Annotated in this window: 51 protein-coding genes and 5 tRNA genes (2 of these 56 running past the window's edge); 36 read left to right on the top strand and 20 right to left on the bottom strand. The window is 42.9% G+C overall.

Annotation, left to right across the window (positions count from 1 at the left end; translation table 11 throughout):
- The 4 genes from folC to purF all read left to right on the top strand — a co-directional run.
- On the top strand, positions 1-521 hold the final stretch of the coding sequence (gene folC, locus QNM18_RS06745) for a bifunctional tetrahydrofolate synthase/dihydrofolate synthase (protein WP_284136717.1). 748 nt of this gene lie to the left of the window's left edge; only the last 521 of its 1,269 coding nucleotides appear in the window; its start codon lies off the left edge, out of view; its stop codon occupies positions 519-521.
- Positions 522-524: 3 nt separating this feature from the next.
- A complete protein-coding gene (locus tag QNM18_RS06740; protein WP_284136716.1) occupies positions 525-1,259 on the top strand; it encodes an SPOR domain-containing protein in 735 nt (244 codons plus the stop codon).
- 61 nt (positions 1,260-1,320) lie between these two features.
- On the top strand, positions 1,321-1,815 hold the full coding sequence (locus QNM18_RS06735; RefSeq protein ID WP_023397189.1) for a CvpA family protein: 495 nt from the start codon (positions 1,321-1,323) through the stop codon (positions 1,813-1,815).
- 18 nt (positions 1,816-1,833) lie between these two features.
- Positions 1,834-3,360 carry an amidophosphoribosyltransferase gene (gene purF, locus QNM18_RS06730; RefSeq protein ID WP_023397188.1) on the top strand — a complete coding sequence of 509 codons (1,527 nt, stop codon included), beginning with the start codon at positions 1,834-1,836 and terminating at the stop codon, positions 3,358-3,360.
- Between the two features lie 112 nt (positions 3,361-3,472).
- Here purF and QNM18_RS06725 read toward each other — a convergent pair whose 3' ends face one another.
- The gene (locus tag QNM18_RS06725; RefSeq protein ID WP_211009849.1) at positions 3,473-4,072 is read right to left on the bottom strand and encodes a Yip1 family protein; all 600 of its coding nucleotides are present in this window, start codon (positions 4,070-4,072) and stop codon (positions 3,473-3,475) included.
- A 209-nt stretch (positions 4,073-4,281) separates the two neighbouring features.
- Here QNM18_RS06725 and miaE point away from each other — a divergent pair, with 209 nt between their 5' ends.
- A complete protein-coding gene (gene miaE / locus QNM18_RS06720; protein ID WP_284136828.1) occupies positions 4,282-5,082 on the top strand; it encodes a tRNA isopentenyl-2-thiomethyl-A-37 hydroxylase MiaE in 801 nt (266 codons plus the stop codon).
- A gap of 6 nt (positions 5,083-5,088) precedes the next feature.
- On the opposite strand, the gene QNM18_RS06715 is transcribed toward miaE, so the two are convergent.
- The 8 genes from QNM18_RS06715 to QNM18_RS06680 all read right to left on the bottom strand — a co-directional run bounded on the left by QNM18_RS06715 (position 5,089) and on the right by QNM18_RS06680 (position 15,734).
- Positions 5,089-6,426 carry an O-antigen ligase family protein gene (locus tag QNM18_RS06715; protein WP_284136715.1) on the bottom strand — a complete coding sequence of 446 codons (1,338 nt, stop codon included), beginning with the start codon at positions 6,424-6,426 and terminating at the stop codon, positions 5,089-5,091.
- Between the two features lie 3 nt (positions 6,427-6,429).
- Positions 6,430-7,830 (bottom strand): GumC family protein, encoded by a 1,401-nt coding sequence (locus QNM18_RS06710; protein WP_284136714.1) that lies wholly within the window; start codon positions 7,828-7,830, stop codon positions 6,430-6,432.
- 10 nt (positions 7,831-7,840) lie between these two features.
- The gene (locus QNM18_RS06705; RefSeq protein ID WP_211009846.1) at positions 7,841-9,112 is read right to left on the bottom strand and encodes a polysaccharide biosynthesis/export family protein; all 1,272 of its coding nucleotides are present in this window, start codon (positions 9,110-9,112) and stop codon (positions 7,841-7,843) included.
- A 208-nt stretch (positions 9,113-9,320) separates the two neighbouring features.
- Positions 9,321-10,328: a glycosyltransferase family 2 protein gene (locus tag QNM18_RS06700; RefSeq protein WP_211009845.1), complete on the bottom strand. Its 1,008-nt coding sequence runs from the start codon at positions 10,326-10,328 to the stop codon at positions 9,321-9,323.
- A 10-nt stretch (positions 10,329-10,338) separates the two neighbouring features.
- On the bottom strand, positions 10,339-11,580 hold the full coding sequence (locus tag QNM18_RS06695; protein WP_211009844.1) for an oligosaccharide flippase family protein: 1,242 nt from the start codon (positions 11,578-11,580) through the stop codon (positions 10,339-10,341).
- 168 nt (positions 11,581-11,748) lie between these two features.
- Positions 11,749-13,209, bottom strand: coding sequence for a sigma-54-dependent transcriptional regulator (locus QNM18_RS06690; protein WP_211009843.1), 1,461 nt, complete (start codon positions 13,207-13,209; stop codon positions 11,749-11,751).
- Positions 13,210-13,477: 268 nt separating this feature from the next.
- Complete coding sequence (locus QNM18_RS06685) at positions 13,478-14,092, bottom strand: hypothetical protein (protein WP_284136713.1); 615 nt, start codon at positions 14,090-14,092, stop codon at positions 13,478-13,480.
- Positions 14,093-14,105: 13 nt separating this feature from the next.
- A complete protein-coding gene (locus tag QNM18_RS06680) occupies positions 14,106-15,734 on the bottom strand; it encodes an LruC domain-containing protein (protein WP_211009841.1) in 1,629 nt (542 codons plus the stop codon).
- 238 nt (positions 15,735-15,972) lie between these two features.
- Here QNM18_RS06680 and QNM18_RS06675 point away from each other — a divergent pair, with 238 nt between their 5' ends.
- From QNM18_RS06675 to QNM18_RS06655, 5 genes are all read left to right on the top strand, one after another.
- A complete protein-coding gene (locus QNM18_RS06675) occupies positions 15,973-16,716 on the top strand; it encodes a putative nucleotide-diphospho-sugar transferase (protein WP_284136712.1) in 744 nt (247 codons plus the stop codon).
- A gap of 201 nt (positions 16,717-16,917) precedes the next feature.
- Positions 16,918-18,174, top strand: a complete 1,257-nt coding sequence (locus QNM18_RS06670; RefSeq protein WP_284136711.1) for a WecB/TagA/CpsF family glycosyltransferase — start codon at positions 16,918-16,920, stop codon at positions 18,172-18,174.
- Positions 18,175-18,176: 2 nt separating this feature from the next.
- On the top strand, positions 18,177-18,866 hold the full coding sequence (locus tag QNM18_RS06665; RefSeq protein ID WP_211009838.1) for a sugar transferase: 690 nt from the start codon (positions 18,177-18,179) through the stop codon (positions 18,864-18,866).
- A 225-nt stretch (positions 18,867-19,091) separates the two neighbouring features.
- Complete coding sequence (locus QNM18_RS06660) at positions 19,092-20,231, top strand: polysaccharide pyruvyl transferase family protein (RefSeq protein WP_211009837.1); 1,140 nt, start codon at positions 19,092-19,094, stop codon at positions 20,229-20,231.
- Complete coding sequence (locus QNM18_RS06655) at positions 20,188-21,111, top strand: glycosyltransferase family 2 protein (RefSeq protein WP_211009836.1); 924 nt, start codon at positions 20,188-20,190, stop codon at positions 21,109-21,111. The genes QNM18_RS06660 and QNM18_RS06655 overlap by 44 nt, the downstream gene beginning before the upstream one ends.
- 35 nt (positions 21,112-21,146) lie before the next feature.
- Here QNM18_RS06655 and QNM18_RS06650 read toward each other — a convergent pair whose 3' ends face one another.
- Both QNM18_RS06650 and QNM18_RS06645 read right to left on the bottom strand, forming a co-directional pair.
- Positions 21,147-21,869, bottom strand: coding sequence for a UDP-2,3-diacylglucosamine diphosphatase (locus QNM18_RS06650; RefSeq protein ID WP_211009835.1), 723 nt, complete (start codon positions 21,867-21,869; stop codon positions 21,147-21,149).
- Positions 21,870-21,922: 53 nt separating this feature from the next.
- Complete coding sequence (locus QNM18_RS06645) at positions 21,923-22,417, bottom strand: peptidylprolyl isomerase (protein WP_284136710.1); 495 nt, start codon at positions 22,415-22,417, stop codon at positions 21,923-21,925.
- 207 nt (positions 22,418-22,624) lie between these two features.
- On the opposite strand from QNM18_RS06645, the gene cysS reads away from it, so the two are divergent.
- A complete protein-coding gene (gene cysS / locus QNM18_RS06640; RefSeq protein WP_284136709.1) occupies positions 22,625-24,004 on the top strand; it encodes a cysteine--tRNA ligase in 1,380 nt (459 codons plus the stop codon).
- 48 nt (positions 24,005-24,052) lie between these two features.
- On the opposite strand, the gene QNM18_RS06635 is transcribed toward cysS, so the two are convergent.
- Positions 24,053-24,223 (bottom strand): hypothetical protein, encoded by a 171-nt coding sequence (locus QNM18_RS06635; RefSeq protein ID WP_211009832.1) that lies wholly within the window; start codon positions 24,221-24,223, stop codon positions 24,053-24,055.
- 231 nt (positions 24,224-24,454) lie between these two features.
- Between QNM18_RS06635 and QNM18_RS06630 the strand changes: the two genes are divergently transcribed.
- Entirely contained in the window at positions 24,455-24,919 is a 465-nt protein-coding gene (locus QNM18_RS06630) for a RidA family protein (protein WP_284136708.1), read from the top strand.
- Between the two features lie 268 nt (positions 24,920-25,187).
- Positions 25,188-25,613, top strand: coding sequence for a hypothetical protein (locus QNM18_RS06625; protein ID WP_211009830.1), 426 nt, complete (start codon positions 25,188-25,190; stop codon positions 25,611-25,613).
- A 24-nt stretch (positions 25,614-25,637) separates the two neighbouring features.
- Here the strand turns inward: QNM18_RS06625 and folD are convergent, their stop codons facing one another.
- Entirely contained in the window at positions 25,638-26,492 is an 855-nt protein-coding gene (gene folD / locus QNM18_RS06620) for a bifunctional methylenetetrahydrofolate dehydrogenase/methenyltetrahydrofolate cyclohydrolase FolD (RefSeq protein ID WP_211009829.1), read from the bottom strand.
- A 390-nt stretch (positions 26,493-26,882) separates the two neighbouring features.
- On the opposite strand from folD, the gene QNM18_RS06615 reads away from it, so the two are divergent.
- The 11 genes from QNM18_RS06615 to ppiD all read left to right on the top strand — a co-directional run bounded on the left by QNM18_RS06615 (position 26,883) and on the right by ppiD (position 36,333).
- Positions 26,883-26,959: transfer RNA gene (locus QNM18_RS06615), tRNA-Pro, on the top strand.
- Between the two features lie 49 nt (positions 26,960-27,008).
- A tRNA-Arg gene (locus QNM18_RS06610) sits at positions 27,009-27,085 on the top strand.
- A 28-nt stretch (positions 27,086-27,113) separates the two neighbouring features.
- Positions 27,114-27,189, top strand: a tRNA-His gene (locus tag QNM18_RS06605).
- 21 nt (positions 27,190-27,210) lie between these two features.
- Positions 27,211-27,287: transfer RNA gene (locus QNM18_RS06600), tRNA-Pro, on the top strand.
- 23 nt (positions 27,288-27,310) lie between these two features.
- A tRNA-Pro gene (locus QNM18_RS06595) sits at positions 27,311-27,387 on the top strand.
- Between the two features lie 276 nt (positions 27,388-27,663).
- Positions 27,664-28,971, top strand: coding sequence for a trigger factor (tig, locus tag QNM18_RS06590; protein WP_284136707.1), 1,308 nt, complete (start codon positions 27,664-27,666; stop codon positions 28,969-28,971).
- 188 nt (positions 28,972-29,159) lie between these two features.
- On the top strand, positions 29,160-29,768 hold the full coding sequence (gene clpP / locus QNM18_RS06585; RefSeq protein ID WP_023397164.1) for an ATP-dependent Clp endopeptidase proteolytic subunit ClpP: 609 nt from the start codon (positions 29,160-29,162) through the stop codon (positions 29,766-29,768).
- 233 nt (positions 29,769-30,001) lie between these two features.
- Positions 30,002-31,285 carry an ATP-dependent protease ATP-binding subunit ClpX gene (clpX, locus tag QNM18_RS06580; RefSeq protein WP_023397163.1) on the top strand — a complete coding sequence of 428 codons (1,284 nt, stop codon included), beginning with the start codon at positions 30,002-30,004 and terminating at the stop codon, positions 31,283-31,285.
- A gap of 123 nt (positions 31,286-31,408) precedes the next feature.
- Positions 31,409-33,778: an endopeptidase La gene (gene lon, locus QNM18_RS06575; RefSeq protein ID WP_211009827.1), complete on the top strand. Its 2,370-nt coding sequence runs from the start codon at positions 31,409-31,411 to the stop codon at positions 33,776-33,778.
- 209 nt (positions 33,779-33,987) lie between these two features.
- Entirely contained in the window at positions 33,988-34,260 is a 273-nt protein-coding gene (hupB, locus tag QNM18_RS06570; RefSeq protein WP_023397161.1) for a nucleoid-associated protein HU-beta, read from the top strand.
- 159 nt (positions 34,261-34,419) lie between these two features.
- Complete coding sequence (gene ppiD, locus QNM18_RS06565; protein ID WP_211009826.1) at positions 34,420-36,333, top strand: peptidylprolyl isomerase; 1,914 nt, start codon at positions 34,420-34,422, stop codon at positions 36,331-36,333.
- 76 nt (positions 36,334-36,409) lie between these two features.
- Here the strand turns inward: ppiD and QNM18_RS06560 are convergent, their stop codons facing one another.
- From QNM18_RS06560 to pspF, 6 genes are read right to left on the bottom strand one after another with little or no spacing between them, the layout of a single operon-like run.
- Complete coding sequence (locus QNM18_RS06560) at positions 36,410-37,171, bottom strand: ATP-binding cassette domain-containing protein (protein ID WP_284136706.1); 762 nt, start codon at positions 37,169-37,171, stop codon at positions 36,410-36,412.
- Entirely contained in the window at positions 37,156-38,163 is a 1,008-nt protein-coding gene (locus tag QNM18_RS06555; RefSeq protein ID WP_211009824.1) for a peptide ABC transporter ATP-binding protein, read from the bottom strand. Before QNM18_RS06555 ends, QNM18_RS06560 begins: the two co-directional genes overlap by 16 nt.
- Positions 38,163-39,056 carry an ABC transporter permease subunit gene (locus QNM18_RS06550; RefSeq protein WP_211009823.1) on the bottom strand — a complete coding sequence of 298 codons (894 nt, stop codon included), beginning with the start codon at positions 39,054-39,056 and terminating at the stop codon, positions 38,163-38,165. Before QNM18_RS06550 ends, QNM18_RS06555 begins: the two co-directional genes overlap by 1 nt.
- Complete coding sequence (locus tag QNM18_RS06545; RefSeq protein ID WP_211009931.1) at positions 39,043-40,077, bottom strand: ABC transporter permease; 1,035 nt, start codon at positions 40,075-40,077, stop codon at positions 39,043-39,045. Before QNM18_RS06545 ends, QNM18_RS06550 begins: the two co-directional genes overlap by 14 nt.
- Positions 40,074-41,717, bottom strand: coding sequence for an ABC transporter substrate-binding protein (locus tag QNM18_RS06540; protein ID WP_284136705.1), 1,644 nt, complete (start codon positions 41,715-41,717; stop codon positions 40,074-40,076). Before QNM18_RS06540 ends, QNM18_RS06545 begins: the two co-directional genes overlap by 4 nt.
- A 14-nt stretch (positions 41,718-41,731) precedes the next feature.
- A complete protein-coding gene (gene pspF / locus QNM18_RS06535; protein WP_211009821.1) occupies positions 41,732-42,817 on the bottom strand; it encodes a phage shock protein operon transcriptional activator in 1,086 nt (361 codons plus the stop codon).
- Positions 42,818-43,000: 183 nt separating this feature from the next.
- On the opposite strand from pspF, the gene pspA reads away from it, so the two are divergent.
- From pspA to QNM18_RS06495, 8 genes are all read left to right on the top strand, one after another.
- Positions 43,001-43,660 carry a phage shock protein PspA gene (gene pspA, locus QNM18_RS06530; RefSeq protein ID WP_023397153.1) on the top strand — a complete coding sequence of 220 codons (660 nt, stop codon included), beginning with the start codon at positions 43,001-43,003 and terminating at the stop codon, positions 43,658-43,660.
- Positions 43,661-43,738: 78 nt separating this feature from the next.
- Positions 43,739-43,972: an envelope stress response membrane protein PspB gene (gene pspB / locus QNM18_RS06525; protein ID WP_211009820.1), complete on the top strand. Its 234-nt coding sequence runs from the start codon at positions 43,739-43,741 to the stop codon at positions 43,970-43,972.
- Positions 43,969-44,370 (top strand): envelope stress response membrane protein PspC, encoded by a 402-nt coding sequence (pspC, locus tag QNM18_RS06520; protein ID WP_211009819.1) that lies wholly within the window; start codon positions 43,969-43,971, stop codon positions 44,368-44,370. Before pspB ends, pspC begins: the two co-directional genes overlap by 4 nt.
- A 55-nt stretch (positions 44,371-44,425) precedes the next feature.
- Positions 44,426-45,832: a YcjX family GTP-binding protein gene (locus QNM18_RS06515; protein ID WP_284136704.1), complete on the top strand. Its 1,407-nt coding sequence runs from the start codon at positions 44,426-44,428 to the stop codon at positions 45,830-45,832.
- On the top strand, positions 45,829-46,854 hold the full coding sequence (locus QNM18_RS06510; RefSeq protein WP_284136703.1) for a TIGR01620 family protein: 1,026 nt from the start codon (positions 45,829-45,831) through the stop codon (positions 46,852-46,854). The genes QNM18_RS06515 and QNM18_RS06510 overlap by 4 nt, the downstream gene beginning before the upstream one ends.
- Positions 46,855-47,030: 176 nt before the next feature.
- Positions 47,031-48,209: a trans-sulfuration enzyme family protein gene (locus tag QNM18_RS06505; RefSeq protein WP_211009817.1), complete on the top strand. Its 1,179-nt coding sequence runs from the start codon at positions 47,031-47,033 to the stop codon at positions 48,207-48,209.
- Between the two features lie 212 nt (positions 48,210-48,421).
- Positions 48,422-49,219, top strand: a complete 798-nt coding sequence (gene phhA / locus QNM18_RS06500; protein ID WP_211009816.1) for a phenylalanine 4-monooxygenase — start codon at positions 48,422-48,424, stop codon at positions 49,217-49,219.
- A 10-nt stretch (positions 49,220-49,229) separates the two neighbouring features.
- Positions 49,230-49,574 carry a 4a-hydroxytetrahydrobiopterin dehydratase gene (locus QNM18_RS06495; protein WP_211009815.1) on the top strand — a complete coding sequence of 115 codons (345 nt, stop codon included), beginning with the start codon at positions 49,230-49,232 and terminating at the stop codon, positions 49,572-49,574.
- Positions 49,575-49,671: 97 nt separating this feature from the next.
- Here QNM18_RS06495 and barA read toward each other — a convergent pair whose 3' ends face one another.
- A complete protein-coding gene (gene barA, locus QNM18_RS06490; RefSeq protein ID WP_211009814.1) occupies positions 49,672-52,440 on the bottom strand; it encodes a two-component sensor histidine kinase BarA in 2,769 nt (922 codons plus the stop codon).
- 82 nt (positions 52,441-52,522) lie between these two features.
- Here barA and rlmD point away from each other — a divergent pair, with 82 nt between their 5' ends.
- The 4 genes from rlmD to QNM18_RS06470 form a co-directional block, all read left to right on the top strand.
- On the top strand, positions 52,523-53,836 hold the full coding sequence (rlmD, locus tag QNM18_RS06485; RefSeq protein WP_284136702.1) for a 23S rRNA (uracil(1939)-C(5))-methyltransferase RlmD: 1,314 nt from the start codon (positions 52,523-52,525) through the stop codon (positions 53,834-53,836).
- 6 nt (positions 53,837-53,842) lie between these two features.
- Positions 53,843-55,999: a GTP diphosphokinase gene (relA, locus tag QNM18_RS06480; RefSeq protein ID WP_284136701.1), complete on the top strand. Its 2,157-nt coding sequence runs from the start codon at positions 53,843-53,845 to the stop codon at positions 55,997-55,999.
- A gap of 9 nt (positions 56,000-56,008) precedes the next feature.
- On the top strand, positions 56,009-56,788 hold the full coding sequence (gene mazG / locus QNM18_RS06475; RefSeq protein WP_284136700.1) for a nucleoside triphosphate pyrophosphohydrolase: 780 nt from the start codon (positions 56,009-56,011) through the stop codon (positions 56,786-56,788).
- Positions 56,789-56,902: 114 nt separating this feature from the next.
- Positions 56,903-57,671, top strand: partial view of a CTP synthase gene (locus QNM18_RS06470; protein ID WP_211009810.1) — the beginning only. 866 nt of this gene lie beyond the right edge of the window; the window shows 769 of its 1,635 coding nt (coding positions 1-769); its start codon is at positions 56,903-56,905; its stop codon lies beyond the right edge, outside the window.

Here is a 57,671-nt window from a genome sequence, read left to right as displayed (position 1 = left end):
CAATCCCTGCACAAAATGTTGCCACTGCCCTGACTGCCTTAGCACACTTGAATTTATTACCTGCTGAGCAAAAGGTACGTGAGGTGCTGGATAGCTTGCAAGTGGAAGGTCGCTTTCAGAAATTAAGTACCAAACCTTTGGTGTACACTGATGTAGCGCACAACCCTGAATCTGCACGCTATTTACGTACAAAGTTGCTTAACCTAAAAAATCAGGGCTTTAAAATTAACGCCTTAGTCGCTATGCTTGCTGATAAAGATAAAGCTGCGGTGATCGATGAGCTAGGTGATGCAGTCGATAGTTGGACATGTGCAGCCCTCAATGGACCACGCGCTGAAAGCGCAGAAAATATGCGCCAAGCATTGAGTAATACGCAACAAGAAGAGATCCTAGCGTTTCAAAGTGTTTTTGCGGCACTAGATGCAATGCTTCCAGAGCAAGATGACAACTCAGCGCTGATTATTTTTGGTTCGTTCTTTACCGTTGCAGACGCGATACAGTATTGGAAAAATAGAGAGTAAAACGTGAACTCAGGATTTGTAAACCGCCTTGTAGGCACCAGCATCATAGTAATTGCTGCGATCGTTTTTATTCCAAATATTTTGGACGGCGAAAAAGTGCACTATAAAGAAGGGTTTCAACAAATTCCTGAGCGCCCAGAATTCAAATCTATTGACCTGCAAAAGCCCATTGATGCACGAGCTCAGCTCGCTCCTGAGCCAAAAACAGAGGTTGTTGAAGAGGTTATCGCAGATGATATAGATACTCAGATACCTGTCGATAGCACTGCGGATTCAGCATCAGTAGATAGCGCATTGGAAAGTCAGACTATTGCGAAATCTAAAGATACCGATACAAATGCAGTTACTAAACCGAGTGACAATCGTAGCGAGCAATCACCTGCACCAAAAGCTGAGCAGCCAATGACAGAGCAGGTTAATAAGCCAAAGCAAGCAGTCACGGTGGAAACAAAAGAGCCAAAATTGGCACGGTCGGAAGATTCTAACTTTTCAAAAATGGCCTATGTGATTCAATTAGGTAGTTTTTCACATAAAGCCAATGTGGACGCACTGATCGCTAAGCTGAAACTAAATGGCTTTAAAACTTTTACGCGTCCCGTCAAAACGCCGAATGGTACCCTGACCAAGGTGTTTGTCGGACCAGATTTAAATAAGCAAAAACTTGAAGCTAAGTTACCAGAACTAAAGAAGTTAACCAAGCTTAATGGTAGGCTTACCCAGTTCAAGGTTGCAAATTGATCTGGCAATTCTAGGGCGTGTCTTATAAAATGCGCCCAAAATTAACGACTTGTTGGTTATTATGATTTGGGTTGATTACGCCATATTTACAGTTGTCGGTATTTCTACCTTTTTTGGCCTGATACGCGGCTTTGTAAAAGAAGCTATGTCCCTTGTAGTTTGGGTTGGCGCATTCTTTATATCCAGTCTATTTTATCAATATCTATCCACTTTCCTTACCTTTGTTTCAGAACCCCTTTTGAGAAACGCAGCAGCAATAGCCATACTATTTGTCGCAACGCTGGTATTAGGTGGATTGGTTAATTTTATATTGGGCGAGCTGGTACAGCGTACCGGATTGTCTGGCACAGATCGTATTGTTGGCATCTTATTTGGTGCGATGCGTGGCGTGCTAGTAGTCAGCGCCCTGTTGTTTTTTCTCGATGCTTTCACTAAAGCCCCAGATACAGATTGGTGGAAGTCATCGGTAGTAATCCCTGAATTTGGATTTGTTATTGAATGGTTTTTTTCATATTTGGAAAATAATTCGAGCTTTTTAAATTCAGCAAACCGTTAATCGGCGAGGAATTTTTTAATGTGTGGTATCGTTGGGATAGTCGGAACATCACCTGTTAATCAGGCATTGTATGACGGCTTAACTGTTTTGCAACACCGCGGTCAAGATGCAGCAGGCATCATTACCATTGACAACAATACGTTTAGCCTTCGCAAAGCGAACGGCTTGGTTAAGGACGTGTTCCATACGCGTCACATGAAACGACTACAGGGCAATATTGGCATTGGTCATGTGCGCTATCCAACGGCTGGTTCTTCTAGCTCAGCAGAAGCGCAGCCTTTCTACGTAAACTCTCCTTTTGGTATTTCTTTAGCACACAATGGTAACCTAACCAATGCTGCCGAGTTGAAAGAGCGTTTATTTACCAAGGCTAGACGACATGTAAATACGACATCGGATTCAGAGATCCTGTTAAATATCCTTGCCTATGAGCTGGGTCGCAGCGATAAAATGAAGCTTGATGCAGACGATATGTTCACCGCTATTGCAGCTGTAAACGAGCAGAGCTCAGGTGGTTATGCAAGCATCGCGATGATCATTGGCCATGGAATGTTGGCATTTCGTGACCCGCACGGTATACGTCCGTTGGTATTTGGCAAACGTGATACTGATAATGGCACAGAGTACATGTTCGCCTCAGAAAGTGTTGCACTCGCGATAGATGGTTTCGACTTTGTACGTGATGTGGCGCCAGGCGAAGCAATTTACGTGACAGAAGATGGACAGTTCTTCTCAAAAATGTGCGCTGATAAAACAATGTTGGCACCATGTATATTTGAGTTTGTATATTTTGCACGTCCTGATTCTACCATCGATAATATGTCGGTATACGCGTCACGTGTAAACATGGGTACTAAGCTGGGTGAAAAGATCCAGCGTGAGTGGGCGGATAAAGACATCGATGTAGTTATCCCAATTCCTGAAACGTCATGTGATATTGCGCTGGAAATTGCATCCGTGTTAGAGCTGCCATATCGCCAAGGTTTCGTGAAAAACCGCTATATCGGCCGTACCTTCATCATGCCAGGGCAAGAGCAGCGTAAAAAGTCTGTACGTCGAAAGCTAAATGCAATCGATCGAGAGTTTGTTGGCAAGAATGTACTGCTTGTTGATGATTCGATTGTACGCGGTACAACTTCTGCGCAAATCGTAGAAATGGCTAGAGAAGCAGGAGCAAAGAATGTGTACTTTGCATCTGCGGCGCCGGAAGTGCGTTTCCCGAATGTATATGGCATCGATATGCCATCGGCATCTGAGCTAATTGCTCATGGTCGAGAGTTAGAAGACATCAATGCGAGCATTGGTTCTGACGGCTTAATTTATCAATCAATCGAAGATTTGATCGCTGCGGTTCGCATTGAAAACCCAGAGATCAGTCAATTCGAGACATCAGTTTTTGATGGCCAATATATTACTGGTGACGTGGACCAAGAATACTTAAATCGTGTTGATGCGTTGAGAAATGACTCAGCCAAGTCGACGCGAGAAAAGGCAATGTCTGCAAGTCTTGAATTACATAATCAAGAGACAGGTGAAGGCGAGTAACCTTTGCTTCACATTGAGTATGTAAAAAAGGGCGATGGTTGATACCATCGCCCTTTTAGTTTGATTTCGTTTTTAGGATAAAAGCAAAGGAAGCGTCAATCACAACGCTCCCTTAAGTAAATGTAGGGCTAATTATGCCATTCGTCCATAAAATCGCTGTGGCAGCCAAAATGATAACTAATAAAATAAGCCCACACGTCACCATCGAGCTTGCATAGATAAAACCGCGTTCCTCAGGTATATGCATTAGAATAGGCACGCCTGTATAAAGCAAGTAGACAGAATAAGCGACAGAGGCTATGCCAACACTGACTACAAACCACAGTTCGGGATAAAAGGCTGCAATTGCAGACATAAAGAGTGGTGTTGAAGTATATGCTGCTAATTCTAATGTTTGTGTAAAGGTTGGCGCAGCACCAAAAGTCACCGCCATCCAGTGAGCTAAGTAAGCAAGTGCAAATACGCCAATGATCAGGGCAAAATACATGGCTATGGCAATCAACAAGGCACTGTCGTGTGTGAGATAAACTGCGTCACCCGTGCCTATTTTCCAGCCTAAATGAACCGAAGAAATATACCCCATGATACTTGGAATAAGCGCTATCAATACCATATGGGATAGACTAAACGTGGCATTTTCATGATGATTGTCAATCGTTTGCCATTCCTCGATTGGGTGCGCATAGAGCCCCCACAAATGGTTTAAAATCATACAAAGCCTCTCTTTAATTTTTGGGTGTTTTTTACACTACTTCAATTAACATATGAAATATTGGTTAAATTTTGTCAAGAAACTCGAGTTAAATGACGTGTTTGTTTGATCCCAATTAATCAAGATTGAACAATTGCAGAGCGTCAAGATAGAGCGCTATGCGGGGTGTGTGGTAGAATAGGGCATTAGTTCGATAAACTTTGATGATGATGTTAGACAAATACGCTGAGCTGCTTGCTCCTATATACGATTTTTTGGGCACCTGTACGCCGGATAGCTGGATAGACGAGGCTAAAAAACCAGAAAACTTGCAGCGATTACTTGTTGATCATATGCATTGCGAATTAAAAGCAGCACAAAGTGCAGCTTTTTTGATCCGAAAATATGCGGTTGATAATGAATCGGCAAAAACCTTGCTTGGTTGGGTGAAGCCCTACGAGGATTTTGTATATCGTAAGGTGGGGGATGGTAAATTTTCAGCCAGTAAAAACGAGTTAATTGGCAGCCTGACAGCAAAACCTGAATTTGCCTATAACCAAGATATCCTTGAAAAAATGGTGCGTTTAATCAAAGAAGAGCTTCATCACTTTGAGCAAGTTCTAGAAATTATTCAGCAAAGGGGTCTGCGTGTACAAAGTTTAAACGCATCTCGATATGCAGCGGGCATGATAAAACATGTGCGCACATTTGAGCCAGCTGCTTTAATCGACAAACTGATCATAGGTGCTTTTATTGAAGCGCGTTCTTGCGAACGGTTTGCTAAATTAGCACCATTTTTAGACGATGAATTGGCGCGCTTTTATGTCTCATTGTTGCGTTCTGAAGCACGCCATTACCAAGATTATATTGAATTGGCTGAGCAAGTTGCACAGGCAACTGATCCTAAGCGTTTCGATGTTGCTGCACGCATCGCTGAATTAAAAATCATTGAAAATGCATTGATAGACTCACCGGATGAAGACTTTAAGTTTCACAGTGGCACACCGGTTAATGGTTCAGTAGCCACATAAATTAGGTTATTTGCGGCCTGCGCGTCTATTTGGAAAATACTCTATCTGCCTTTTTTTACGCCTAGATGCGCGATACGCTTTTTCTCCTTTAAAAACTAGGCCAAACCATAGTAGGGCTGGCCAGTATAAAAAAGATAGGATCTCTAGATTCTCAAAAAAACTGTAGCAGATAAATACGGTCATTAAACACAATGCAGTTTGTGCGGTTTTAGAGTCTTGTGACTTCCATAAAAAATATACAAAGGTAATGGCCATAGGGACTGCAAGTGCTATCGCGCCTACGATCCCTTTAACAAATAATAGGCCATACCAGCTGTGATGGGAACCAATGGGCATTCTCTCAACCAGTTTAGGCCCGCGTTCAACAATGCCATGCCCCCAAATTGGTGCTTCAGCTTCCCAGCGCTGAATAGCAATATTAGCTAATGCTTGGCGAACCCGCGTTGAGCCCGGTCGCTGCTGTTTTACCGCTTCATAGGAATCCATGATCCATTGATAAACCGGTTCTCCGAGTAACAAAATAGCGGGGATAAAAAAACCAAGTAAAAATAAAAACCAAGGCTCTTTAAATTTGTCGCTAAACATTACCATGGGAAAAAGCATGATAAATATTGCGATACCAGCACGAGATTGAGAGAGAAGCAGCATGGCCCAGCAGCCTGCGATTGCCCAGCGGCGAATGCGCGCATTTTGCTCTTGAAGGCAGAACACCAGATAGATACAAGCCATAAACCCAGCAGCGGGTGCCCAAGGCGTGAAGAAGCGCCATCTACCAGCTCCGGTTTCTGGGTTTATCCCGTAAAAGCTGACCATAAAAAAGCTTTCCCCAGGACCCCCAATGACTTTTAATGGCGAGAGAAAAATATCGCCAGGAAGTCGGCCTAAATAAAAAATGAAAGAGACGACAGCGAAGATGAAGGTTTGTATTCCAATAATGCATACGGCGCGAACAATCACTTCTTTTCGAATTTGAATAAGGTTGCCAATCAATGGAAAGAGCGCAAGCAGAGCCCAACCTTTCATCCACCCAATGGAGGACTTGATGGTTTTTCCGATGCCTAAAGACCAGTTGAAGTGGGCGATAATGAGTGCCACCAGCATCACCAGCATAGCGGCTATCCAAAGCCATACCATCGGGTTAATTGTGGCGTGCTTTTTATCAACTTCTACATAGAGGCGGGTGATCACCATAGCGAATAACAGCCAACCGATCACGGAACCAAGCACATACAAAGTGCCAGTTAAAAAAGAAGGGTAGGTCAGTACAAGGCCAGCCCAGACGACAAATTCCTCTGAGCTGACAAACTCTTTTTTTTCACCGGGCAATGCCGATAGTAGCAGCATGCATTATCCTTCTGCCTTTGGTTTATCAACGACCAGCGCCACGATCTCTCTGCGCTTGTTGACCATAAATATAGCAAGAGATGTGAAAATCATTGCAAAAAGGGCTGCTGCAACAGCAAGGCCTTTTTTCGGGCTGACAGCTTTAAATGCCAGCGAAGGCGGTGTCATTAGCTGAACAATCGGGTAGGAAGCGAATACGTCGGCTTTGCTTGCTTCTAGGCGCGCGGCTGCAGAAGTAAATACCGCTTCGGCCAAATCAAATTCACGCTGTAGGCGTTCAAGCTCAGCTGCTTCTCGCGCATAAATCTTAATTTTCTCGTTCAACAGTGTTTGCGCTTGGTCTAGTTCAACAAATTTTGCTTCTTTGCCTTTTTTGACCGCATATGCATTGATTAAATCTGCAAAAAGTTGCGCGCGTTTTGGATTGTTTTTTAAATCCAGCGTGGTAAAAATGTGCGCAGCATTTGGGCCGACCAAGCCTTGCGAACGATTTCTAAGTGACTGTTTTGAATGCTCAAAACGTGCAAATTCAGCTTTCACTTTAGGATGTCCATCGCCCCAACGTGAGCGGTATTCGCTTAATTGAGAGGCACTGGAGGTTAGCTCAGACAGATAGCCGCGAAACTCACTATCTGACTGTAATACAAATGCTTGACCTGCCATTGCCGGTGATACACCTAAATCAACACTCAATTGACTCACGTAGTCTTCACCTTGGCCGATTTCAGCTTGGATCATCACCATCTTCTCTTTGATTGAAGACAGGGTTGCAGTCTCTCTTTGCAATTGCTCAGCAGATACAATTAATGAGCGCTGTTGAAAGTCAATGATGTTATTACGGGTGGCATTGAGTCTTTCACGATACTGATCGAGTACTGCTTTGATACTCTCGTCGCGACGTTTTACTTCATCGGCACGAAGGTGGTCTAGTTGTGCTTGCAGTGCATCATAAATTGCCCATGCTTTGTTTTGGGCAAGCATCGCGGACTTACCTGTTGTTTCAATATTCAGGATAGATGTTTGCTCTGTTAAACGTACTTTTGGGCTGCCAAATTCGTGTGCTGTCAAGTTAAGCGTCTTTGCTGCATTGTCTAGCAGATTACGGCTTTTGATCATTTCTTTATAATTGACACGCGGATTGTAGCCTTTGCCAAACGGTGCACTGGTTGACGATACAACCTGACCAACTTCGTCAATGTTTACTTGGCTGTTGGCTCCGGTGCCAGGCAAAACAATATCAAAATCGCTTTTATAGGTCGGTGCTTTTTGCAAATAGGCAATTACCAACAGTGTGATAACAACATAGCTAATCGCACATGCAGCTAGATATGGTCTGTGCAGCCAACGATAAATGGTTGCTCTAAAGCGACTGTATGGCGTTGTGACTTGAAGTGCTGTACCCATGATACACCTCCTAAAACACCTTGAATGGTGCGACTAAATCTAAAACTGTTTGTGCTACATCTCTAAGATTTGTAATGTCAGAGTCGTAACACGCAATAGCGTCGTTTGGCATTACGTATGGATTTATTCTATCTCTGTAAGGCATACGCATTAATTGCTCAATTGAACGCTCGATAACCTGTGTTTGCTTGGTAATGGGGTGGGTGCTTACTAACACTACCCGGCGCGGTGCATTTGTATATGATTTACCACCCACACAGTTTGCAGACACTGCCGCTTGTAACAATCTTGTGCCGTATGGCAAGCTACTTGAAAAGCGCCCGATGGCTGCGTTTGAATTGCTTTCTGCTGAATCGATCAAATTAGACATAAAGACACGGAAACCTTTAGGTGTTATTTGCGACGGTCGAACTAAGTGAGGTTGAAAGCAACCAGTACTAGGCACAATCACTTGATCACCAGCAATCAATGCATAATCGGTAACTGGTTCGCCTGTCAGAATACCGGTGAGGTCTACTTCAACTTGCCAACCAGAACGAATTAAAATGACTTGATCCAGTTTTGCGTCAGGACGAATACCTGAAGCTGTTCTGACTGCTTCCGACAACAAACGTTTTTTGCTTTGATCGCCTGATGCTGCGAGACGCTCTTGCTGGACCTGAGAAGGAATAGAGGCATTTATCGTTACACGGCCCGGCTCAAAAACAGCGCCCGACACAGGCACTTCGATAGCAGCTAAATTTAGCACTCTAATATTGACATCTAGGGTATGTGCTTTGAATATGTTTGCTCTAATAAGGGCGAGTTCGATTCGCTCGCTCAGGTGTTTTGTTGTCAAACCAGCAGCGAAAATAGGTTCGATTACAGGCATTTCAAGCAACCCTGATGTATCTAGTATGTAACGACCATTAAACCCTTCACCATATTCCATCGATATTTCGATCAGATCGCCTGGGCTCAACGGCAGAGAACTTGCATCTTTCCCACCTAGTACAGGAACTGGCGCTTGGTTGTTTGGGTGTGTGGTGATGGCTCTGTCTACCCGATACTGTTTTGAAATGGCAAACTCATTGGCACCAGAACAGTCTAATCCAGCTGCAAATACGGTACCTGGTTGTGCTGGGTTAATTACGGTGCCTTGCGCATCAGGGTGGCCATAGAAACGGTTGTCGTTATCTTCTAACTCAGTTGTTCCGTCAATATGTGCACAGCCAGCAATCAGCGCGATATGGCACAAAAGTGCCAATATACTGAGCTTATTTTTGAGGCTGGTGACTGTCATAGTCTATTCCTTAATGAAACGATACTAACTTAAATAAAGCATTAATTAGGCCAGTTGTCTAAATCCTTTTAGATCAGTTGTTTATGGTTTTGTTTTGCATTTAAAAAGAGGTGTTTTGCAATTTGCAGTGTGGGGTGTTTGCAAAATAGAAAAACCAGCGAATGCTGGTTTTTCTATAAGTAGCGGCATCGAAGCCGTTTTACGTCGTTCAGTGTGACTTTTGAATGTAAGAGACTCCACGCATGGCGGTGTTTTCGATGGCGTTATAAATACAGGCTGGTAAAGCACTCAAGTAAGCGCAGGCCCAAGTAACTAAAGTTCGCTTTGGCTCTTCTTTTAGAATACGCCAATTTGTAGTAAGCGCTTGGTGCATAAGTTTTATAGCTTGTGTGCTATTTCTCGATTGAATTGCACGGCGACATAAATAGCGGAGCTGGTATGCTTTAGCTAGTGGTGCATACCTGTTAAAAAACGCTTCATGGCCGATTCTGTTTTGATCGACGGCATATTGCCAGCTGGTAAATTGTTTGTGCAAGTTTGACGACAGGCCTGATGCGTTAACTCGGTAGTAAGTCAGCGGCTGTGAAATACCCTCAAATTCAAAGTCAGTATCAAGTGCCATTCTCAACCACATTTCAATGTCTTCTGACTGACGTAGCTCCTCATCAAAATATTGTGTCCACGCACGCATACCATCTTGAAAGGCGACCGCTTCGAATACCGCTTTTCTGATAACGGGTGCTGAGCCATTGCCAACAGGGTTGCGACAGAAAATCTGCTTGGTAGTGATCTCTTTTAACGCTGGAAATTGGCCAATACCCAATGGCGCACCATCTTCATCGACAAATAAAGATGGACAATAGCTTACACCTACTTTGGGGTTGTTATCTAAGTGCGCAACGTGTAACTCTAATTTTTTTGCAGACCAAAAATCATCGGCGTCCAGCAGTGCGATGTATTCACCTTTTGCAGCGCGGATCCCCGTGTTTCTTGCACCAGATAAGCCGCGATTAAGTTGCTGAATCACTTGGATGCGTGGGTCATTGAATTGTGCAACTTTAGCCAGTGTGTCATCACTACAGCCGTCATCAACACATAGGATTTCAAAGTCTTGATAAGTTTGTTTCAGTACCGAGTTAATGCTTTGCTCTATGTATTTACCAACGTTGTACATTGGAATAACGACGCTAACTGTTGGATTGATTAAAGTATTCATAACAAGCTCCTTAGGCGGCTTTGATGGCGCTGAATTTGACAAGAAGCACGTTGATAGCTGGAAATATAAGCCACAAGGTGCTGCTTAAAAGTAAAACAAGTGCAAATGTGTCTGGCTGCTGGGGGGCTATAGCCAGCACACCGATTAGCGATACAGTCAAGCAAAACGCACATTGCTGCGTTTCTAACTTGAATAAGCCTTTGCTACGCAGCATGGCACTGTAGGTATCTGACCATACAGTGGTGATAGCAATCAGGCACAATAAGCTGGTAGTGGTAAAACTCGCTTGCCACTCAGTTGAGAATAAAAACGGCACATAGACTGGCACTAACACGGATTGGCAAACAAAAATGGCAGATACAGCAGTGGTTACCAACATAACTTTTTGGTTCAACTGATTTGTTTGCGCATTTTTTTGTTGTTGGCATACATAAGGGTATAGTGCCGTGATGTACGCTTGGCTAATGGACATTGCCAATCCAATCCCTGCACTTTTTGCAAAACTATAGAGACCAAATAACTCTGGTGATAGTAATCTTGCACCAATAAAGATGTCCATGTTCATGCGCAGTGAACGCAGGCCTTCAGCAGCAGCGAGCTGTGTTGATGAACCAAGTAAATAAAAGAAGGTATCGCGTTTGAAGCCAATTTTATGTGGCAATGTATCAACCACTGTAAAAGCACACAGCCACAGAATAGCGAAGGCCCATTTTGCATAAACAATCGATAACAAGCCCGCGTCAAAGTACAGAGCGACAGCGATGGTGGCATTTTCTAAGATGATGCAGCAGCTACTTATCATGCTAAACAGCGCCATACGATTATCACGCTGTACTAAGAATGCGCGTGTACTGACGATTGGAAACAATAAATAAGTAAAGGCCATTAGTGCGACTAACGTCGTTATATCATGCTCAGGAAATAGCCACTGCGTTGCGTACGCAACACCCAATTGTACAATGCAAAGCAAGATGCACAGTGCCCACTGGATACATAAGCCATTTGATAAAAAGTCTGATAAATCGCTTTCTTTGGCGCGGATAATCTGAGCGCCAGTGCCCGAGCGTAAAAGCAACCGAATAACTTCGTGAATACTCAGAGCCAGCATTGCAGCGCCATACTCCACAGGGATTAGGAACGCTGCCATCGCCATAATGCTGAGTAAGCGGGTTGCTTTAGCAACGACCTCAGCACCTACCAGCCAAGATGTGTTGCGTAGCAGTTGTGAAAGGGAGTGTTTACTTGATTGCATTGGCGCTTCTCAATAATCGGTCATACCTAAACCAATCAATAATTGCGCCAACTCAAATTTATAATTTAACTCTCTGTTAGATATAGTAATTAAAATTTATCGCCGCAGTTTCTCTAGTGTGTTATTGCAAATTGCGACGCATATATTTTTTAATTTGCAAAGTGGCTTTTAAGGTGATGGCTCCCATTTTTGTATCTTGCGATATAAAGTGGAAGGACTGACTTCGAGTAATCCAGCGGCCTTGACGACGTTGTCTTCACAAACCAGCAGTGCTTGTTCAATGGCAATCCGCTCTACTTCAGAAAGAGGGACTATGCTGTTTATCATAGGTGATGCGTTGCCATTTAAAGTGGTATCGGCTGTCGTAGTAGGCAAGGTGTTTTTTGCAGAAGCGACGTTTTTTGCTCTAAAGAGGTCTTCATTCGGTTTTAAGTGCAATTGCTGCATGAGCGTCTCTTCACTCACCATAGGTCCGTCAGACATTACAACGGCGCTGTGGATCAAGTTCTCAAGCTGCCTGACGTTGCCCGGCCAAGCATAATTCAATATGAGCTGTTCTGCCCGTTTCGAAAAGCCGACAAATAGTTTGTTTTCTATCTCGCTAAATTTGTTGAGATAAAACAGGGCAATTTGCAAAGGATCTTGATCGCGATCGGACAGGGCAGGCATATCTATGGCAATGACATTGAGACGATAAAATAAGTCTTCTCGCAATAGCTGCTGCTCAATGGCTTCGAGAGGATTGCGGTTTGTTGCACAGACAAACCTCACATCAACGGTTTCCACCTTCCCACTGCCCACTCGCTGGAATGTTCCGGTTTGAATAAAGCGTAAAATCTTGGCTTGCAATGCCATGTCCATTTCGCCAATTTCATCTAGAAATAGGGTACCACCATCTGCGAGGGTTGCAGCGCCATCTCGGTTGTTTGTGGCTCCAGAGAACGCGCCTTTAACATGACCAAAAATTTCAGACTCCATTAACTCCGAAGGAATTGCAGCGCAATTGATACAAATAAGGTCTTTGTTATGGCGTGGGCTTAAATTATGAATAGCTTCAGCCGCGAGTTCTTTACCTGTACCACTTGGTCCGGTGATAAACACATTTGCTCGGCTTGGGGCGGCTTTATCAATACATTTATACACGACTTGCATGGCCAAAGAGCTACCTATGAAGCGTTGAAACTGCGATCTATGTTCACGTTTATAGCGTTTTAAGCTCGCGCGTAGCATGTTGCGCTCGGCAATGAGCATTTTGGTTTGTAGCGCTTGTTCTATGGTGATCCTTAAGTTGTCATTGTCCCAAGGCTTTTGCATATAACCCCAAACTTTACCTTGGTTTATGGCGTCAATCAGCGCTGCTTGCTCGGTAAAAGCGGTGAGCATAATGCGAATGGTATCAGGATATTGATCAGCGATAATAGCGAGTAGTTCATTGCCAGTCATCTCGGGCATATTCTTATCTGTGACAACCACATCAATAGATTCGTTCGCTAATATCTCAAGTGCTGCAGGCCCACTTTCTGCGGTATGAATATGATATTGCTCGGAGCGCAGTGCTCGGCTGAGGGAGCGCAAAATGTGCGGCTCATCGTCAACAAGCAAAATATTAAGTCCTGTTATGTTATCCATCTAAGCGCTCCTTTATTAATTTTTATTCTCTATTAAGATATAGCAGTCTAACTCTCAGAGTTCCAAAGACTTTTGGCAGAAAGTACTGAACAATTAATATTTATCACGATGCGACAAACGCGACCGCAACAAGCATAGACAAAGTTCTTGTTTAAGTATAAAGATCCGGCAATTTTTATTGTATAGATAAAGTGTAATGCACGACTAAGATATGAGCAGAGAATAAAGTGCGCCCCACGCTAACAGAGCGCACTTTGGTTTGGAGAGCTTACTTAAATGTATGGACTATGGTTTCGTCTGAATCGAGCAGAAACAGTACTTGGTTTGTCTCTAACATACTATCAACGCGCACTAGCATGGTTTTTGCTGTCTGTGGTAGCGTAAGCGTATGTTGTAGCTGTCCTGAAGGATTAAATCTTAAAGTAGCAACCAACTCTTTATTACCCATCAGTTCGTCTTCCACAGAAGGTACTTCTACATCGAACGAATAAATTTTAATTGTTCTTCCTGCTAGAGATTCACCAAACACATTTTCACCGCTGAACTCCATGGTTACTTCGTCGCTGGTTCTAAATTTAAAATCAGGCATGACGTAAAGATCAGTCGAGTCAGTGGCAGCGGATTCTTTAAGCTCTGCTTGTGGCATAAAATCCTCCATAGAAGCAGCTGTCTCTTGAGCTGGTGTTTGTGTTGGTTCGGTTTGCTGCGGTTCACTGGCCGCTGCATTGGTATTTGTCGATACAGCTGGTTGCGTATTTGTTTGTGTTGCCGCAGGTGCTGGCGAGCTTGATTCTGAGCCGCCACCTCCGCCACCACATCCAGTCATCAGAGTTGCAAGTAGGGTGATACTGAACATCGCAGTTAAATTAGTTAATGTTTTCATGGTACGCTCCTAATTACTCTGATTCTGGCATGTAGTAGTGGGTGTCTCTGTCACTGGTTTTATACCAGTCCTGTGCCTGTGTACCGCTTGACTCAACCCAGGTTTCATAATTAGGGTATGCCCATAGCACATCAATATATTCACGCGGGTAGTTGAATTCTTCACTCACTGTCAACGCCCAAGGCAGGTTATCTGCGGTTCTGAAGTAGCGGTTTAGGCTTGGATCTGATGAGTCATCAACCTTACCAAAGCGGGTCTGGTCAAATAAATCTGTCGGCGGATAATCAGCCATGTGGACTTCGATTGTGCGATCTGCTGTTCTAAAGATAAAGAAATCTAAATCGGCGATACTCAAGCTTGGTTGTGATGCTTCAAAGGTCACATCTAATGTAAACGGTATCGGTTCAAAGTAACTACACTCTTTCACTGTATTGAAATGCGTGCATTTGCCTGACTCACCAGTTTGGGTAAATAATTGTGTATTACTCCAAAGTTGTAAAACAGCATTACTTTGGTACTCTTCTACCGACTTTTCAAAAGCTTGACCATCTATGGTGATGGTTGCACTTTCGATTAAGCTCGGTACTGTGTTCATTAATCTTAGCGCATACCCGTTTTCATATGCTGCGCCGCGTGCCGTTATCCAACCGTGCAAAATAAACCCACTGACTTCGTTGTTAGCATCAAAGGTTGTTTGAATGCGCTGCTTAACAACTAAGTCGTTTAAGTCGTAGTCACCACGCTGTGGCCAATTATCTTCATAAGCAAGTGTTGAGACACCTGTCTGCGAAGGGAAGTATTGGCTGTGTGAACGTCTAAAGTTGTTCGGGAATTCATCTTGGTCGTCTGGAATTCCGTCAGCATCGCTATCATTGGCCTCAGGCATAACAACGAGGTTGCTCGATTGGATAGCAGTGCCTGGACTACTTTGAACACTGAAAACAGCATCGTTAAAGTCGTTATCACCCCAAGTACGTGGTAAGTCCTCGAAACCAATGACCACTTCTTGCTCTTGCTCATCATATAGCAACACGCAGTGCTGTCTTAAATCTTCAGTTGGTTCTGGGTTGAGGGATGAAAGAGAATAATAGTATGGGATCTGCCAAGGTTTTACGCCGGTATAATACCAAAAGCCATTTGCAGCTACAAAAAAGCCAATACTGGTGCCTGCTGGGTGTGTACCAATACTGACTCTGTGACCATTGGTTAAGTGCGGATAACTTAAGTTTGGAAACACAATGGTTTCTTGGATTTGATCCGCGGATGTGGGGGGATTTTCTGGATCAAATGTAAAGTAGCCAAAAGAGTTTTTGTAACCAGCACCTTCGTGAATAAAAGTGATAAATACTTCTGCTTCCTCGGTCAAATGAATTGTAGACCCACTATCACCAGTAATGAACGCTTCGTTTACTTTCGCTTCAGGTAGTGCGTTGCTAATTCTCTGAAAGAAGTCGCTTCCATACTGATCTCGTGCATAGATGAGATCACTGGGTTTACCTGTATTTTGATTATAGCCACCAGGCCACACCTGACCTGACTGAAACTGCCATACGTAGTTGCCATCGACTTGTTGCACAGCGACCGCGTTGGATGCCAAAGTGCACAGTGCAGCAGAAAAGCACATCTTTGTTAAATAGCTCATAACGTGTAGACCTTGTTTTCGAATAAGTTAATTACACGTGAGCAGCAACCATGCCAAAATATTAATTCATTATATTACAATGACATATGGTTTTTAGTGTGCGTTTTAGAGCCTGTTTTTTGCAAATTCATATGCATATTTTTTAGATTTTTTAAAATGAAAAAAATATTTTTTATGCAAACTAAGGCTGAGTTTGCTTTATTTTAAAAAAGCGCGAAATCATATTAAGGAGTAGTAAGTGATAAAGAATAAAAGTGAGACTCTGGTATTTAGCGTTGCATTAAATGGCTACCAATGGCGTTATAGCCACTGTATAAAAAGCCAAAAGCAATACGCAAAAAAAATGGGCTATGACTATGTGGTCATCACTCGCCCACTATTTACCTCGTTAGGGGTAGAGTGCTGCTGGCTTAAGCTTTTACTATTAAAAGCAGCGTTGCAAGCTGGTTATAATAATGTGCTGTTTGTTGATGCTGATGCATTCATACAAGACGATTGCCCACAATTAGGATCGCTTTTCGTGGCAGGTAAGTTCATTTATATGGCTCATGGTTTTAGTGGAGAAATTAATTCCGGTGTGATGTTAGTACGTAATACACCGGCAGCGATAAAATGGTTTGAACAAGTACTTGGTGCGATTGAAACCCCAGTAGCAGAGTCGCAAGGGATTGGCTGGGGAGAAAATGGCCATGTGGCGCACTTTGCGAAAAGCTCCTCTGGGTTTCAGTTGATTTCTGATAAATGGAATAATACGCACTCGAAAGACATGAAGGATTATATCCGTCACTTTAATTATGGCCCTTTGAAAAATAGCTTTTTTGATAAAATGGTCCATAAAATCATTTTTAAAGTGAGTAAGATGCTTCTTAAGTGCGATCTCAATGATACCCTGCAACAAGGCAAAAAACTCTCAGTCGTTAATCGTAAATTGCCGGCGCTATTTAACAGAGTACGTCGTATTTATCCGCAATTTAGTAAGTAACTAAGAAGTGTAGCTGTAAGCCGGTTCGTGTTTTTTATATTAAAAATGACTTCTCGTTGTGCTTTGCAAATTAAAAAACTCTATTCAATAGAAAATTGTAAAATGAGATTAAATTTATTTAATTCAACACTTTAAATTTTTCATTTCATTTGGCACAGTCCTCGCAATTACCTCTACATCAAAGATTATGGAGGTAGTAACATGGCTGCTCAGACCAAAAAATATACAACTGCATCGACAGGCAAAACAAGTGCAACACGTACTGCAATTAGATCTACGTTTGCATTGGTTTTGATGGTCGCTTTATTACCACTGTATTTACTGAACACACTACTTGCAGTGCTTTTTTTTAAAGCACCACTCAAAAGTGAAAACTGGATAGATGTCGGCGGAGATGTAGTAGCGCTTTATCGCTGGCAAGTTGGCCTTTTCAAATCAAGCGCTAATTTAATTAATGTTGCGTTGGGCCAAGTTCATTTTGTGGGCACGCCCATTATTCGCGGCACAACATCAATTCCAAACGTGAAACGGTTTAAATCGCCGTGCGAGAAAGCCGGGTTATATGATTGTTTGCAGCTACATAATGCCACAGGTCTAGTTGTGAGTGATGAGCTAACGCTGCTTGAGGCCCAAACGCAGCAAAATTGTATTCAAGATGCATTGATGGTTATGAAGCTAGTTATGTGCAAAACGCTCTACAAAAAAGGCGGTAGCAAACAGGCGGAAAGCCACATGTTTGGTATACCGTTCGCCAACACCAAGATGCACGATGCAATTGATTGGGTATGTCAAAATGAACAGTCACAGACAAAATGTCGTGTTGGATACTTCCTCAACGTTAACTCAATCAATTTAGCGGCTAACAACATCGAACTACACAGTACACTTTGCGGCAGTGACAAGAACTTCGTAGACGGATCAGGCATGCGGATCGCAGCGCAGCATTCAGGCATCGATTTGGCGGACAACATCAACGGCACAGATATGCTGCCCCTACTATGCGAGCAAGCTGTACAGACAAAACAGTCTTTCTTTTTGCTAGGCGCAAAAGAAGGTGTTGCCCAAAAAGCAGGTGAGTCATTGCAAAAACAATATGTAGGCTTAGACATTCGCGGCGCGCATCACGGGTATTTTAACAGTGATGACGACATTATCGAGCAAATAAATCAAAGCGGAGCGACTATTTTGCTGGTGGCTCTTGGCTCACCTCGCCAGGAGCTATGGCTTGCTAAAAACAAACATCGTTTAAATTGCCAGTGTGCATTGGCAGTAGGTGGCTTATTTGACTTCTTTTCTGGGGCAATACCAAGAGCGCCGCTCTGGATGCGTGAATTGGGCTTAGAGTGGGTTTGGCGCTTAATGCAAGAACCTAAAACCAAGTTCAATCGCTATGTCATTGGCAACCCAGTGTTCTTATTCCGAGTTTTCATTTTAAAACAATCTATCAGAGGGCTTTAATCATGGATATCACAACTAAAATTGCGACAAACGTGACAACTGCATCAGCTCAAGCTGCGAACAAAGTAACTAAGCACCATATTGACGGTGTTCACCATGGCATTCCAGTGTGGTTCCAAAGAACGGTTGCTGCACTCGGTTTATTGGCTATTAGCCCTCTGCTATTGCTACTGATGTTAGCAATCAAACTAGAAAGCAAAGGCCCTGTAGTATTTCGTCAAACTAGAGTGGGTAAATTTGGTCGTCGTTTCACTATGTACAAGTTCCGTTCAATGTATATGCAAGACGACCCGCGTTTCCAAGCGCCTGATCAAAAAGACAGTGCTAGAGAGGGGGTATGTCAAAAGTACATTCATGACCCTCGTATTACTTGCATCGGCCGCTTCATTCGTAAATATTCGATTGATGAGCTACCACAGTTACTGAATGTAGTAAGAGGCGACATGATGTTGATCGGCCCAAGACCTGCTCTAGAAATGGAAGTGGCACAATACAAACCAGCACAACTGTCGCGCTTAAACTCAGAGCAAGGTTTAACAGGTCTTTGGCAAGTAACAGGTCGTGCGGATACGACGTTTGAGCAGCAAGTGCAATTAGACGAACAGTATATTGTTGAACAGAGCATCATGAGCGACGTTAAGATTTTACTAAAAACGGTACCATGCGTAGTAGGTGCAAAAGGTGCATATTAAATTTCAATCCCTTCACTTTACCCAGCCAGTAAGACGTTTACTGGCTTTTTTATTTTAAAAATCCCTGCATATTGCAATTTCGTTCTGCAAATTTTCATATTGAAAACCCCTAAAATTTAATACCTCTTTGTTTTAACTTATTGATTATTAATGTTTATATTTTTTATTTTGTTTTGGCATAGCACCTGCAATATCTAGTTATATACACAGAGTTGGGAGTAACACATGCAGAGCAAACACGACACCTATGTTGTTGGTTACTACGGCATGCGCAACAGCGGAGACGATGCGCTGATGTTAGCAAGCATTGAGGGGGCCAAAAGAGCATTTGGCAGCAGCAATATTGCGGTTAATGCGAGTAATCAATATGGTCTGGTTAGGCAACTTGATGTGCAAGGCCAAGCCCCTATGTTATTTCGAGGTCATCAAAGATTGACCCATTATCAAAGAGCTTATGGCGCGAAGAAAATTGTATTTGGAGGTGGCTCAGTACTGCACTCAAGTCGAGATATCGCACAAAAATGTCATATGATTTCGCTCTGCGGTAAAGAGTCGAGTTATGCCGTGGGCGTTGGGATTGAGGCATTTAAGACGACGGCAGATGAAAAACAGTGCGCGAAGTTTTTAAACAAATGTCATTTTATCGGAGTCCGCGATGCACAAAGCTTAGATATTGCTAAGTCGATTGCACCTACTGCGAATATCGCTCAGACATTTGATTTAGCGCCTTCACTTCTACATTACTTCGGCAATGCGATTCAATCTATCGAGCGTCGGGGAGTTGCTTTTAATTTTTGCCAGCAGGCTATCAATGCATTTGGTGAAGCTGATGTTGTCAGCGAGCGGGCTAGGATACGAAAGGCAGTCAAGTTGGTCACAGCCATATGGGAGATGACACGTGAAGATGTTTACTTGGTCGATTTTAATGACCATGGCACCTTGGGTGATAACAATGTTCACGAACAAATCTTACGCAAGATACCTAGCTATGTGCCGGTAAAACGCATTCGTTACACGGTGAACCCGTTGCGTCTATTGCAAAGTATGGCGATGTTTAAAGCTGTGATAGGAATGAGGTTGCACGCTGCTGTGTATGCTTACATGGTTAATACCCCCTTTATCAGTTTGCAATACCATAGCAAATGTAAGCAGTGGTCGAATCAAATAGGTATGGCAGATTTATATCAATTTGATGCCAACAGCTATGAACCTCTAGACGTTATCAATATCACCAATCAAGTCGTTTCAGGGCAGTGTATTTCACCAACATTACCCGTAGAGCAAGCGGTCGCTTTATCAATGAATAATTGGAGCAATGAATATGAACAGCATCAAATTCTCAGTTGTCATCCCTCTGTACAATAAGCGTGATTGCATAGAGCGCGCAATAAACAGTGTCGTTGCTCAAAGCCATCAAGCTGACGAAATTATCATTATCGATGATGGTTCAACTGATGGTAGCGCGGATATTGTCAATGGCTTAAAAATCGCGAATATCAAATTGGTTACACAAGTTAACCAAGGTGTATCTGAAGCGCGAAATGCCGGTGCCAACCTTGCGAGTAATGAGTTTATTGCATTTTTAGATGCGGATGATACTTGGTCTCCCTTTTTCTTAAGTCGTATTGCTGCACTCATCGAGCAATACCCTGAAATGGGACTATATGCAACGCGCTATCAAAAAGTTTACGGTGATAGTGATTATCAAGATGCGAAAATAGCCTTAACCAAATGGGATGCAAATGGTTACGAAATGGATAATTATTTTGAGGTAGCAGCAAGTGGAGACTTGCCATTTACGATGTCTAGCATCGTCGTAAGGAAATCAACGTTTAGAGATTTAGGTGGATTTCCTCGCGGTGAATGGATGGGTGAGGACCAGAGTTTTTATGTTAATTTTGCGCTATACGCTCGTATTGCATATTCCCCGTTGATAGAGAGCTTTTATTTTCAAGGTACGCAAAACAGTGCATGTGATAAAGCACCGCCAAAAGAGCTGTGCCCATTCGCTGAGCGTTTACTGTGCGATGTGGCTGAAGGGCGGATTACAGCACGGTTAAAACCTATGGTGTTGAAGTATGTTGGTGCGCATATTTGTGATTTGGCTAAACGCCATATCAAACATGGTTCTTACGATTATGCGGCGCAATTACTTTCGCACCCGGTATCACGTACTAAACCAATTCATTGGAGCTTATATAAATTGATTTCAGCGCCAATGGCAATATTCTCAAAAGCGGCATAGGTAACCAAGGTTAGTGAGTAGAGTACTTCAGTACTTTACTTGCTAAATTCATGTTGCTCCAAGGACTGAGACTGTTCAGTCACAAGTAAATACGAGCTTTGGCTATACCAATCTCCCAGAACCGTTCTCGTTTTAGTTTGACTTCTGTGTACTTTCGGTCGATGTGTATGGCCATGGATCATATGTTGAACATGGTACTTCTCGAACATATTGGTGACAGCATCATCGGTTACGTCAAGAATACTTGGAGCTTTACCTTGTTGATTGAGTTTACTTTTAGCTCGGGCATTTTTTGCAACTCTGCGACGATACCAAAGTGGCATAGAAAGCATGAGTCTTGGCCACCACCACCCTCGGCTCTTTTTACGAAACTTTTGGTACTCAGTGTCTTGGGTGCACATTTCGTCACCGTGAAGAATAAGCGTTGGGGTACCATACAAATCAATAACAGCTTGTTCTGGCAGCAACGTCATACCGCATAATTTCGCATAGTGTTCACCAACTAAAAAGTCGCGATTACCGTGGATGAAGTAAATACTTACATTACTATCACTGATTGCCTTGAGCTTTTTAGCAATTGCTAACGCGAGCGGATCGCCTTCATCATCCCCGATCCATACTTCGAAGAAGTCCCCCAAAATATATAAAGCGTCCACATCACTGTCTATGTGAGTATCCAAGAAAGCATAAAAAGCATTGGTGATATCAGGCCGGTGTTCGGTTAGATGGAGATCAGAAATAAAATAGGTCTTGCGCATGGTGTCTCTTGTGTGAATAAGAGCGCCGCAGCGCTCAAATTGCAAAGTCGGGATTATTCAGTGATAGACGCACTTTCGATGATGACATCTTCCAGTGGTACGTCTTGGTGAAAACCCGATGAACCTGTTGCAACACCTTTAATCTTGTTGACAACGTCCATACCTTCAACGACTTCGGCAAAAACGCAATAGCCCCACCCTTGCGATGTCTCGCTAGAGAAGTTTAGGAAGTCATTGTCATTTACGTTAATGAAAAACTGCGCTGTCGCCGAGTGTGGATCTGGCGTACGTGCCATAGCCAGAGTACCAACTTTGTTTGCAAGTCCATTGTTTGCTTCATTTTGAATTGGCGCCTCAACTTCTTTTTGGCTCATGCCAGACTCAAAACCACCACCTTGGATCATGAAACCATCAATTACGCGGTGAAAGATGGTGCCGTTGTAGAAACCACTTTCAACGTATTTTTTGAAGTTTGCAACGGTTGCTGGTGCTTCTTTTTCAAATAGTGCGATTTTGATTTCGCCGAAGTTTGTTTGTAAAACAACCATAATGGGTCCTTGAATTACAATAATTAGATTAAAACGCTATTTTATAGTACATCTGCTGAACTACAAAGTGTTGAAATAACTTTGACAGTTTTACTGTTTAATTTTTGTTACCTAGATAGGGTAAAATTCGCCTTTTTACAGTGGTGGCGAGCTTTTTCAAGTGATATGATGCAAAGGTTTCAAACTCGAATTTAGGAAAATCACTACATGTTGCAGATATACGACACACTGACACGTCAAAAGTCACAATTTAAACCGCTTGTTGAAGGCAAAGTCGGCATGTATGTGTGTGGTATTACAATCTATGATTTCTGTCATGTAGGACATGCACGCACATATGTATCTTTTGATGTTATCAACCGTTATTTTCGCTACCTTGGTTATGATGTTACTTATGTACGTAACATCACAGATGTAGACGATAAAATTATCAAGCGTGCTGCAGAGAATAATGAAGAGATCAACGATTTGACCGTGCGTATGACTAAAGCAATGCACGATGATTTTGAAGCATTAAATATCCTACCTGCTGACATTGAGCCGACAGTAACGGGCCATATGGATGAAATCATTGAAATGATTGAGCGCTTAATTGCTAAAAAGCATGCCTATGTTGGAAAAAGCGGCGATGTGTTATTTGATGTTTCAACGTTTAAAGATTACGGCCAACTATCGCAACAAGACCTAGATATGTTGCAAGCAGGTGCACGTGTTGAAGTTGCTGAAGGCAAAGATGACCCACTTGATTTTGTATTGTGGAAAAAAGCTAAGGCGGGCGAACCATCTTGGACATCACCATGGGGAGAAGGCAGACCTGGTTGGCACATTGAATGTAGTGCCATGAGCTCGAAGCACTTAGGCGATTTATTTGATATTCATGGTGGTGGTTCAGATCTACAGTTCCCGCACCACGAAAATGAAATTGCGCAGTCTTGCTGTGCAAATAATGGCTGCTACGTGAATACATGGATCCACACGGGCATGGTGCAGGTCAACAAAGAAAAAATGTCTAAATCTCTAGGCAATTTCTTTACTGTGCGTGAAGTATTAAAAGCGTATGACCGAGAGACTGTTCGTTATTTCCTTATTAACGGTCACTATCGTAGCCAGTTAAATTATTCACAAGAAAACTTAGACCAAGCACGCTCTTCTTTAGAGCGAATCTACACGGCTCTGCGCGGTGTAGAGTTGGTGGAAGTTGAGCTGACAGGCAACGCATACGCCGAGCGTTTTGAAGCCGCTATGAATGATGACTTTAATACGCCTGAAGCTTTACCTGTCATTTTTGAGCTGGCGAAAGAAGTGAACTTGTTAAAAGATTCAGATGCAAAAGCCGCAGGAGAGCACGCGTATATTTTGGTGAAATTAGCTGAAGTATTAGGTATCGCTCAACAGATGCCGGAGAGTTTCTTACAAGGCGAACAAGACGATGATGAAGTCGCTAAAATTGAAGCTTTGATTGAGCAACGCAAAACGGCACGAGCTAATAAAGATTGGGCTGCTGCTGATGAAGCGAGAGATGCATTAACTGCTCTGGGCGTAGTACTTGAAGACAGTGCAGGTAAAACAACTTGGCGCAAAGCTTAATAGCGCGATAAGCATTTTAAAAAAGGAGCACTAAGTGCTCCTTTTTTATTAGCAAAAATACGTATGGCAGGGGCCATTAGAGTGACATGCGTAAGTGGTGCCATTACAACCCGTTTTAGTGCGATAACCACCTGCAATATTAGGTGTTTGGGCATATGGTAGAGCGCGGCTGTCGTTACTTAGGGTTTTAACTTTCTTTTTATTTAAATTCAGTTTCATAACTAATCCTTTATCAATTTTTATGGCTGTTATCGCCTTTTCATATGCACTCTAGAGTAATTTTTCCAAAAGAGTACTGTAGGTGCATGTTTAGGCTAATATTTGCACGATTTAATTGCCAATGAAAAATTATCAAGTATGGTTATTTGGGGAACGTGACTGACTCAATTTGGTTTTATGATGAACAGTGGTATTTTGGATATATATCACATTAATTTATGGAAAAAGAAGATGAAGGAAAAGATACTTGTTTTAACTTTATTGGCATTGTCGGGGCTGTCGTATGCCAAATCTGGAAAAGGTAGTCAGGTTGAGTTTTTAAACTCCTATGCCGTGCTGCCTGCGGGACACAATTTACCTTTTTCGGAAGCTGTCCGGGTGAATGATATCGTGTACTTATCTGGCCAAATAGGTATTCAACCTGGTACAACTCAGCTGGTGAAAGGCGGTATTCAAGGTGAAAGCAAACAGACTATGGAGAATATCCAAGCAAGCTTAGAAGCACATGGTTTGTCGATGAAAGATATTGTGAAATGCACAATTATGCTTGCGGATATCAAAGAGTGGCCCAAGTTCAATGAGGTATATACGAAGTATTTCTCAAAACCCTATCCAGCTCGCAGTGCTTTCGCTACAAATGGGCTTGCGCTAGGTGCTCGGGTGGAAATTGAATGCATGGCTGTGCAAGCGAAATAAAACGAAAATGTGTCGTGCGGTGTTGCTATTCTATAGCATGACATATTTTGTCTTTGCAGTGACGCCGATTGACTCAGTTAGCCTGCTTATTTTCAGTTGAAGTAGTACACGCTTAGCCAGTATGTACCTGTTGCGTACATGAGTGTTGTCTATGACAAGGAGCAAATATTCAATAAGGGATAAGCGACTATATATTGGCGTGACACTTGCTTTAAACAAGGCGAAAAGGCCGCAGTAGGCAATTGCTGGCCGACGTTTAAAGGAGATAATGATGCTGCTACACAGAACATCCGCAATGAACCACACAGAAAGCCTTTCGGATAAGCCTGCCACCGCAAAAAAGACCCAAGAGCGAGATACTCAGACACATATGTTTGCAAAAGAGATGAGTAGCCAAGTTGTTGAGTCGGAGCTTTCTTTAGCACTGAAGCAAAAAGATCTTTCGACATCGCGATTGAATGACAGCTTTTTAGCTAAGGCACAGCAAACGATGATGTTTAACCGCCTTGGCGTCAATGAAGAAAAAATCAAAGAGATAGAATCCCAAATGAGAGAGCTGGTTGATAGATTAGAATCAGGCGCGATAGAACAAAAGGAATTTGAAAAACAAATGTCCATGTTACAGTCAATGCTTGCTAAAGAGTATAGAGGGGGCAGGGATGGCGAAACTGAGGAACAACTGGAGCACCCATAGCAGGTGAATGCTCCAATTGGTTAACTAGCTGTGATATTTATCGCAAGCTTCTAATGTATTTTCTATAAGGCTAGCGACTGTCATTGGACCGACACCTCCAGGAACAGGAGTGATGAAGCTGGCTTTTTGTTCTGCGATATCATACTGCACATCACCAACGAGTTTACCTGACTCTAAACGGTTAATTCCAACATCAATAACAATCGCACCTTCTTTTACCCACTCGCCCGGAATGAATTCCGGTTTGCCTACTGCAACGACAAGTAAATCGGCACGGCGAACATGCGACTCAAGGTCTTGTGTAAACTTATGGCACACGGTTGTAGTACAGCCTGCGAGCAATAGCTCTAGTGACATAGGTCTACCAACGATATTTGATGCACCAACAACAACGGCATGCATGCCTTTATAACGGACGCCTGTTGACTCTAATAATGTAATAATACCTTTCGGTGTACACGGTCTCAGCGCAGGCATTCTCTGTGCCAACCTTCCAACGTTGTACGGGTGAAACCCATCAACATCTTTATGAGGTTGAATACGTTCAAGAATTTTCTCTGCATCTAGCCCTTCAGGTAAAGGTAGCTGTACTAAGATTCCATCTACTTCTGGATCTGTATTTAGGCTATCAACTAGCTCGAGTAACTGTGCTTCGCTTGTATCGCTTGGTAGGTCGTAGGATTTTGATACAAAGCCAACTTCTTCACATGCTTTACGCTTTGAGCCAACGTATACTTGACTCGCCGGGTCTTGTCCGACAAGTACTACTGCTAATCCTGGAGCTCTAAGCCCTTGAGTTACGCGCTGTTCAACACGAGTTGCGACTGTATTGCGAACCTGTTTCGCAATTGCTTTGCCATCTATGATGTTTGCCGTCATGGGTGACCTTTATATATGGGGGTTAGTTACTTGAACGATTATAGAGTCTATATAGAGGGACTCTAGTAATAATTTTTACTACAGCTGATATATCTAGCAATTACAGAGTTGCATTAATAGATAAACCAACGGTGTTGCCTATATTTTCGCAAACTTAAGCTAATTAGCCAAGTTAGATTCCGAGATTAAGCATGTGTATTAGTATAAGTCACGGCGGAAGTTGGGCGAATTTTGGCTTTTTCAGCTGCTTTTTGACCCTTTTGTGTCAAAAATAGGCAGTTGAACGAATTTATAAAAAAAATGTTTGACCTCAACAACTCAAATCTCTATTATGCACCCCGTTGCCAACGAGGGGTGTTAAACAAAAACATTCTTAGTAAGTAACAAAATCGGCGATTAGCGCAGCTTGGTAGCGCACTTGGTTTGGGTCCAAGGGGTCGCAGGTTCAAATCCTGCATCGCCGACCACTTTCTTCTAAAGTTAGTGGGTGGATAGCACACAAGTGTTGTTTGTGTTGCGCCCGTAGCTCAGCTGGATAGAGCAACGGCCTTCTAAGCCGTGGGTCGAAGGTTCGAATCCTTCCGGGTGCGCCATTTAAACAAAGTCCACAAGTATGTAGTGGCGGCTGTAGCTCAGTTGGTAGAGCCCTGGATTGTGATTCCGGTTGTCGTGGGTTCGAGCCCCATCAGTCGCCCCATCTACACACTCAAAAATATATCGGCGATTAGCGCAGCTTGGTAGCGCACTTGGTTTGGGTCCAAGGGGTCGCAGGTTCAAATCCTGCATCGCCGACCACTTTTCTGAAAAATATATATTATCGGCGATTAGCGCAGCTTGGTAGCGCACTTGGTTTGGGTCCAAGGGGTCGCAGGTTCAAATCCTGCATCGCCGACCACTTCCTCTCATAAATTTCATCATTTTTTTTATCTCTTTAATTTACTCCTATTTTATCTATCAATTATTTGTTCTGATTGCTCGACTCTCCCGTTTTATAGGTTATAATGCCGCGTCTAATGTTTAACATAGTGCCCTGATGGGGCAGGCAGCAAGCCTGACATGTAATTGGTTTTGAATGAATGCGATTAAATGCGTTGTTTCCGATTACACTTTAATGTCGACTTGTTTGTGAAGGAAGGCGCGTTGCCGCCAAAAATGAAAATTGAGGTATATCATGCAAGTTTCTGTTGAGACGACTCAAGGCCTTGAGCGCCGTCTGACTATCACCGTTCCTGCAGAGAACGTTGAGACTGAAGTAAAAAAACGCTTACAACAACTGTCTAAAACACAGCGTATTGACGGTTTCCGTCCTGGTAAAGTACCAGTTTCTGTGATCAACAAGCGCTACGGTGCAGCAGTTCGTCAAGAAGTTGCTGGCGACCTTATGCAGCGTAACTACATCGAAGCAATTGTTTCTGAGAAAATCAACCCTGCGGGTGCTCCAAGCTTCGCGCCAAAAACTTTAGAAGCTGGTAAAGATCTAGAGTTTGAAGCAACTTTTGAAGTTTACCCAGAAGTTGAGCTTAAAGATCTAGATAAAGTAACTGTTGAAAAGCCAGTTGTTACAGTGACTGAAGATGATTTAGCAAACATGCTAGAAACACTTCGTAAGCAACATGCATCTTGGACTGAAGTAGATGCTGCTGCAGGCGAAAGCGACCGTGTAACAGTTGACTTCCTTGGTACAGTTGACGGTGAAGAGTTTGAAGGCGGCAAAGCTGAAGACTTCCCTCTAGAGCTTGGCCAAGGTCGAATGATCCCAGGTTTTGAAGATGGTATCGTTGGTAAAAAAGCAGGCGAAGAAGTTGTTGCAGACGTAACTTTCCCTGAAGAGTACCACGCTGAAAACCTAAAAGGTAAGCCTGCTCAATTCACTATCACAGTGAAAAAAGTAGAAGTTCAAGAACTTCCTGAACTAAGCGATGAGTTCGCAACTAAATTCGGCGTTGCTGAAGGCGGTGTTGATGCGCTTAAAGAAGAAGTTAAGAAAAACATGACGCGTGAACTTGACCAAGCTGTAAAAGCAAAGGTTAAAGAGCAAGCAATCAAAGGTCTACTAGACACAAACGAAGTTGACGTACCTAAAGCGCTTATCGATCAAGAAATCGATGCACTTCGTCAACAGGCTGCACAGCGTTTTGGCGGCGACGCTAAAAACATGCCAGAGCTACCAGCTGAGCTTTTCCATGAGCAAGCTGTAACACGTGTTAAGACTGGCCTTCTTCTTGGTGAAGTGATCAAGGCAAACGACATCAAAGTTGACGATGCTAAAGTTGAGTCACTAATTGAAACTGTTGCTTCTGCATATGAAGATCCTTCAGAAGTAGTTAACTACTACAAAGAAAATGATCAATTAATGCAGCAAATGCGTAATGTTGCAATGGAAGAGCAAGCTGTAGAAGCTGTACTTTCAAGTGCAACGGTAACTGATGTTGAGCAATCTTTCGACGACATCATGAACCCTCAGCAAGCTGCAGAGTAAGTTTCTTACCTCGTCTTAGAGGAAAGCATTGACTTACAGCTAAGCTAACGCTTAAATGGCTCGTAATGCTCTGTTAAATGCAGTGCTGCGAGCCTTTTTCGTTATTAGAGTTAATAATTTAAGGTCTGTTCAAGAGAGAGTCTTGAATGACGCAGCAAACCTGCCTCGCATATAAAGGAACCAATAATATGAATGACGGTATGATAGACCCGCTAAACGCCTTAGTGCCTATGGTTGTTGAACAAACAGCAAAAGGTGAGCGTTCTTACGATATTTACTCGCGCCTTCTAAAAGAAAGAATTATCTTTTTAACAGGCCAAGTTGAAGATCATATGGCCAACTTAATTGTTGCGCAGATGCTGTTTTTAGAGTCAGAAAGCCCTGACAAAGATATTTTCCTGTATATCAACTCCCCAGGTGGTTCTGTAACCGCGGGCATGTCGATCTACGATACCATGAACTTTATCAAGCCAGACGTGAGCACGGTATGCGTAGGGCAAGCTGCGAGCATGGGAGCGTTTTTGTTATCTGGTGGTGCCAAAGGCAAACGTTACTGTCTACCAAACTCTCGTGTTATGATTCATCAACCATTAGGTGGCTTCCAAGGTCAGGCATCTGACTTCGAGATTCATGCCAAAGAAATCTTAACAATCAAAGAAAAATTAAATAGGTTGATGGCTGAGCACACGGGTCAACCGTATGATGTCGTTGCCAATGATACTGACCGTGATAACTTTATGAACGCTCAAGAAGCGGTAGAGTATGGGTTAGTTGACGCGGTACATACAAGCCGCTAAAGATTAAAAACTAAAGAAAGGTGGTACATTACACCTTGAAATAATAAAACTTGGATCTATATCTTAAGGATGTCCAAGTTGACTTACTTTCGGTGTAAAAAAAGCTACTTTTGACCGAGTAGCACCACTTTGCTTTAGCTTAGTTATGCCAACTGAAAGTTTATTTGGTATAGTTAAAGCATGTATTGTGTTATCGAATTAGAGATAACTCACCAAATTTAAGAGGTAGTTGAATGTCAGACACTCCTACAGACGGCGACAAGAATAGCAAGCTCTTGTACTGCTCATTTTGTGGTAAGAGTCAGCACGAAGTACGCAAATTGATTGCTGGTCCATCAGTATATATTTGTGATGAATGCGTCGAACTGTGTAACGACATCATTAGAGAAGAGATCAAGGATATCGCGCCGCAGCATGATGCGTCTGATAAACTTCCGGTGCCTAAAGAGATCCGCAATCACTTAGATGACTATGTTATCGGTCAAGAACATGCCAAGAAAGTGTTGTCAGTAGCGGTTTATAACCATTACAAGCGACTCAAGAATCAGGGTATCAAAACAGACGTAGAACTAGGTAAAAGTAACATTCTGTTAATTGGCCCAACAGGTAGTGGTAAAACATTACTGGCAGAAACTTTGGCAAGATTATTGGACGTGCCATTTACTATGGCTGATGCGACTACCTTGACCGAAGCTGGTTACGTTGGCGAAGACGTTGAAAATATCATTCAAAAGCTTTTACAAAAGTGTGATTATGACGTTGAAAAAGCGCAGCGTGGTATCGTTTATATCGATGAAATTGATAAAATTTCACGTAAGTCTGATAATCCATCAATTACGCGAGATGTATCTGGTGAAGGTGTTCAGCAGGCGTTATTGAAATTGATTGAAGGTACAGTTGCATCTGTTCCTCCGCAAGGTGGACGCAAGCACCCTCAGCAAGAGTTTTTGCAAGTAGATACGTCAAAAATTCTATTCATTTGTGGTGGCGCATTTGCGGGCCTTGATAAGGTTATTGAACAGCGCAGTCATACCAATACCGGTATTGGTTTCGGTGCAGAAGTAAAAGCGTCGGACAGTGAACGTTCATTAAGCGAAACATTTAAAGACGTTGAGCCAGAAGATTTAGTTAAATATGGCTTAATTCCTGAGTTTATTGGTCGTCTACCTGTTGTTGCTACGCTAACTGAGCTAGATGAAGACGCATTAATACAAATTCTGAATGAGCCAAAAAATGCGCTAACAAAACAGTATGGTGCGCTATTTAAGATGGAAGGCGTTGAGCTTGAATTCCGTGAAGATGCTTTAAAAGCGATTGCGCATAAAGCAATGGAACGTAAAACAGGTGCTCGTGGACTTCGCTCTATCGTTGAAGCTGTGCTCCTTGAAACCATGTATGAGCTTCCTTCGATTGAAGATGTTAGCAAGGTTGTGATTGACGAGACTGTAATTAAAGGGGAGTCAGATCCCATTTTAATTTACGAAAATAGTGGTCAAGATAAAGCTGCATCTGAATGAATTATCAGATAAGTTAGAAAAGGAGCCTAGTGCTCCTTTTTTTGTCCAAGAGTTGAACTTTATAGAGGTCATCCCCATATACCTCTGTAATCTTAAAAATAAATGAAGTGCAAAGAGAACATAATGACGCTTGAGAGAACGGATCGAGTTGAAATTCCAGTGTTAGCACTGCGCGATGTCGTGGTTTACCCTCATATGGTGATCCCGCTATTCGTTGGTAGAGAGAAATCTATTAGATGTCTCGAAGCTGCAATGGAAAATGACAAGCAAATTTTTTTAGTGGCTCAAAAAGAAGCCTCCATCGATGATCCTAGCACTGACGATATCTATGAAGTCGGTACGGTTGCTACGGTTTTGCAGTTATTGAAGTTACCTGATGGTACCGTTAAGGTGCTGGTAGAAGGGACACAAAGAGCAAGAATTGATGAGTTTTTAGTAACGGATGAGTATTTCTTAGCGCAAGCTCAATTTATTGCCTCTGAAAATATTGCCGAGCAAGAGCAAGATATTTTTATCCGTAGCGCAGTAAGTCAGTTTGAAGGGTATGTAAAACTCAATAAAAAAATCCCACCTGAAGTACTGACTTCCGTGTCTGGTATTGATGAAACTGCGCGTTTAGCAGACACGATGGCTGCACACATGCCAATTAAGGTACCTGAAAAGCAAAAAGTACTTGAATTGTATAATGTGACGGAGCGACTCGAGTATTTAATGGCTTTGATGGAAGGTGAAATAGACTTACTTCAAGTTGAGAAAAAGATCCGTTCTCGCGTGAAAAAGCAGATGGAAAAGTCACAGCGAGAGTACTATCTCAATGAGCAAATGAAGGCCATTCAAAAAGAGCTCGGTGAGTTAGACGACGTCCCTGATGAATTTGAAACCCTGAAAAAGCGCATCAGTGAAGCTCAAATGCCTAAAGAGGCAGAAGAAAAAGCGGCGTCTGAACTGAATAAGCTGAAAATGATGTCGCCGATGTCTGCAGAAGCGACAGTTGTTCGCTCCTATATTGATACACTGATCAACGTTCCTTGGAAAAAACGCTCCAAGGTGAAAAAAGATTTGGCGAATGCGCAAAAGATTTTAGATGCCGACCATTACGGGCTAGATAAAGTTAAAGAGCGTATTATTGAGTATCTAGCGGTTCAGCAGCGCATTAACAAGCTTAAAGGCCCCATTTTATGTCTCGTTGGTCCACCGGGTGTTGGTAAAACGAGCTTGGGTCAATCTATTGCGCGATCAACTGGGCGTAAATATGTTCGCATGGCGCTCGGTGGCGTACGTGATGAAGCCGAGATCCGTGGACACCGTCGTACGTATATCGGCTCAATGCCTGGCAAGCTGATTCAAAGCATGAGTAAGGTTGGGGTTAAAAACCCGCTGTTTTTACTCGATGAAATCGACAAAATGTCATCAGATATGCGTGGCGATCCTGCTTCTGCGTTGCTTGAGGTATTAGATCCTGAGCAAAATAGCAGTTTTGCGGACCATTATTTAGAAGTTGAATATGACCTATCTGACGTGATGTTTGTTGCGACATCAAATAGTTTCAACATTCCGGGTCCGTTACTTGATCGTATGGAAGTTATTCGCCTCTCTGGGTATACAGAAGACGAAAAGTTAAATATTTCAAAGCAGCACTTGATCCCTAAGCAAATTAAGCGCAATGGCTTGAAGGCTGGTGAAATCGAGATTGAAGACAGCGCGATTATTAACACAATCAGATACTACACGCGTGAAGCGGGTGTGCGTAATCTAGAGCGTGAGATGTCTAAACTGTGCCGTAAAGCTGTGAAAGCAATTTTATTGGATAAAGATCAAAAGAAAGTCGTAATTAACGCAGACAACCTAGAGAGCTTTTTAGGTGTGCAGCGTTTTGACTATGGTAAAGCAGAAGATGGTGACCGCGTTGGTCAAGTGACTGGTTTGGCATGGACTGAAGTGGGTGGTGATTTACTGACGATAGAAAGCGCTGCGGTTCCTGGTAAGGGTAAACTATCCTATACAGGTTCTTTGGGTGATGTTATGCAAGAGTCTATTCAGGCTGCAATGACTGTGGTCAGAAACCGTGCTGAAAAGTTACGAATTAATGCTGACTTTTACGAAAAGCGTGACATCCATGTTCATGTGCCAGAGGGCGCTACACCTAAAGATGGTCCAAGTGCGGGTATTGCGATGGTCACAGGCTTAGTATCGAGCTTGACAGGTAATCCTGTGAAAAGCGATGTGGCTATGACTGGTGAGATCACACTCCGAGGTGAAGTACTGCCTATTGGTGGCTTGAAAGAAAAGCTTTTGGCAGCACATAGAGGTGGGATCAAGACTGTGGTCATTCCTAAAAAGAATGAAAGGGACTTAAAAGAAATCCCTGAAAATGTCTTAGAGGGCTTAGAGATCCACCCAGTTACTTGGATTGAAGACGTTTTATCAATCGCCCTTGCTCAACCTGTGGACAGTTTTACTGTTGAAACGCAAAAAACTGCTGCGAAAGCTTAAAAAAGTCGAGAAAAAGGGTTTTCAAATCCTAATGGTGTGCTAAGTTAAGCACTGGATTTAGGCCTAGGGCACGGGAAGCCCCGTAGATTCTAGGCTGTAATACATTTAAGCAATAGAGAATCGAAAGATTTCTCGTAGTTAACAACAAAAGTGATGTTAGTTTTAAACCACCATCGCTCTTGATAATAACAATGTAAGAGGATGATATTGTGAATAAATCTCAATTAATCGATCAAATCGCAGCTGATGCTGATATTTCTAAGGCCGCTGCTGGTCGTGCACTGGATTCATTCATTGAGTCAGTAACCGCTGCGCTAAAAGATGGCGACTCAGTTGCCCTTGTAGGCTTTGGTACTTTTTCTGTTCGTGAGCGCGCTGCACGCACAGGTCGTAACCCTCAAACGGGTGCTGCAATTGATATTGCTGCTGCTAACATCCCTGCTTTTAAAGCTGGTAAAGCTTTAAAAGACGCGGTTAACTAAGAAAAGCTTATATTTTTACAATCACACTATTGTTAAATAGATGTAATTGGACGCATAAGCTTCAAGATAAAAAGCGTATCTGGTAAGATACGCTTTTTTTACATGAGCTAACTGATGCAAAGTACCTTGGTGCTTTGACTTAGATAAGAGATAGAACAAATGCTTGAAAAGATTAGAGAGGGCTCTCAGGGCCTTGCTGCCAAGATCGTTCTTGGTGCAGTTATCTTGTCTTTTGCGCTGGCAGGGATCGGTGGTTACCTAGGTCAAACCACAGAGCAACCAGTTGCAGAAGTCAATGGTGTTAAAATTACCCAGTTGGAATTTGCAAGGGCGTTCGAAAATGAACGTGGTAGATTAGAACAGCAATTTGGCGAGTACTTCGAGCAAATCGCTTCTGATCCAACTTATATGGCACAAATTCGTCAAGGTGTTGTAGATCGCTTGGTACAACAAGAGCTACAAAACCAACTTGCTATTGAGCTTGGGCTACGTGTGAGCGATGAGCAGATCAAGCAAGCCATTTTTGAAATGCCGTATTTTCAGATTGGTGGTCAATTCAGCAATGAGCGCTATTTACAGCTGATCAGACAAATGAACTTTCAACCAGATGACTTCCGTGAATATCTGCGCGAAGAGATGACGCGTAACCAATTGGTTTCTGCGATTGCTGGTTCTGATTTTGCGTTGGAGAGTGAAGTAAAACAGACGCTTGTTTTACAACAACAGACTCGTGATGTGGATTATCTAGTACTAGACAAAGAGACCTTAAAAGATCAGGTTTCGGTAACAGAATCTGAAATTCAAGACCATTACGAATTGAATCAAGACCAGTTTATGTCGCCAGAGCAAGTTGCGCTGAACTACATTGAACTTAAAGCTGATGATATGGAACTACTAGAGCCTGTCACAGATGAGCAGGTAAGAGCTTATTACGATGAAAACCAAGCTCAGTACTCTGAAGATGAAAGGCGTCGTGTTTCACATATCCTAGTTGAGAACTTGGAAGATGCGGAAGCTGCTAAAACAAAAGTACAAGACCTATATGCTCAGCTTCAAGCTGGAGCAGATTTTGCGAAGCTTGCACAAGAGCATTCAGACGATGTTGCAAGTGGCGAGCTAGGCGGTGATCTTGATTGGATTGAGCGTGATATGATGGATCCAGCATTTGAAGAAGCCGCTTTTGCTTTGGCAAACGTAGGTGAATTTTCAGATGTTGTAGAATCAGAATTTGGTTTTCACATTATCCAATTGACAGATCTTCAAGCGCAAGAAGTAAAACCTTTTGCGGAGCTAGAAGCGGAATTACGTGCTGAGTTAGAACAAAATGCGAAAATTGATGCGTTTTACGGCAAGCAAGAAGAAGTACGTGAGTTAGCGTTTGAAGTTGCAGATACACTAGAAGACGCAGCGGCAGCAGCTGAAGTAGAAGTGAAAAGCACTGAACTTGTTGCGCGCAACTTATTACCTGCACCACTAAATCAGCCTACGGTAACTCGTGCTATTTTCACACCAGAATTACTGGAAGACGGCGTGAACTCTGAAGTAATTGAAGTTGCACCTGAGCATGTAGTTGTAGTGAGAGTCGTTGAGCATAAACCAGCTTCTGTTAAACCGCTTGAAGAGGTGTCTGCGCAAATCAAATCACGTTTAGAGAATGACAAAGCATCTGAGCTGGCAAAAGAAAAAGCAGAGACGTTATTTGCACAACTTGAAGAAGGCAAAGCGCTTGCAGATATCGCTACTGCTGAATCGCTTGAAATGAAGACTGAAGCTTCGTTAGCGCGTCAGAGCTTTGCTGTTTCACCTGCTTTGGTGACTAAGGCGTTCAAATTGCCTCACCCTGCTGAAGGAAGCACATCTAAAGCAATGGTTGAATTAAATAACGGCGATTCAGCATTGTTAGTTGTTAAAGCTGTGAACATTGCTGATGTTGCAGGTGAGCTTGAACCTCAACAGAAGCAAAGCATTACTAGAACTCAAGTGAACAAGAACTATCTTGCACTGTTAAGCGCATTAGAAGGCACGGCGGATATCGTGAAGCCGAGCACGTTTGAAGTAGCAGAAGAAAACTAAGACACTTCTAATGATGAATAAAAAAACCACCGCAAGGTGGTTTTTTTATTTTAACAGAGGTCTTTTATTGTCAGATTTACACCGCCAATAGCTTTTTCATCACTTTGGATTGAGGGCGATTGAATATCGTGTCACAACAGCCATATTCGACAGCTTCACCATTGTTCAATACCAACAGTTTATCACTCATATGTTTTACTAGGCTAAGGTGATGAGTGATAAGCACATAGGTTAAATCAGTCTCTTGCTGCAGCTTAAGTAATAAGTTAACTATTTGCGCTCTGACAGACGGATCCAATGAAGATAGTGCTTCATCCAAAACTACTACTTTAGGATCTAAAATCAGCGCTCTGGCAAGTGCTACACGTTGTAATTGCCCTCCACTAAACATATGAGGGTAATATTCATAGTGTTCAGATAACAACCCAACACGAGATAATGTCAGCTCAATTTTTTTATTACGCTGCACTTCCGTTAATTTGGTATTGAAGCGCAGACAATCATCTAACATTTCACCTATAGTAAGGCCAGGGTTGAGAGAGCGTGTGGGGTCTTGGAATATAAGGCGAATATGATGGCATTCTCGTCTAGTTGTGCCATCGTCGACAATCATGTCACCATTTAATAATATCTGCCCTGAATCAGCGTCTTCGGCTCCGGCAAGCACTTTAGCAAGTGTACTTTTTCCTGAACCTGTTTCACCTATCACAGCCAGTGTTTGTCCTGGCGCTACCGCAAACGAAATATCATTCAATACTTTGACTTTATTGCGTCTAAATAGCCCAGAGCGTGTTTTAAACGTTTTACTCAGCGCCTGAACTTTTAACACGGGTTGCATTTTTTCTTCTCTCTATTGAGTGGGAAATGACATGCATAAGAATGACCATGAGACTTGACCAACAAAGGGGTTGCAACACATTCTTTTTGCGCCTGTGGACAGCGAGGTCCTAATCGGCAGCCAATGGGTAAGTGCTGCAAAGGCGGAATTGTGCCTTTTAGGGCGTAAAAAGGGGCTTTGTGGCCTAAGCCGTGGGCATAGTCTGGTAATGACTTGACCAGTGCTTGCGTGTAAGGGTGATATGGATCAGTGAACACTTTTTTGGTCGGGCCCGCTTCAACCATCTGTCCGCAATATAAAACATGGATTGCATGAGACCATTGAGTTATTTCTTCTAACTCATGGGAAATCATTAATATCGACATGTTTTTTAGTTGGTTTAAACTCTTGAGCAGCCTAAAAACTTGAGCGCGTGTAGTGCTTTCTAACGCGGTTGTGGGCTCATCAGCAATCAGTAATTGCGGATTTCTCGCGATTGCCATAGCAATCATTACTTTTTGGCATACTCCTTCGGACAATTCATGCGGATAACTGCTCGATACTTTTTCATCTTCACGTATTCCTACTTTGTGAAGAAGTGCTTTTACTTTCGTCTTCCGCTCTTTTTTTCGGCCAAAGAAGCCTGCCTTGAAGCAATCATCAGGCAGCGATTCAGCTACCTGCTCGAAAATCTTCGCCGTTGGATCTAAGCTTCTGCGGGGTTCTTGATATATCATCGCCATATCCCGGCCAACCACTTTTCGGCGTTTTTCCGGGCTTAGGCGCATTAAATCGACACCACGCCAATGCATTCGGTCAGCCGTGATACGCCAGCGGGCATTGAGTACACCAACAATGGCTTTTGCAATTAAACTTTTTCCGGAACCTGACTCACCAACAAGTGCATGTACTTCGCCTTCCTTAAGGCTCAAGTTTACTTTATCAACTGCACGGATCACGCCATCTTCGGTCGGCAGTTCAATGGTGAGATTTTTAATGTCAAGTAGTTGCATTAGGTTGCCTTTCTAGCTTGGAGTGCTTTTCTCAGCCCATCTCCAACAAGGTTAGTGGCTAACACAGACAAAAACAATAGGGCACCAGGTAAACCTACAGTCCAAGGTGCGAGATATATAAGCCCCAAGTTTTCGGCCAGCATGGCACCCCATTCTGTAGTTGGAGGCTGAGCTCCCAATTTTAGAAAGCCAAGTGCTGCGATATCAAGGATAGCCGTAGAAAGCGCTAGGGTAAATATGACCACAACATGTTCATAAATATTTGGAAATACGCCACGAAATAGGATGTGAGTTCGACTTGCACCGTCCAATCTATAGGCGCCAATATAATCTTTATTCAACTCGTCTACGACTAGGTTGCGGATGGAGTGAATATGTTGCGGTAACAAAGCTAGAATAATTGCCCAAACCGTGTTCAGTAGTCCGGGGCCTAAAATAGCGATAATAATGATTGCCAAAAGCAGTGATGGTATCGCCAGCGTAATATCAAGTAAGTGATTTAAAATACTAGATTTAAACCCTCGGTTGATCCCTGCAAGAGTACCAAGAATCACCCCTAAAACAGTTGTTACAAGCGCGGCAACGATAGACAAACCAAAGGTATAGGTAGCACCATTCATCAGGCGAGAAAGCACATCTCTGCCAAGATCATCTGTGCCGAGAATAAAGTGTACATCACCATCATCATGCCAAGACGGAGGTATAAGCAGTGCGTCACTGTGTTGTTGGTCAATGCCATATGGGGCCAATAGCGGGGCAGTCATTGCTAATAGGGTTAGTCCGATGAACATCCACAGCCCAACAAGAGCGAGGTGATTCGCTTTGAAATTTCGCCATAGGCGAGATAGTGGTGAGCGGTTCGACTCTTCGCTATATAAACTAAACTTTGCCATGAGACTGGTTCCTAGACACGGGGTCAAGTAAAGAGTGAGTCAAATCCGCCAGCATATTTGCAAAGATAACGAACATTGACACAGCGAGCAGTCCGCCCTGAATGGCTGGATAGTCCCGTTGATAAATACTGTCTATTAACCATCGACCTATGCCGGGCCAAGAGAAAATGACTTCGGTGACCATAGCCAATGTGATCAGTGTGCTAAATTGTAGGCCAATTTGCTTTATGACAGGTAACAGAGCATTGCGCAGTGCATGGTCCAAAATAATTTGTCTGCGGTTTAGGCCTTTTGCTCTTGCGGTCTTAATGTAATTTTGTTCCAACACATTGAGCATAGAATCTCTAGTAAACCTGGTAAGTACGGTTGTTGGATACATTGCTAGAACAATTGTTGGCAGTGCTAAATGATGCAGTGCGTCAAGAAATGCTTGTCCACCATAAGGAAAGTCAAGCAGCCAAATGTCTAACAGAATAAAATTAGTAACGGCGGGAATTTCGTATAAAAGGCCAATTCGGCCAGACATGGGAAACCAGCCAAAGCCGAGGCAAAAAACCATAATAAGCAACAATGCGAGCCAAAAAACTGGAATAGAGAAGCCAAGTAGGGTGAGTGTACTAATGACTTTGTCAGGCCATTTTTTATGGTAGGCACTGGTAATGATCCCCGCAGGGATCCCTAATAGAATGGCGACAACCAAAGCGTAAAAACAAAGCTCAAGTGTTGCAGGGAGCAGCAGTGCAACATGTGAGGAAACGGTTTGACCAGATGATAAAGATACACCCCAGTCACCTTCAATTAATCGTCCGATAAAGGCGCTGTATTGCACAATAACGTTATCTTCGATGCGATACTTTTCTTCGAGCAATTGAGACTGACTAAAGCTGGTATTGATCTGTCCACTAAAGTTAGTCAGCAAATCCCCGGGAAATAGGTAATTTAAGCTAAAAGTGAATGCAGTTAGTGCAAATAGCATGAACAGCAGTAAGCTTAGACGTCGCAAAAGATAGTCCAGCATTATTGTGTACCCTTCCTTACATTTGCCAGCGAGACGCCACCAAAAGGTCTCAATTCTGCACCTGAAATTTCTGCGCTGCGAGCTTGAAATCGAACTCCGTGGGCTATTGGCACTAATGGCAATTCACGGATCAGCATCTCTTGCGCTTGTTGATAGTAGAATTTGCGCATTTTCAAGTCATTTGTATCGAGTGCTTGAGTCAAAAGAAGATCAAATTCAGGGTTACACCAATTAGCAGGGTTTTTACCAGTAAATGTCGCCGTGCAACTCAAAAGAGGACTAAAGAAGTTATCAGGGTCCGGGGTATCTGCGGCCCAGCCCAACAAAACACTATCGTGTTCATGGCGGCCAATTCGCTCGATAAAAGTATTCCATTCATACTCAACTATTCTGGTACGGATCCCTATTTGGCGTAAATCACTTTGGATAAGCTCAGCCATTTTTCGTGCGTTGGGGTTATAGATCCGAGAAACAGGCATGGCCCATAAAGTCATTTCAAAACCATTTGGAAACCCTGCTTCCGTTAAATATTGTTTTGCTTTTACAGGATCATAATAAGGCATGGCCTGTGGCGTATATGCCCAAGAAGATGGAGGTAGAATAGATTGTGCAGCGATGCCATTACCATAAAATACAGCCTGCATAATTTTATCAAAATCGATACTATGAGCGAGGGCCTTTCTAACTAACGCATTATCAAAAGGGGGCTTTTCAGTATTGAATGCCCAATATCCAACATTTAAGTTAACAGCTTTGTCGACCACGATATCTTTACGCTGTGACAGAGCTTCTAACTGCGTTGCACTTGGATGAGAGGTAATGTCGCATTCTTTTGTCAGCATTTTAGCAATGCGCGTTGTATTGTTGGTGGTAATGTCATAAACCAATTGGTCGACAGCGTGGTTGTGTTTCCAGTATGCGTGATGTTTGTGAAAGCGTACTAAATTGTCTCTTAAGAAGTGTTTGTATTTGTATGGACCTGTGCCAATGGGCAAAGTATCGAAGAGATGTTTTTTGTCTTGGCTTGCTCTAAACATGGCATATTCTTCAGAGAGTATGACCGCAAAGTCCGTGGCGATATTAGACAACAGGCTACTTTCGGCGCTAAACAGCTCAAAGCGAACCGTATATTCATCGACTTTGATTATTTTTCGGATCAGTTGGTCCATACCGACACTTTGAAAGTACGGATAATTGGCGTCGTGTACAAAGTGATAGGGGTTATAGACGTCAAACAGGCGACTAAAAGAGAAGATGACATCGTCTGCATTCATTGTGCGGCTAGGGGTAAAGTAATCAGTTGTATGAAAAGCGACGTCTTTTCTCAGTTTAAAGGTAATTTTTTTACCGTCGTCACTGATCTGCCAGCTTGTCGCCAGCTCAGGCTTAAATTCAGCCGTGATTGGATCAATACTTATCAAAGAGTTATATAATTGGTTTGCAATTATATCTATGGTGGAACCAGTGGTTGTAACCTGTGGGTTAAAAGATACTGGATTCGCCTCTGCACAGTAAACAATACCTTGTGTTTTACTGGTGGGCTTTGTTTGTGGCACTTCTCCACAAGCAGATAGAATCAAGGCCGCTGCAGCGCCTATTGTGGTTGCTTTGTATCTTTGGCTAATGTTTAACAGGCGAGTCATTCTGGTGACCACAGCTAAGCCTCTTGTTGTGAGTCTAACAAATTGTATTTTTTCAAATATCCCCTTAGCTGATGATACGTCAATCCGAGGTTTTGTGCAGTTTTCTTTTGATTAAATTGGCTAAATTCAAGTGCTTTTTTCAGCAATTCTATTTCGTAATCACTGGAGAGTGTTTTTAAATCACATGGAAAGGAATGTTGTGTGTTTGTAATTGAGCTCACCATGGGGGTCTCTGCGGCCTCTACCACTGCTTCCTGAGTGGGTGAAACATGGCTTGTTAGGTCGGTAACTGGCGCTTTTATTCTTTGTTTTGGTCGAAATGGACTTTCGAATGGGTCAAATGTAATTTGGTGAACAGCGAGGTGTTCATTGCCATGGCGGTAAAGACTGCGCTCTATTACATTTTTCAGTTCTCGAATATTTCCTGGCCAATCATAGTCGAGTAAAGTTTCGGTTGCTTTACGAGTGAAGCCGCTAAACAAAGACCAACCCAGATCTCTGGCCATATTGATGGCAAACTGCTCAGCTAACAATAAAATATCTTCCTGACGCGCTCTCAGTGGCGGCAGAGTAATAACGTCAAAAGCAAGCCTATCGAGCAAGTCATGTCGGAACTCTCCTTGATCGGCTAGGCTGGGCAAATCTTCATTGGTCGCACAGACTAGTCGGGTGTCCACTTTAACGGTTTGCTTGCCACCGACACGCTCGAACTCACCATATTCAATAACACGTAGCAGCTTTTCTTGCACCATGGCAGATGTATTCGCCAATTCGTCTAAAAATAAAGTACCGCTATTTGCGCGCTCAAAGCGGCCTTCATGACGTTTACTGGCTCCGGTAAAAGCGCCCGATTCATGACCAAACAATTCACTTTCTAGTAGGTTTTCGTTTAGAGCGGCGCAATTGAGTTTGACGTAATTCTGGTCCCAACGCTCTGATAGGAAGTGCAGTCGGGCAGCTATGAGCTCTTTACCTGTACCACGTTCACCGATAATAAGTACGGGTTTGTCTAGTGGAGCAAGCTGAGATACCTGATCGAGAACAGCTAAGAAACTGTCGGATTGGCCGAGCAAATTATCCTGTTGACGGAACTGACTCATAATTGACTAACTCTTAGTTTTTTTGACTAATATATAGTTTATTTGAAAAGAGTGTGGATAGAAAGCTTTTTGTTTTAATTGTAGCTTATTGAAAAATAGTATTTATTTTTATTTTCAAAGTTGGCAAGCTTATTGATACATATTTATCAGCAATATAATTCACAACCAATGAGGTACAAGATTATGGGAATTTTTTCACGTTTTGCTGACATCGTTAATTCTAATATTAATGCAATATTGGATAAAGCGGAAGATCCAGAAAAAATGGTCAAATTGATCATCCAAGAAATGGAAGACACACTTGTAGAAGTTCGCTCCACTTCGGCAAAAACACTTGCTGAGAAAAAAGAGTTAGAAAGACGTGTTGAGCAACTTAACGGCCAGGCAAATGATTGGCAAGAAAAAGCTGAGTTGGCACTGACAAAAGAGCGTGAAGATTTAGCGAGAGCGGCTTTGCTTGAAAAGCAAAAGGCCTCTGATGCTGCGCAAAGTGTTGCCGAAGAGCTAAGCCATGTTGAGTCGCACATCGAAAAACTGCAACAGGAAGTGACCACGTTACAAGAAAAGCTGGCAGATGCCAAAGCACGTCAACAGGCTATTGTGTTGCGCCAACGCTCTGCAGAATCACGTCTAGATGTTAAAAAGGCACTTGATAGCACAAAAGTTGAAGATGCATTGAATCGCTTTGAGCGTTATGAAAATAAAATTGACGGTTTAGAAGCGCAAGTCGAGTCTTATGACTTAGGCAAAAAGTCACTGGCTGATGAGATTGCTGATCTGCAAAAAAATGAAAAAGTAGATGATGAACTTGAAGCTTTAAAGAAAAAACTCGCAAATAAATGAACCTAAGCGCACCTACTGTTAAAGTAGGTGCAATAAAATAAAAATACGCTGCCAAGACCAAATAAACAGGAGAAGGTTATGTTAGACGCAGAGATACTGGTTGCCCCAATTATTATTTTTATGATCGTGGTAGCCCCGCTGTGGCTCATTCTTCATTACAAGAGTAAAAAACAGGTGAGCCAGGGTTTAAGCGAGCATGAACACCGTCAGCTGATAGAGCTGGCAAATAAAGCAGAGAAAATGGCTGAGCGTGTCGAAACATTGGAGGCACTGTTAGATCAAGAGTCACCAGATTGGAGGCGTAAAGTATGAGTCATCGACGCAGAGAATTATATCGTGACCCAAAGCGTGGGAAATTAGCTGGGGTTTGTGCAGGACTGAGTGATTACTTCAACATGGAGCTATGGCTTGTACGCATATTGTTTGTGACAGCCGTATTATTGTCTGGAGGGCCATTATTTGTAGTTATCTATATCGCCTGTTGGTTTATTTTAGACCGTAAAGTCAGTGAACCAGAGAGTGCTACTCATAGCCAAGATGCAGATCCTGTTTCTGTTAAGTTTAAAGTATGGCAGAAAGGCGAGCCACCGCGCCAAGCGCTGTTTGACTTAAAAGACAGATTGGGCAAATTAGATGATCGCATTCAATCAATGGAGCGTTATGTGACATCGCCGGAGTTTACGGTGAAAAGGGAAATTAACAAATTATAATGGCTCGTGGCGACTATTCGCCACGCCTCTTTATTTATAGGGACTAGCGATAAGAATGAGCGTAAGACGTGTTACCCACAAAGCACTTGAAAAGCTGCAAAATACAGCACAAAAAACATTGCAACGTTCGTTAGACCAGCATGTTAAATTAGCTGTTACAGGGTTTAGTGGAAGTGGAAAAACAGCGTTTATAACGGCCTTGGTTAAACATTTAACGACTCAAGCAAACAGTCAAAACTTGCCGTTTTTTGATGTGGTAAGGGAGCAACGTTTAATAGCCTGCAAACAGGTACCGCAAACAGCACTCGATATTCCCACTTTTGATTATACTCATGCATCGACCTATTTATTGGGCGAACCTCCCAATTGGCCGCCATCGACTGAACGCATAAATACCCTGACATTGGCCTTAAAGTTTCGCAGCGCCAGTGGGTTGCGTCAACATGTGGCAAATGATCATACACTGTATTTAGAGCTAATCGATTATCCAGGTGAATGGCTAATGGATTTGCCGCTCTTAAATATGACTTATGAACAATGGAGTAAAGCACAACTCGATGTTTTATCGAATCCCGCATTTAGTACGTTTAGTGACTCTTTCTTGGCGGCATTGAAAACATTTGATGCAACACAACCTGTAGATATGTCTGTGCTCAATGAGTTAGCCGATATCTACTCAGATACCTTAATTAAGCTGAAACAAAATACCAAGCTGTCCCAGTTGCAGCCTGGGCGCATGTTGATCCCCGGAGATTTGGCTGGTGCGCCAATAGTGCAGTTTTTCCCTATTGCCATGCATGGAGAGCATGGTGAAGGTAGCCAATATACGCAATTAGAAAGTCGCTTTGAAGCCTATAAAAAACAGGTTATTTCTCCGTTTTACAAGGATTATTTTTGCGCATTCGATAGGCAGCTTGTCTTAGTGGATGTGCTTGGTGCACTGAATGATGGACCTGCAACACTGGCCCAAACTAAACAGGCATTGAAAGACACAGTGAGTATGTTTCAGCACGGTAAAAGTGGTCTATTTCAGCGTTTATTTAAGCCGAAAATAGATAAAGTGCTGTTTGCTGCGAACAAGTGCGATGCAGTGGCTATTACTGAGCAAGATAGCCTTACCCGTTTATTACATGAGCTGTTATGTGAGCAAGAGAATGAACTAAAATTCTCAGGAGTTGAAGTAGATACGATGACCATTTCTTCTGTGAAGAGCTGTCAGTCCAAACAAGTCAAAGAGGGGGAGGGTATACTACACTGTGTATACGGTCGACCTCTGACAGAGTCACAGTACATTACGTATTTGCCGCCTGAACCGCCAGAGCATGTTTTATCTGCGTCTCAGTGGCCACAAGAAGGCTTTAACTTTTTGTCTTTTTACCCTTTCCCCGCTTATCAAGGACAATTAGACCATATCCGGTTAGATCATACACTGCAGTTTTTGATTGGAGATAAGCTAACGTGACAAATTCGAAACATAGATACTCAGGTCGGCGAATAGAGACTGAAGAACCAAATCAAAGTGCTCGTGAAGCCACTCGACCTACCCACCGGTTTGGAGAGCGTATCGATGATGAGGTTGCACCGTTCGACTCTGAGCAAGTGTTTAAACCTTTCTCAGTTGATGAATCTGTAGATAACAGCTTGCAGCCTCAAAAATCAAAGCTGGGATGGCGACATGGGCTGTTGGCGAGTTTATTGATATTGATCCCAGTTGAGCTTGTTTTTACGATTTACAATGCCTTTCAACAAAGTATTATCTTAGCAAGTTTGTACTTACTTCTTTTTATTTCTGCACTAGGCTGGGGAGCCAAGTTTTTATTTCGTGAAGTAAAAGCGCTGCGAACGTTAAAGAATTTAGAAGCGCGCCGAGATCAGGCAGAACGCTTGCTCAACAGCAACCAGATTGGAGAAGCACAACATTGGCTTAGCCCTTTATTGGCAAACTTACCTACAGATACCGTTTCTACATTTCAAAAAAGCTTAAAAAGCCACTACACAGATCAGGAGGTTCTGCAGTTGTATGAAGTCACCTTGTTGCGGGATCAAGATTTGCAAGCCAAGAAAATCATTGCAGAGTATGCGACGACTTCTGCATTGATGGTGGCGTTGAGTCCGATGGCGGTCACTGACATGCTTGCAGTGTTATGGCGAGGTGTGAGCTTAGTCGAAAAGCTCAGTGCGCATTACGGTATTACTTTAGGCTATCGCAGCCGAATAAAGCTGTACAAGCTATTGGCTAAACAAATCGTCTTTGTGGGAGCATCAGAATTGCTGAGCGACCTTGCGGCGACGAGTTTGGGTGCGGAATTACTGGGTAAGCTATCAGCTAGGTCCGCTCAAGGGCTGAGCGCAGGTGTATTTACTGCTAGGCTGGGCTATAAAGCCATGGCGTTGTGTCGACCAATTCCACGTATGGAAAATAAAGCCAACTTTCTTGCTGATTTTGCAAAAAAGCTCACCAATCAATTGATTAAGCAAAACTAATAACTGGGTTTCAGATAAGTTGTTGCTTCTTAGGTGACAACTTATGTGTACAGAGTCACTATATTAATTCTTCTCACATAGCCTTCTGAACTTCCAGCATGCTTGTACATTTATCCATCATGGAATATCTAATTACATAAGATATAAACAGTTTGAATAATAACAACAGGCAAGCAATGAAGAAGTTACACGATCACACTAATTGTATTCACGGTCCAAACCACTTTGATGACCCGCATGGTGCACTAACGGCACCGTTATATCAAAGTTCCACTTTTAAATTTGAGAATGCTGCACAGGGCGCTGCTCGGTTCGCTGGTGAAGAAGCTGGCTTTATATATACGCGGCTTGGTAATCCAACGACCCGAGAATTGGAAGAAAAGCTGGCGCAGTTAGAGGAAATGGAAGATGCGGCTGCAACAGCAACAGGCATGGGAGCGGTTTCTGCTTCAGTATTGAGCTTTCTTCAACAAGGCGATCATTTGATTGCTTCAAGTGCACTATATGGGTGTAGTTTTGCTTTATTTGCACATATGCTGCCGAAGTTTGGCATCGAAGTAAGTTTTGTTGATATGACGGACAGAGAAGCCCTAGAGCGAGCAGTACAACCAAACAGTAAAATGTTATTTGCGGAAACACCTATAAACCCAAATATGACGGTATTGGATTTGGCAATGCTCGGGGAGTTTGCCAATAAGCACAATCTATTGAGTGTGATTGACAATACCTTTATGACCCCATTGCTACAAAAACCCAAGCGTTTTGGTATTGATATTGTTATTCACAGCGCGACCAAGTATCTAAATGGTCATGGCGATGTTGTTGCTGGTATTGTGTGTGGCAGCAAAGAGCATATTGAGACAGTAAAATTAACTGTTTTGAAAGACATTGGAGCGACGATCAGTCCGCATGATGCTTGGTTGATAAACCGTGGCCTAAAAACGCTGCATATTCGAATGGCTCGGCATTGTGAGAGTGCTCAAAGAGTTGCTGAATTTTTAGAGCGCCACCCTAAAGTTGAAAAGGTTTATTACCCAGGATTGGCATCGCACCCTGGTCATCACTATCTTGGCGAACAAATGCAAGGTGCAGGAGGGGTGATTGCATTTGAGATAAAAGGTACGCTCGCTGATGGTGAAGCATTTATCAATGCTACGGCTCTGTGTACTTTAGCTGTGAGCCTAGGTGATCCTGAGACGTTAATTCAACACCCTGCTTCGATGACACACTCACCTTATACACAAGAAGAGCGCTTAGCTGCGGGCATTTCAGATGGGCTGATCCGCATTTCGGTAGGTCTGGAATCCGCAGATGATATCATCGCGGATCTAGATAATGCATTTTTATGTATATAAATATTTACATTAGATTGCTCTGTATGCGCCGCAATTAAAGGGTGTATTATTTTGTGTTCAATTTTGTAGTTTATAGTTTACGAAATTGAGGTTCTTGAGGTAGGCCATTTCAGGCCTGCCTATTAATATTTTGCTCACTTTTACATAGTATCGAAATAACAGGTTTGAACGCTCCATCATGAGAAATGGGGATCAAAATAAAGAAGGTTACTATGGCTAAATCTAGTAAATACACTTCCAAGCAGCCTAATGAGCAAGGCGTTATTGAGTGGAGTGACGAAGAAAATAAAATCTGGTCTGAGTTAGTTGCAAGACAGCTAAAGTGTATTGAAGGTAAAGCATGTGATGAATATATGGAAGGATTGGAGAAAATCAATCTACCCCATGATCGCATTCCTCAGTTGCACGAGATCAATGCTGTGCTTGAAAGGGAGACTGGTTGGCAAGTAGCTCCTGTTCCCGCGCTGATCGATTTTGACGAGTTCTTCAGATTGCTTGCCAACAAACAATTTCCTGTAGCCACGTTTATTCGTTCACGTGAGGAGTTTGATTACCTTCAAGAGCCTGATATTTTCCATGAAATATTCGGCCACTGTGCAATGTTAACGAACCCTGCATTTGCAGAGTTTACACACAAGTATGGTCAGTTAGGTTATGCCGCAGAGAAGAAAGATCGTGTCTACCTAGCTCGCTTATACTGGTTTACCGTTGAGTTTGGTCTAATGCAAACTGACAATGGTTTGCGTATCTACGGCGGCGGGATCCTATCTAGTCCTGGTGAAACCCAGTACGTGTATTCAGATAAGCCTGAAATTAACAAACTTGAAGTACAAGATGTACTTCGAACGCCATATCGCATTGATATCATGCAGCCCTTGTACTACACAATTAGTTCGATAGATGATCTATTTGATATTTCTCAAATGGACATTATGTCTTTAGTACAAAGAGCAAAAGAGCTTGGGCTGTTTGAGCCAAAATTTCCACCTAAAAATAAATTAGCAAGTTAAGGAACCACCCATGTCTGATTTAAGTGCACAAAATTGTGAAGCGTGTCGTGCGGATGCGCCTAAAGTGTCAGATGAAGAGTTAGCAGTATTGATCAAGCAGATCCCTGATTGGGTACCTGAAGTACGTGATGGGATCATGCAGTTAGAAAGAGTGTATAAGTTTAAAAACTTTAAGCTTGCGCTTGAGTTTACAAATAAAGTGGGTGATATGGCCGAAGAAGAAGGTCATCACCCTGGTTTGTTAACCGAGTGGGGTAAAGTGACAGTGACTTGGTGGAGCCATTCTATCAAGGGTCTTCACAAAAATGACTTTATCTGTGCTGCAAAAACTGACGAAGTATTTGCTGCACTGTAATTGTTTTATTTCGGAATGTTAAGGGCGCCTAGGGCGCCTTTTTTATTGTCAGTTTCAAGCGAGATCTGAGCCCGTTTCGGTGAAAATGCACCTTATATTACAAACTGGAAGTTGCCGTGATTTCAGCGTCATCATTCAAGTTGGTCAGCTCATCTATCAGATCTAAAACCTCAGGCTCTACGTAATCGAAGCCTTTATCTTGTTTAAGTGCCGTTTCGATGGTTTCAGCTAACGCTTTTAGTTTGGGTACTCCGGTATAGCAGCATGCGCCGTGGAACTTGTGGATGACTTTTAAGAGCAACTCTGGATCCGCCTGTTCACTGGCTTCATTGAGGTGTTCAATGGTTTCAGGAACACTTTGCAGTAGCATATTTAACATTTCCAGCGCGAGGTGCGGCTTATTACCAGAGCGTTGCAACGCAAGGTTCCAATCCAGTAAGTGGCTTTCAAAAGGTGCAACGCTGCTTACCAGTTGTTCCTCTTTTTGTTCTCGTTCGACAGGAGATGCTGCACTGTGGTCACATATGATTTGTTTCAGCATATCCTCATCAATGGGTTTAGTCATGTAACCACTAAATCCATCCTTTACCAGTTGCTCTTTTTCGCCTGCAAGGGCATGCGCAGTGACGGCGATGATGGGCGTATCATCATTCATAGAAGATTCTTTAATGCTTATACACGCCGTGATCCCATCCATGATTGGCATCTGAATATCCATAAATATTAAATCGTATTTATGGGTTTTACACAGCCCGACTGCTTGCGCACCATTGTGAGCAGTTTCAATGGTTTCAACTTGCTCTTCAAGCAGCGTATAGAGCAGTTTTAAATTAGCATCGTTGTCATCCGCAATAAGCACTTTGAGTGGTAAATGTGTCGCGTTGTTGGTTTCAATCGATAAATCAGGGTGGTCTAACCGGTACGGTGCAGCCAACATCTCGCAGAGTTTTCGGTGGTGAAGCGGTTTGCTGATACATGCATCAGCACCACTACCAATAAGCGACTCTCGCATGTTGTGAGAGATTGTATTGACCATAAGATACAAGTAGTCGGCTTTTTCTCTGGCATGATTTATGTAGCTTTTTACCGTTTGCATATCGTCGACGGTTGCCATATTGCCAACCAGACAAATGTCGTAACTGAACTCTTGTGAAAGTGCATTGAAAAAGGCTTCGTCACTGTCACACACAGTGACTTGCATATGCCAACTTTCAATTTGGGCGATCACAGCGTTGCGCGTGTGTTCTTGTGGTTCAAAGTATAAAACTCGCTTATTCTCAAGAGGCTTGCAGGGGAGGTCGTCATTGAATAAGCGGCTCGGCAAGTTAAAGATAGCGTTAAAAGTAAAACAGGAACCACTGCCAAGTGCCGAGTTTAATGTGATCCTACCTTGCATAACCTCCACGATATGCTTGGTAATAATTAATCCAAGTCCGGTACCACCAAATTTTCGGGTTATGCTTGTGTCAGCTTGAGCAAATGGCGTAAATAGCGTGTCTTGTTTTTCTTGTGCAATACCGAGGCCGGTATCACTGACTGAAACCAATAGAGATGTCTGTGAGTCACCCTTTAGACGATGGCTAATGTCTACTTTGACCGATCCCTTCTCCGTGAATTTAATTGCATTGCTGATCAAGTTGATAAGTACCTGTTTAAAGCGCGTCGGATCGCCGACCAAATTGTCAGGTACTTGTCGATTAACGGCAATTGACAGCTCTAATTGTTTTTCATATGCACTGGGTGCGAGCAGTGTCATTACTTCGTTGACTGCGTCTCTAAGTTGGAACTGAATATTTTCAAGTTCCATAGCGCCCGCTTCGAGTTTTGAGAAGTCTAATATATCGCTAATGATGGTAAGTAGGCTGTTTGCTGATAGCTCAATAGTGTCTAAATAATCTTTTTGGTGTTTATTTAAAGGTGTTTTATACAATTGACGAGTAAAGCCTATTACCCCGTTGAGCGGGGTGCGCAACTCGTGACTCATTTTGGCTAAGAAGTCTGACTTTACTCGGTTCGCGACCTGCGCTTCTTTTTTCGCAATATTCAATTGGATATTTTGTGTTTCATATTGCTCAAGGGTTTCTCTATAGTCACTGGTGGCCTGATCTATGTGCTTTTGCATTTCATCTCTTTGGCCGACCATCTTTTCACTGATGGTGATAAGGCCTTGACGCATCATGTCAAACTCCCCTTGCATTTGCTGATTGACGCCAATATCCGTTTTTCCTTCAATAAGTTTGTCTGTTGCTAACTGCAGCTGGGAGAGTGGAGTAGAGAACATACGACTTAAGCGAGTGGACAAAAAGACACTCAATAAAAGTGCGGCAAGAATAATGGTGCCGCTTAAAAGCAATGCTTTTTGCTGGCCAATAATGGCTTGGTCTTGGCTTATTTCAACCATTAAAACGGCGATGGTTTGGGCATGGGCATCTTGCCATGTAGCGCCAGTGCCATAATCCTTTACAGGCGAAAAGATAACAAAATTATTGCGCAGTTTTTGTGCTTCGGTTGCATGCAGGGCAGCGACATTACCGCGATAGTGCAAATCGTTAAATTCACTATGGTAATTGCTGGTCATAATGAGCTGGTTGTGTAAATCAAAGACCGCAATACTGTTGACCAAAGATGCATGTTGATTGTGCGCTTTAGTAATGATGCTGTGCAATTTGGCTTTATCTTTTGTGTTGAGCGGGTGCTCTACTGTCATTGCCAGCGAGTTAGCGATGCTGGTGCCTTGCTGTTTCAAGATTTGTTCAAGCTCTACGTAGCGATTTATAGTAAAATATCCACCAAGTATTAAGCCGATTAACACCGTCGGGATCAGGGTAAGCAATAAAACGCTATCGCGTAAGCTTAATTTAGACATATTGAGCGATATAAAACTTTGATAATTATGAACTCTAGATTAGCGAGTTCATTGGTGTTTAGCAATGTATAAGGGGCGGTACATGGCACAAATTTTTCGTGCTAAAAAAGCATCAGTGAAAGGTCAGGTCATTGAAGTGTCAATTGAATCACTTGATCATCAAGGGCGAGGCGTAGCAAAGCATAATGGCAAAGTGGGATTTATTGAAGGGGCTTTACCCAGTGAGCAAGTTAAAGTGCGTATTAACCAGCAAAAAGCCAAACTATTTGAGGGCAGTGTTGCAAAAGTTGTTAAACCAAGTGATCAGCGTGTAATTCCATTCTGTCCACACTATCAAGCATGTGGCGGCTGTTCACTGCAACATTTGGAGAAGTCTGCGCAGTTAGTACACAAGCAGCTTGCGGTTGGCAAACTGTTTGCCAAATTTTCAGGTACGAGTGAGTTACCATGGTGCTTACCTATATCCAGTGATGGCTCGCACTATCGACGTGCAGCGCGAATAGCGACGTACTTTGACAAAAAAGAGAAAGTGCTCAAGCTTGGATTTCGAGCATCAAAATCAAAAAAACTCGTCGATATCGCCGAATGTGGTGTTCTGACGACGGTGTATCAATCTATTTTTATCGGCTTAAGAGACATACTTAATCGTCACCCTCAGCTTCGTAGCATTAGCCATATTCAATTATGCGAGGCTGATAACGCGCCTTTTGTGTTGTTCCGTCACACAAAAGCTATTGATTGTACTGTCAAGCACATCGTCACCGACGAGTTTGATAAAAAAGGTTGGCAAGTCTTATGGGATGACGGAAATGCTGAAGTGTCTTATGCATTATTACCTCAATATACAGTTGGTGGCACTCAATTTGAATTTAAGTTGGATAACTTTATCCAAGTAAATTCAGCAGTTAACGAAGCGATGTTACATCAGGCATTGACTTGGCTTGCGTTATCGGGAAATGAGCAGGTGCTTGATCTGTTTTGTGGCATAGGTAATTTTTCCTTATTGTTTGCAAAACAAGCAAAGAAAGTTATTGGTGTCGAAGGGGTTGCTTCTTCTGTTGCAATGGCTACGCAAAATGCGCACACTAACGATATCGACAATGCGCAGTTTTTCCAGTTTGATTTGACCCAAGATATGGCAACAGCAGAGTGGTTTAGCAAGGAGTTAGATACTTTAGTGTTAGACCCGTCACGAACGGGGGCTTATGATGTCCTCAAACAAATGCCACTGAAGCAATTCAACAAGATTTTATACGTGTCATGTGATCCGGTTACCTTAGCAAGAGACAGTGCGCTGATTTTGGCCGCTGGGTTTACTGTTAGCAAAGTCGCACTGATGGATATGTTCCCTCATACTGGGCATATTGAAACAATGGCGTTGTTCCAAAGGAGGTAGTCAATAATGGTAGCGACTCGCCAATCTCACCACGCAACACTTCCGGCTGATTTTGACGCGCGTTTGGCGCTGTTAAATTTGTCTGAAGAAAAAACTGATCGACTCAATGAAGCATATGCTTTATGCCCCGCGGAAGCCGATGGGGAACTGCTGGAAAAAGCCATTGAAATGGTTGAGATTTTGGCTGAGCTGAATTTTGACTCAGAATCCCTTGCTGGCGCGTTTCTAACTCCCTATTTTCTTGCGCAGCAATTAGATATTGAAGCGATCGAAAAGTCATTGGGCGAGAATATCGCGCTGCTATTAAAAGGTGTGGAGCAAATGGCTTCAATAAGCACCTTGGCGCATCAAAGCAAAGGCAATGTCCAAATAGACAAAATTCGCCGCATGTTGCTTGCAATGGTAGAAGATGTGCGTGCTGTTGTGATCAAGTTGGCAGAGCAGATCTGCTATTTACGTAGCGTAAAAGATGCTTCAGAAGAAGAGCGCGTCGTGGCGGCTAAGACCACAGCGAATATTTTCGCGCCGCTTGCAAACCGTTTAGGCATTGGTCAACTTAAGTGGGAACTTGAGGATCTTTCCTTTCGTTATCTACACCCAGAAAGTTATAAAAAAATTGCCAAAAAATTGGCCGACAAACGCCTTGCTCGTGAAGCATATATGAGTGACATGGTTGCTGCGGTGCAACAAAAGTTAGCAGATGCGAATGTCACGGCAGAAGTTTATGGTCGTCCTAAGCACATCTACAGTATTTACAAAAAGATGTCGCAAAAAAATTACGAGTTTGAACAGCTATTCGATATACGCGCTATGCGTATAGTGGTAGAGCAATTGCAGGATTGTTATGCTGCATTAGGCATCGTACATACTAACTGGCGTCATCTCAATAAAGAGTTTGACGACTATGTTGCGACCCCGAAACCAAACGGTTATCAGTCAATTCACACCGTTGTTTTTGGCCCTGAAGGTAAAACAGTCGAAATTCAGATCCGTACCCACGATATGCACAAAGATGCTGAAATGGGGGTGGCTGCACACTGGATGTATAAAGAAGGTGCGTTGCCAGGTCGTGGCTCCGGCTATGAGCAAAAGATAAGTTGGCTAAGAAAATTATTGCAGTGGCAAGAGGAAGTTGTTGATGGCAGTGAATTTGCTGAAGAGTTAAAGAACCAAGTTGTTGAAGACCGGGTTTATGTTTTCACGCCGCGTGGCGATATTTTTGATCTACCGCTGGGGTCCACTCCGCTAGATTTCGCCTATTACATACACTCTAATGTAGGGCATCGCTGCATCGGGGCGAAAGTATTTGGTAAAATAGTGCCTTTTACTTACAAGCTTTCCACTGGGGATCAAATTGAGATATTAACCCAGAAAAACCCATCACCGAGTCGTGATTGGCTTAATCCTTCTTTGGGGTATATATATTCTTCTCGTGCACGCAGTAAAATTCATCACTGGTTTAAACAGCAAGACAGAGATAAAAACCTACAAGCAGGTAAGGAAATTCTTGATAGTCACCTACAAAAGCTGGATATCAGTTACAAAGAATTAGAGCCTGCCATTGAACGTTTTAACTTTAAAGAGTTGGACGACTTGATGGTGGCGATTGGTGCGGGTGACGTACGTATCAATCAGTTTTTAAACTTTATTCAAGATAAGCCAGAATCTGAGCCTAAATTAAAGCTAAGTACCCGTAAAAAGCACAAAGGCGATAAAAACGGCATTGTAGTCGAAGGTGTGGGCAGCTTGCTCAGTCACGTTGCAAAGTGTTGTCAGCCTGTACCGGGTGACGCCATTGTTGGTTATATCACGCAGGGTCGAGGTATTGCGGTACATCGCGCCGATTGTGACTCTTTTGCGCACATAACGGAGCTGCATCCGGAGCGCGAAATTGCAGTCAGTTGGTCTGAAGATGTGCAATCATTCTATGAAATCACCATTCGAATAGAGGCCAATGATAGGCAGGGGCTTATCCGAGATATTAGTGCGGTTTTAGCGAACGAAAAAGTCAATGTGCTCAATATGAATGTGCAAACTCAACATGAAAAAGGGGTTGCAGTTTTTACAATGAAAATTGAAGTCGGCGACTTATCCGCAACCAACCGTTTACTGACTAAACTACTTCAAACCGAAGGCGTGTTTGAAGCTAAGCGCCAGCACTAAGGACAATGAATGAGTGAGAATGTACAGCGTCTTGTAGAGATCATGGCAACTTTACGCGACCCCGAAAGAGGTTGCGATTGGGATAAACAACAAGATTTTAACTCGATTGTTCCTCACACCCTAGAAGAAGCGCATGAAGTGGCTGATGCCATAGAGCAGCGAGATTATACTGCACTCAAAGATGAACTTGGAGATCTGTTGTTTCAAGTCATTTTTTATGCACAGCTAGGCAAAGAGGCTGGCCTGTTTGACTTCGAGTCCATTGTTGCAGGACTTAATGAAAAGCTTGTGCGCCGTCACCCCCATGTGTTCGACAAAAAAACATCTTTGACAGAGCAAGAGTTGGATGCTCAGTGGGAGGCAATTAAACAATCCGAACGCAAAGAAAAAGCAGCATTCGGTGATGATGTGATCCAAGGGCTTCCAGCATTGACAAGAGCTAAAAAAATTCAAAAGCGCGCAGCTTCTTTGAGGTTTGACTGGCCAGATTATCATGGTGCACTGGATAAAGTTGAAGAAGAAGTGGATGAAGTAAAGGAGGCCATGGCAAAGGATCCGTACTCAGAGCATAGCGCGGAAGAACTTGGCGATTTGCTCTTTGCAACAGTGAATGTCATTCGCCATGCGAAACGAGACCCAGAGCAGCTATTGCGTCAGGCCACAAGAAAATTTAGTAATCGATTCATCCAAATAGAAGGGGTTTTAGCTAAACAAAACCTCACCTTGGAAGAAGCTAGCTTAGAGCAAATGGACGATGCTTGGGAGCGCATAAAAAAGCGCGCAAAGTAATCTCGGTGTTTGAGTAGACAATTTTTGCTGGATTGCTAATCACGCTTTTGCTATACTATTGCCCCGTCTTGATTCTTATTTAAATTCCATTTTCCTTGATATTCTAGGGTTCGCATGAGTACAAAATTTATCTTCGTAACGGGCGGAGTTGTTTCCTCCTTGGGTAAAGGTATTGCAGCTGCTTCATTAGCTGCGATTTTAGAGGCACGTGGCCTTAACGTGACTATTCTTAAGCTGGATCCTTATATCAATGTTGACCCGGGCACAATGAGCCCTATTCAGCATGGTGAAGTTTTCGTAACCGAAGACGGGGCGGAAACTGACCTAGACCTTGGTCACTATGAGCGCTTTATTCGCACCAAAATGACTAGCCGTAACAACTTTACGCAAGGTCGTGTATTTGAAGACGTTTTACGTCGTGAGCGTAAAGGCGAGTACTTGGGCGCAACGATCCAAGTTATCCCACATATTACCAATGACATTAAGCGCCGAGTAATTGAAGGTGCAGAAGGGCATGATATCGCGATCGTAGAGATCGGTGGTACGGTTGGTGATATTGAGTCACAGCCATTCCTTGAAGCGATCCGTCAACTTGGTACTGAGCTTGGTCGTGAGCACGCATTATTTATGCACCTAACATTAGTGCCTTTCCTTGGTGCTGCTGGTGAAGTAAAAACTAAACCAACTCAGCACTCAGTTAAAGAGTTACGCTCAATTGGTATTCAGCCAGATATTCTTGTCTGTCGTTCTAACTGTAAGTTGCCTGCAAACGAAAGAGCGAAAATTGCACTCTTCACTAACGTAGAAGAAAAAGCAGTAATCTCGCTTCAAGATGTTGATAGCATCTACAAGATCCCTGCGTTGTTAAAGTCTCAGGAACTAG

It is taken from the genome of Pseudoalteromonas obscura, assembly GCF_030135505.1.
Lineage (GTDB): Bacteria > Pseudomonadota > Gammaproteobacteria > Enterobacterales > Alteromonadaceae > Pseudoalteromonas > Pseudoalteromonas obscura.
Note: the sequence above shows the minus strand (reverse complement) of the source record. Positions and strands in the feature narration are given on the sequence as shown.

What these genes read in the sequence shown, in the direction of transcription:
- QNM18_RS06735 (WP_023397189.1), top strand. Translation starts at nt 1,321, where the DNA reads ATGATTTGGGTTGATTACGCCATATTTACAGTTGTCGGTATTTCTACC.
- purF (WP_023397188.1), top strand. Translation starts at nt 1,834, where the DNA reads ATGTGTGGTATCGTTGGGATAGTCGGAACATCACCTGTTAATCAGGCA.
- QNM18_RS06725 (WP_211009849.1), bottom strand. Translation starts at nt 4,072, where the DNA reads ATGATTTTAAACCATTTGTGGGGGCTCTATGCGCACCCAATCGAGGAA.
- miaE (WP_284136828.1), top strand. Translation starts at nt 4,282, where the DNA reads ATGTTAGACAAATACGCTGAGCTGCTTGCTCCTATATACGATTTTTTG.
- QNM18_RS06715 (WP_284136715.1), bottom strand. Translation starts at nt 6,426, where the DNA reads ATGCTGCTACTATCGGCATTGCCCGGTGAAAAAAAAGAGTTTGTCAGC.
- QNM18_RS06710 (WP_284136714.1), bottom strand. Translation starts at nt 7,830, where the DNA reads ATGGGTACAGCACTTCAAGTCACAACGCCATACAGTCGCTTTAGAGCA.
- QNM18_RS06705 (WP_211009846.1), bottom strand. Translation starts at nt 9,112, where the DNA reads ATGACAGTCACCAGCCTCAAAAATAAGCTCAGTATATTGGCACTTTTG.
- QNM18_RS06700 (WP_211009845.1), bottom strand. Translation starts at nt 10,328, where the DNA reads ATGAATACTTTAATCAATCCAACAGTTAGCGTCGTTATTCCAATGTAC.
- QNM18_RS06695 (WP_211009844.1), bottom strand. Translation starts at nt 11,580, where the DNA reads ATGCAATCAAGTAAACACTCCCTTTCACAACTGCTACGCAACACATCT.
- QNM18_RS06690 (WP_211009843.1), bottom strand. Translation starts at nt 13,209, where the DNA reads ATGGATAACATAACAGGACTTAATATTTTGCTTGTTGACGATGAGCCG.
- QNM18_RS06685 (WP_284136713.1), bottom strand. Translation starts at nt 14,092, where the DNA reads ATGAAAACATTAACTAATTTAACTGCGATGTTCAGTATCACCCTACTT.
- QNM18_RS06680 (WP_211009841.1), bottom strand. Translation starts at nt 15,734, where the DNA reads ATGAGCTATTTAACAAAGATGTGCTTTTCTGCTGCACTGTGCACTTTG.
- QNM18_RS06670 (WP_284136711.1), top strand. Translation starts at nt 16,918, where the DNA reads ATGGCTGCTCAGACCAAAAAATATACAACTGCATCGACAGGCAAAACA.
- QNM18_RS06665 (WP_211009838.1), top strand. Translation starts at nt 18,177, where the DNA reads ATGGATATCACAACTAAAATTGCGACAAACGTGACAACTGCATCAGCT.
- QNM18_RS06660 (WP_211009837.1), top strand. Translation starts at nt 19,092, where the DNA reads ATGCAGAGCAAACACGACACCTATGTTGTTGGTTACTACGGCATGCGC.
- QNM18_RS06655 (WP_211009836.1), top strand. Translation starts at nt 20,188, where the DNA reads ATGAACAGCATCAAATTCTCAGTTGTCATCCCTCTGTACAATAAGCGT.
- QNM18_RS06650 (WP_211009835.1), bottom strand. Translation starts at nt 21,869, where the DNA reads ATGCGCAAGACCTATTTTATTTCTGATCTCCATCTAACCGAACACCGG.
- QNM18_RS06645 (WP_284136710.1), bottom strand. Translation starts at nt 22,417, where the DNA reads ATGGTTGTTTTACAAACAAACTTCGGCGAAATCAAAATCGCACTATTT.
- cysS (WP_284136709.1), top strand. Translation starts at nt 22,625, where the DNA reads ATGTTGCAGATATACGACACACTGACACGTCAAAAGTCACAATTTAAA.
- QNM18_RS06635 (WP_211009832.1), bottom strand. Translation starts at nt 24,223, where the DNA reads ATGAAACTGAATTTAAATAAAAAGAAAGTTAAAACCCTAAGTAACGAC.
- QNM18_RS06630 (WP_284136708.1), top strand. Translation starts at nt 24,455, where the DNA reads ATGAAGGAAAAGATACTTGTTTTAACTTTATTGGCATTGTCGGGGCTG.
- QNM18_RS06625 (WP_211009830.1), top strand. Translation starts at nt 25,188, where the DNA reads ATGATGCTGCTACACAGAACATCCGCAATGAACCACACAGAAAGCCTT.
- folD (WP_211009829.1), bottom strand. Translation starts at nt 26,492, where the DNA reads ATGACGGCAAACATCATAGATGGCAAAGCAATTGCGAAACAGGTTCGC.
- tig (WP_284136707.1), top strand. Translation starts at nt 27,664, where the DNA reads ATGCAAGTTTCTGTTGAGACGACTCAAGGCCTTGAGCGCCGTCTGACT.
- clpP (WP_023397164.1), top strand. Translation starts at nt 29,160, where the DNA reads ATGAATGACGGTATGATAGACCCGCTAAACGCCTTAGTGCCTATGGTT.
- clpX (WP_023397163.1), top strand. Translation starts at nt 30,002, where the DNA reads ATGTCAGACACTCCTACAGACGGCGACAAGAATAGCAAGCTCTTGTAC.
- lon (WP_211009827.1), top strand. Translation starts at nt 31,409, where the DNA reads ATGACGCTTGAGAGAACGGATCGAGTTGAAATTCCAGTGTTAGCACTG.
- ppiD (WP_211009826.1), top strand. Translation starts at nt 34,420, where the DNA reads ATGCTTGAAAAGATTAGAGAGGGCTCTCAGGGCCTTGCTGCCAAGATC.
- QNM18_RS06560 (WP_284136706.1), bottom strand. Translation starts at nt 37,171, where the DNA reads ATGCAACCCGTGTTAAAAGTTCAGGCGCTGAGTAAAACGTTTAAAACA.
- QNM18_RS06555 (WP_211009824.1), bottom strand. Translation starts at nt 38,163, where the DNA reads ATGCAACTACTTGACATTAAAAATCTCACCATTGAACTGCCGACCGAA.
- QNM18_RS06550 (WP_211009823.1), bottom strand. Translation starts at nt 39,056, where the DNA reads ATGGCAAAGTTTAGTTTATATAGCGAAGAGTCGAACCGCTCACCACTA.
- QNM18_RS06540 (WP_284136705.1), bottom strand. Translation starts at nt 41,717, where the DNA reads ATGACTCGCCTGTTAAACATTAGCCAAAGATACAAAGCAACCACAATA.
- pspF (WP_211009821.1), bottom strand. Translation starts at nt 42,817, where the DNA reads ATGAGTCAGTTCCGTCAACAGGATAATTTGCTCGGCCAATCCGACAGT.
- pspA (WP_023397153.1), top strand. Translation starts at nt 43,001, where the DNA reads ATGGGAATTTTTTCACGTTTTGCTGACATCGTTAATTCTAATATTAAT.
- pspB (WP_211009820.1), top strand. Translation starts at nt 43,739, where the DNA reads ATGTTAGACGCAGAGATACTGGTTGCCCCAATTATTATTTTTATGATC.
- pspC (WP_211009819.1), top strand. Translation starts at nt 43,969, where the DNA reads ATGAGTCATCGACGCAGAGAATTATATCGTGACCCAAAGCGTGGGAAA.
- QNM18_RS06515 (WP_284136704.1), top strand. Translation starts at nt 44,426, where the DNA reads ATGAGCGTAAGACGTGTTACCCACAAAGCACTTGAAAAGCTGCAAAAT.
- QNM18_RS06505 (WP_211009817.1), top strand. Translation starts at nt 47,031, where the DNA reads ATGAAGAAGTTACACGATCACACTAATTGTATTCACGGTCCAAACCAC.
- phhA (WP_211009816.1), top strand. Translation starts at nt 48,422, where the DNA reads ATGGCTAAATCTAGTAAATACACTTCCAAGCAGCCTAATGAGCAAGGC.
- QNM18_RS06495 (WP_211009815.1), top strand. Translation starts at nt 49,230, where the DNA reads ATGTCTGATTTAAGTGCACAAAATTGTGAAGCGTGTCGTGCGGATGCG.
- barA (WP_211009814.1), bottom strand. Translation starts at nt 52,440, where the DNA reads ATGTCTAAATTAAGCTTACGCGATAGCGTTTTATTGCTTACCCTGATC.
- rlmD (WP_284136702.1), top strand. Translation starts at nt 52,523, where the DNA reads ATGGCACAAATTTTTCGTGCTAAAAAAGCATCAGTGAAAGGTCAGGTC.
- relA (WP_284136701.1), top strand. Translation starts at nt 53,843, where the DNA reads ATGGTAGCGACTCGCCAATCTCACCACGCAACACTTCCGGCTGATTTT.
- mazG (WP_284136700.1), top strand. Translation starts at nt 56,009, where the DNA reads ATGAGTGAGAATGTACAGCGTCTTGTAGAGATCATGGCAACTTTACGC.